This window comes from Brevibacillus sp. DP1.3A (assembly GCF_013284245.2).
In the GTDB taxonomy this organism is placed as follows: Bacteria; Bacillota; Bacilli; order Brevibacillales; family Brevibacillaceae; genus Brevibacillus.
In genome coordinates this window covers 3,883,143-3,940,813 of record NZ_CP085876.1, presented here as the reverse complement: position 1 = coordinate 3,940,813, position 57,671 = coordinate 3,883,143, and the positions used below count along the sequence as shown (strand labels likewise).

59 protein-coding genes and 3 tRNA genes (2 of these 62 cut by a window edge) are annotated in these 57,671 nt (G+C 47.8%); 49 read left to right on the top strand and 13 right to left on the bottom strand.

Going from position 1 to position 57,671, the window contains the following annotated elements; all coding sequences use genetic code 11:
* Together HP399_RS17770 and HP399_RS17765 are read left to right on the top strand one after the other, a co-directional pair.
* Positions 1-1,313: the 3' portion of a M3 family oligoendopeptidase gene (locus HP399_RS17770; protein WP_173617843.1), read on the top strand. Its footprint begins 475 nt before the window's first position; 1,313 of the gene's 1,788 nt are visible here — the last part of the coding sequence; its start codon lies beyond the left edge, outside the window; its stop codon occupies positions 1,311-1,313.
* 317 nt (positions 1,314-1,630) lie between these two features.
* Positions 1,631-1,876, top strand: coding sequence for a hypothetical protein (locus HP399_RS17765; protein WP_173617842.1), 246 nt, complete (start codon positions 1,631-1,633; stop codon positions 1,874-1,876).
* A 77-nt stretch (positions 1,877-1,953) separates the two neighbouring features.
* Here the strand turns inward: HP399_RS17765 and HP399_RS17760 are convergent, their stop codons facing one another.
* Positions 1,954-2,862 (bottom strand): C40 family peptidase, encoded by a 909-nt coding sequence (locus tag HP399_RS17760; protein ID WP_173617841.1) that lies wholly within the window; start codon positions 2,860-2,862, stop codon positions 1,954-1,956.
* Positions 2,863-3,039: 177 nt separating this feature from the next.
* Here HP399_RS17760 and HP399_RS17755 point away from each other — a divergent pair.
* The 21 genes from HP399_RS17755 (at position 3,040) to HP399_RS17655 (ending at position 20,360) form a co-directional block, all read left to right on the top strand.
* Positions 3,040-3,116: transfer RNA gene (locus HP399_RS17755), tRNA-Asp, on the top strand.
* A gap of 43 nt (positions 3,117-3,159) precedes the next feature.
* Positions 3,160-3,235: transfer RNA gene (locus HP399_RS17750), tRNA-Thr, on the top strand.
* Between the two features lie 7 nt (positions 3,236-3,242).
* Positions 3,243-3,329 (top strand) — tRNA-Leu (locus tag HP399_RS17745).
* Positions 3,330-3,509: 180 nt separating this feature from the next.
* Positions 3,510-4,556, top strand: coding sequence for an NAD(P)/FAD-dependent oxidoreductase (locus HP399_RS17740; RefSeq protein ID WP_173617840.1), 1,047 nt, complete (start codon positions 3,510-3,512; stop codon positions 4,554-4,556).
* Between the two features lie 159 nt (positions 4,557-4,715).
* Positions 4,716-5,345: a VanW family protein gene (locus HP399_RS17735; protein ID WP_173617839.1), complete on the top strand. Its 630-nt coding sequence runs from the start codon at positions 4,716-4,718 to the stop codon at positions 5,343-5,345.
* A 133-nt stretch (positions 5,346-5,478) separates the two neighbouring features.
* Positions 5,479-6,024, top strand: coding sequence for a hypothetical protein (locus tag HP399_RS17730; RefSeq protein WP_173617838.1), 546 nt, complete (start codon positions 5,479-5,481; stop codon positions 6,022-6,024).
* A gap of 59 nt (positions 6,025-6,083) precedes the next feature.
* The gene (locus HP399_RS17725) at positions 6,084-6,710 is read left to right on the top strand and encodes a fumarylacetoacetate hydrolase family protein (protein ID WP_173617837.1); all 627 of its coding nucleotides are present in this window, start codon (positions 6,084-6,086) and stop codon (positions 6,708-6,710) included.
* 301 nt (positions 6,711-7,011) lie between these two features.
* Complete coding sequence (locus HP399_RS17720; RefSeq protein ID WP_173617836.1) at positions 7,012-7,908, top strand: C40 family peptidase; 897 nt, start codon at positions 7,012-7,014, stop codon at positions 7,906-7,908.
* A 205-nt stretch (positions 7,909-8,113) separates the two neighbouring features.
* Positions 8,114-8,719, top strand: coding sequence for a TetR/AcrR family transcriptional regulator (locus HP399_RS17715; RefSeq protein ID WP_173617835.1), 606 nt, complete (start codon positions 8,114-8,116; stop codon positions 8,717-8,719).
* A gap of 33 nt (positions 8,720-8,752) precedes the next feature.
* The gene (locus HP399_RS17710) at positions 8,753-10,279 is read left to right on the top strand and encodes an o-succinylbenzoate--CoA ligase (RefSeq protein ID WP_173617834.1); all 1,527 of its coding nucleotides are present in this window, start codon (positions 8,753-8,755) and stop codon (positions 10,277-10,279) included.
* Positions 10,280-10,289: 10 nt separating this feature from the next.
* Entirely contained in the window at positions 10,290-10,706 is a 417-nt protein-coding gene (locus tag HP399_RS17705) for a MaoC family dehydratase (protein WP_173617833.1), read from the top strand.
* Entirely contained in the window at positions 10,703-11,749 is a 1,047-nt protein-coding gene (locus tag HP399_RS17700; RefSeq protein ID WP_173617832.1) for a 3-oxoacyl-ACP synthase, read from the top strand. The genes HP399_RS17705 and HP399_RS17700 overlap by 4 nt, the downstream gene beginning before the upstream one ends.
* A 67-nt stretch (positions 11,750-11,816) precedes the next feature.
* Positions 11,817-12,986: a substrate-binding domain-containing protein gene (locus HP399_RS17695; RefSeq protein WP_370642744.1), complete on the top strand. Its 1,170-nt coding sequence runs from the start codon at positions 11,817-11,819 to the stop codon at positions 12,984-12,986.
* A 12-nt stretch (positions 12,987-12,998) separates the two neighbouring features.
* Positions 12,999-13,769: an ABC transporter ATP-binding protein gene (locus HP399_RS17690; RefSeq protein WP_173617831.1), complete on the top strand. Its 771-nt coding sequence runs from the start codon at positions 12,999-13,001 to the stop codon at positions 13,767-13,769.
* Positions 13,753-14,454, top strand: coding sequence for an ABC transporter ATP-binding protein (locus tag HP399_RS17685; RefSeq protein WP_173617830.1), 702 nt, complete (start codon positions 13,753-13,755; stop codon positions 14,452-14,454). Before HP399_RS17690 ends, HP399_RS17685 begins: the two co-directional genes overlap by 17 nt.
* A gap of 27 nt (positions 14,455-14,481) precedes the next feature.
* Positions 14,482-15,342, top strand: a complete 861-nt coding sequence (locus HP399_RS17680) for a branched-chain amino acid ABC transporter permease (protein ID WP_173617829.1) — start codon at positions 14,482-14,484, stop codon at positions 15,340-15,342.
* 7 nt (positions 15,343-15,349) lie between these two features.
* Positions 15,350-16,348 (top strand): branched-chain amino acid ABC transporter permease, encoded by a 999-nt coding sequence (locus tag HP399_RS17675; RefSeq protein ID WP_173617828.1) that lies wholly within the window; start codon positions 15,350-15,352, stop codon positions 16,346-16,348.
* A 137-nt stretch (positions 16,349-16,485) separates the two neighbouring features.
* Positions 16,486-18,069: an acetate--CoA ligase gene (locus HP399_RS17670; RefSeq protein ID WP_173617827.1), complete on the top strand. Its 1,584-nt coding sequence runs from the start codon at positions 16,486-16,488 to the stop codon at positions 18,067-18,069.
* Between the two features lie 105 nt (positions 18,070-18,174).
* Entirely contained in the window at positions 18,175-18,990 is an 816-nt protein-coding gene (locus HP399_RS17665) for a transglycosylase domain-containing protein (protein ID WP_173617826.1), read from the top strand.
* 157 nt (positions 18,991-19,147) lie between these two features.
* Positions 19,148-19,396 (top strand): YuzF family protein, encoded by a 249-nt coding sequence (locus HP399_RS17660; protein WP_173617825.1) that lies wholly within the window; start codon positions 19,148-19,150, stop codon positions 19,394-19,396.
* Between the two features lie 70 nt (positions 19,397-19,466).
* Positions 19,467-20,360, top strand: coding sequence for a manganese catalase family protein (locus tag HP399_RS17655; protein WP_173617824.1), 894 nt, complete (start codon positions 19,467-19,469; stop codon positions 20,358-20,360).
* Between the two features lie 94 nt (positions 20,361-20,454).
* Here the strand turns inward: HP399_RS17655 and xerS are convergent, their stop codons facing one another.
* The gene (gene xerS / locus HP399_RS17650; protein ID WP_007724823.1) at positions 20,455-21,567 is read right to left on the bottom strand and encodes a tyrosine recombinase XerS; all 1,113 of its coding nucleotides are present in this window, start codon (positions 21,565-21,567) and stop codon (positions 20,455-20,457) included.
* A 146-nt stretch (positions 21,568-21,713) separates the two neighbouring features.
* On the opposite strand from xerS, the gene HP399_RS17645 reads away from it, so the two are divergent.
* The 4 genes from HP399_RS17645 (at position 21,714) to HP399_RS17630 (ending at position 24,846) form a co-directional block, all read left to right on the top strand.
* The gene (locus HP399_RS17645) at positions 21,714-22,091 is read left to right on the top strand and encodes a (2Fe-2S) ferredoxin domain-containing protein (RefSeq protein WP_026043057.1); all 378 of its coding nucleotides are present in this window, start codon (positions 21,714-21,716) and stop codon (positions 22,089-22,091) included.
* A 293-nt stretch (positions 22,092-22,384) separates the two neighbouring features.
* Positions 22,385-23,578: a glycine C-acetyltransferase gene (locus HP399_RS17640; RefSeq protein WP_173617823.1), complete on the top strand. Its 1,194-nt coding sequence runs from the start codon at positions 22,385-22,387 to the stop codon at positions 23,576-23,578.
* Positions 23,575-24,537, top strand: a complete 963-nt coding sequence (locus HP399_RS17635) for an L-threonine 3-dehydrogenase (RefSeq protein ID WP_173617822.1) — start codon at positions 23,575-23,577, stop codon at positions 24,535-24,537. Before HP399_RS17640 ends, HP399_RS17635 begins: the two co-directional genes overlap by 4 nt.
* Positions 24,538-24,687: 150 nt before the next feature.
* Complete coding sequence (locus HP399_RS17630; protein WP_228088281.1) at positions 24,688-24,846, top strand: hypothetical protein; 159 nt, start codon at positions 24,688-24,690, stop codon at positions 24,844-24,846.
* 108 nt (positions 24,847-24,954) lie between these two features.
* Here HP399_RS17630 and HP399_RS17625 read toward each other — a convergent pair whose 3' ends face one another.
* Both HP399_RS17625 and HP399_RS17620 read right to left on the bottom strand, forming a co-directional pair.
* Entirely contained in the window at positions 24,955-25,509 is a 555-nt protein-coding gene (locus HP399_RS17625) for a spore coat protein (protein WP_017248240.1), read from the bottom strand.
* A 93-nt stretch (positions 25,510-25,602) separates the two neighbouring features.
* Positions 25,603-25,971: a hypothetical protein gene (locus HP399_RS17620; RefSeq protein ID WP_173617821.1), complete on the bottom strand. Its 369-nt coding sequence runs from the start codon at positions 25,969-25,971 to the stop codon at positions 25,603-25,605.
* A gap of 759 nt (positions 25,972-26,730) precedes the next feature.
* On the opposite strand from HP399_RS17620, the gene HP399_RS17615 reads away from it, so the two are divergent.
* Complete coding sequence (locus tag HP399_RS17615) at positions 26,731-27,762, top strand: Cfr family 23S rRNA (adenine(2503)-C(8))-methyltransferase (protein ID WP_173617820.1); 1,032 nt, start codon at positions 26,731-26,733, stop codon at positions 27,760-27,762.
* 226 nt (positions 27,763-27,988) lie between these two features.
* Here HP399_RS17615 and HP399_RS17610 read toward each other — a convergent pair whose 3' ends face one another.
* A complete protein-coding gene (locus HP399_RS17610) occupies positions 27,989-29,593 on the bottom strand; it encodes an S-layer homology domain-containing protein (protein ID WP_228088280.1) in 1,605 nt (534 codons plus the stop codon).
* Between the two features lie 146 nt (positions 29,594-29,739).
* Between HP399_RS17610 and HP399_RS17605 the strand changes: the two genes are divergently transcribed.
* On the top strand, positions 29,740-30,717 hold the full coding sequence (locus tag HP399_RS17605) for a YpdA family putative bacillithiol disulfide reductase (RefSeq protein WP_173617818.1): 978 nt from the start codon (positions 29,740-29,742) through the stop codon (positions 30,715-30,717).
* A gap of 10 nt (positions 30,718-30,727) precedes the next feature.
* Here HP399_RS17605 and HP399_RS17600 read toward each other — a convergent pair whose 3' ends face one another.
* Together HP399_RS17600 and HP399_RS17595 are read right to left on the bottom strand one after the other, a co-directional pair.
* A complete protein-coding gene (locus tag HP399_RS17600; RefSeq protein ID WP_007727375.1) occupies positions 30,728-31,066 on the bottom strand; it encodes a histidine triad nucleotide-binding protein in 339 nt (112 codons plus the stop codon).
* A gap of 70 nt (positions 31,067-31,136) precedes the next feature.
* On the bottom strand, positions 31,137-32,426 hold the full coding sequence (locus tag HP399_RS17595; RefSeq protein WP_173617817.1) for an acyl-CoA thioesterase/bile acid-CoA:amino acid N-acyltransferase family protein: 1,290 nt from the start codon (positions 32,424-32,426) through the stop codon (positions 31,137-31,139).
* Positions 32,427-32,581: 155 nt separating this feature from the next.
* Between HP399_RS17595 and HP399_RS17590 the strand changes: the two genes are divergently transcribed.
* Positions 32,582-33,022: an Rrf2 family transcriptional regulator gene (locus tag HP399_RS17590; protein WP_012686286.1), complete on the top strand. Its 441-nt coding sequence runs from the start codon at positions 32,582-32,584 to the stop codon at positions 33,020-33,022.
* Between the two features lie 72 nt (positions 33,023-33,094).
* Here HP399_RS17590 and HP399_RS17585 read toward each other — a convergent pair whose 3' ends face one another.
* Both HP399_RS17585 and HP399_RS17580 read right to left on the bottom strand, forming a co-directional pair.
* Entirely contained in the window at positions 33,095-34,567 is a 1,473-nt protein-coding gene (locus HP399_RS17585; RefSeq protein ID WP_228088279.1) for an MFS transporter, read from the bottom strand.
* 12 nt (positions 34,568-34,579) lie between these two features.
* Positions 34,580-35,674 carry a bifunctional transcriptional activator/DNA repair enzyme AdaA gene (locus HP399_RS17580; RefSeq protein WP_173617815.1) on the bottom strand — a complete coding sequence of 365 codons (1,095 nt, stop codon included), beginning with the start codon at positions 35,672-35,674 and terminating at the stop codon, positions 34,580-34,582.
* 266 nt (positions 35,675-35,940) lie between these two features.
* Here HP399_RS17580 and HP399_RS17575 point away from each other — a divergent pair, with 266 nt between their 5' ends.
* The 15 genes from HP399_RS17575 to HP399_RS17505 all read left to right on the top strand — a co-directional run bounded on the left by HP399_RS17575 (position 35,941) and on the right by HP399_RS17505 (position 48,120).
* Positions 35,941-36,315: a response regulator gene (locus HP399_RS17575; protein WP_007727358.1), complete on the top strand. Its 375-nt coding sequence runs from the start codon at positions 35,941-35,943 to the stop codon at positions 36,313-36,315.
* Between the two features lie 138 nt (positions 36,316-36,453).
* A complete protein-coding gene (locus HP399_RS17570) occupies positions 36,454-37,815 on the top strand; it encodes an ethanolamine ammonia-lyase subunit EutB (RefSeq protein ID WP_047069121.1) in 1,362 nt (453 codons plus the stop codon).
* 20 nt (positions 37,816-37,835) lie between these two features.
* Positions 37,836-38,669: an ethanolamine ammonia-lyase subunit EutC gene (gene eutC / locus HP399_RS17565; protein WP_173617814.1), complete on the top strand. Its 834-nt coding sequence runs from the start codon at positions 37,836-37,838 to the stop codon at positions 38,667-38,669.
* 76 nt (positions 38,670-38,745) lie between these two features.
* Positions 38,746-38,955 (top strand): hypothetical protein, encoded by a 210-nt coding sequence (locus tag HP399_RS17560; protein WP_007727355.1) that lies wholly within the window; start codon positions 38,746-38,748, stop codon positions 38,953-38,955.
* Positions 38,956-39,332: 377 nt separating this feature from the next.
* Positions 39,333-40,262, top strand: coding sequence for a helix-turn-helix transcriptional regulator (locus tag HP399_RS17555; RefSeq protein ID WP_173617813.1), 930 nt, complete (start codon positions 39,333-39,335; stop codon positions 40,260-40,262).
* A gap of 82 nt (positions 40,263-40,344) precedes the next feature.
* The gene (locus HP399_RS17550) at positions 40,345-40,839 is read left to right on the top strand and encodes a GyrI-like domain-containing protein (RefSeq protein WP_173617812.1); all 495 of its coding nucleotides are present in this window, start codon (positions 40,345-40,347) and stop codon (positions 40,837-40,839) included.
* Positions 40,839-40,979: a hypothetical protein gene (locus tag HP399_RS17545; protein ID WP_173617811.1), complete on the top strand. Its 141-nt coding sequence runs from the start codon at positions 40,839-40,841 to the stop codon at positions 40,977-40,979. The genes HP399_RS17550 and HP399_RS17545 overlap by 1 nt, the downstream gene beginning before the upstream one ends.
* Positions 40,967-41,551, top strand: coding sequence for a TVP38/TMEM64 family protein (locus tag HP399_RS17540; protein WP_173617810.1), 585 nt, complete (start codon positions 40,967-40,969; stop codon positions 41,549-41,551). The genes HP399_RS17545 and HP399_RS17540 overlap by 13 nt, the downstream gene beginning before the upstream one ends.
* Positions 41,552-41,562: 11 nt before the next feature.
* Positions 41,563-42,252, top strand: coding sequence for a response regulator transcription factor (locus tag HP399_RS17535; RefSeq protein ID WP_007727348.1), 690 nt, complete (start codon positions 41,563-41,565; stop codon positions 42,250-42,252).
* Between the two features lie 7 nt (positions 42,253-42,259).
* On the top strand, positions 42,260-43,603 hold the full coding sequence (locus tag HP399_RS17530; RefSeq protein ID WP_173617809.1) for a sensor histidine kinase: 1,344 nt from the start codon (positions 42,260-42,262) through the stop codon (positions 43,601-43,603).
* Positions 43,604-43,686: 83 nt separating this feature from the next.
* Entirely contained in the window at positions 43,687-44,313 is a 627-nt protein-coding gene (locus HP399_RS17525; protein ID WP_111914513.1) for a LysE family translocator, read from the top strand.
* A 216-nt stretch (positions 44,314-44,529) separates the two neighbouring features.
* Positions 44,530-45,741 (top strand): MFS transporter, encoded by a 1,212-nt coding sequence (locus tag HP399_RS17520; RefSeq protein WP_173617808.1) that lies wholly within the window; start codon positions 44,530-44,532, stop codon positions 45,739-45,741.
* A gap of 78 nt (positions 45,742-45,819) precedes the next feature.
* Entirely contained in the window at positions 45,820-46,794 is a 975-nt protein-coding gene (locus tag HP399_RS17515) for an LLM class oxidoreductase (protein ID WP_173617807.1), read from the top strand.
* Positions 46,795-46,822: 28 nt separating this feature from the next.
* Positions 46,823-47,152, top strand: coding sequence for a winged helix-turn-helix transcriptional regulator (locus tag HP399_RS17510; RefSeq protein ID WP_173617806.1), 330 nt, complete (start codon positions 46,823-46,825; stop codon positions 47,150-47,152).
* Between the two features lie 14 nt (positions 47,153-47,166).
* Positions 47,167-48,120, top strand: a complete 954-nt coding sequence (locus tag HP399_RS17505) for an NADP-dependent oxidoreductase (protein ID WP_173617805.1) — start codon at positions 47,167-47,169, stop codon at positions 48,118-48,120.
* A 138-nt stretch (positions 48,121-48,258) separates the two neighbouring features.
* Here the strand turns inward: HP399_RS17505 and HP399_RS17500 are convergent, their stop codons facing one another.
* Together HP399_RS17500 and HP399_RS17495 are read right to left on the bottom strand one after the other, a co-directional pair.
* Positions 48,259-48,414 carry a hypothetical protein gene (locus tag HP399_RS17500; protein WP_173617804.1) on the bottom strand — a complete coding sequence of 52 codons (156 nt, stop codon included), beginning with the start codon at positions 48,412-48,414 and terminating at the stop codon, positions 48,259-48,261.
* Between the two features lie 253 nt (positions 48,415-48,667).
* Positions 48,668-49,897, bottom strand: a complete 1,230-nt coding sequence (locus HP399_RS17495; RefSeq protein ID WP_173617803.1) for an MFS transporter — start codon at positions 49,895-49,897, stop codon at positions 48,668-48,670.
* A gap of 348 nt (positions 49,898-50,245) precedes the next feature.
* On the opposite strand from HP399_RS17495, the gene HP399_RS17490 reads away from it, so the two are divergent.
* The 4 genes from HP399_RS17490 to HP399_RS17475 all read left to right on the top strand — a co-directional run bounded on the left by HP399_RS17490 (position 50,246) and on the right by HP399_RS17475 (position 56,585).
* Entirely contained in the window at positions 50,246-51,427 is a 1,182-nt protein-coding gene (locus HP399_RS17490; RefSeq protein WP_217367553.1) for a P1 family peptidase, read from the top strand.
* A gap of 198 nt (positions 51,428-51,625) precedes the next feature.
* Entirely contained in the window at positions 51,626-53,371 is a 1,746-nt protein-coding gene (locus HP399_RS17485) for an ABC transporter ATP-binding protein (protein WP_173617802.1), read from the top strand.
* Positions 53,372-53,396: 25 nt separating this feature from the next.
* Positions 53,397-54,179 (top strand): Fe-S oxidoreductase, encoded by a 783-nt coding sequence (locus tag HP399_RS17480; protein ID WP_173617997.1) that lies wholly within the window; start codon positions 53,397-53,399, stop codon positions 54,177-54,179.
* A 123-nt stretch (positions 54,180-54,302) separates the two neighbouring features.
* Positions 54,303-56,585 (top strand): EAL domain-containing protein, encoded by a 2,283-nt coding sequence (locus HP399_RS17475; protein ID WP_228088278.1) that lies wholly within the window; start codon positions 54,303-54,305, stop codon positions 56,583-56,585.
* Positions 56,586-56,612: 27 nt separating this feature from the next.
* Here HP399_RS17475 and HP399_RS17470 read toward each other — a convergent pair whose 3' ends face one another.
* Both HP399_RS17470 and HP399_RS17465 read right to left on the bottom strand, forming a co-directional pair.
* Complete coding sequence (locus HP399_RS17470; RefSeq protein ID WP_007720983.1) at positions 56,613-56,750, bottom strand: hypothetical protein; 138 nt, start codon at positions 56,748-56,750, stop codon at positions 56,613-56,615.
* A 7-nt stretch (positions 56,751-56,757) separates the two neighbouring features.
* A protein-coding gene (locus HP399_RS17465; RefSeq protein ID WP_173617801.1) for a DEAD/DEAH box helicase crosses the window boundary here: on the bottom strand, positions 56,758-57,671 show its end. 1,945 nt of this gene lie beyond the right edge of the window; only the last 914 of its 2,859 coding nucleotides appear in the window; the start codon falls outside the window, past its right edge — the gene reads right to left on this strand; its stop codon occupies positions 56,758-56,760.

The window sequence follows — 57,671 nt, the reverse complement described above, 5'->3', positions numbered from 1 at the left end:
GGTCAAATGCATGGACAAAGCTCCATGAAATGCTGACGTCCACATTACTGGTAGACATTACAGTCGATGGCGAGCACAAACAGCTTCCATTGCCTGTGGTGCGGAACATGGCGAATGAAAAAGATCCGCAGCTGCGCAAAACGGCATACGAGGCGGAACTTGCCGCTTACAAAAAAATCGATCAAGCTGCTGCTGCCAGCTTGAATGGAATTAAGGGCGAGGTTATTACCGTAGCGAAGCTCAGAGGCTATGAATCGCCGCTGGATAAGACGTTGCAAGACTCCCGCATGGACCGCGAAACGCTCGAAGCGATGCTTCAGGCGATGCGTGAGAGCCTGCCATCCTTCCATCAATACTTCCGTACAAAGGCGAAGCTGCTCGGTCATGAGAGCGCTCAATTGCCGTTTTATGATTTGTTTGCGCCAGTGGGTGAGGCAGACATGCGCTTCTCGTATGAGGAATCCCGCGACTTCATCGTGAAGCACTTTGGTAGCTTTAGCGAAAAACTCGCCAACTATGCAGCACGAGCTTATGACGATCAGTGGATTGATGCTGAGATTCGTGAAGGCAAGCGTGGGGGGGCATTCTGCTACAACCTGCACATCGTAGGGGAGAGCAGAATTATGTCCAACTACACAGGCAGCTACAGCGATGTGAGCACAATGGCACATGAATTGGGACATGGCTATCACGGAGAATGTCTCGTAAACGAAGCATTCTTGAATAGCGAATACCCGATGCCAATCGCCGAAACCGCGTCCATTTTGTGTGAAACCATCATTGCCAATGCAGCGCTTGAACAAGCGACCTCCGAGGAAGCATTTGCGATTTTGGAAAATGATATTAGCGGAGCAAGTCAGGTGATCGTCGATATTTATAGCCGTTACTTGTTCGAGACTGCTGTATTTGAGCGCAGAACAGAAGGTGCCTTGTCTGTGTCCACTCTAAACGAACTGATGCTGCAAGCACAAAAGGACGCGTACGGAGATGGTTTGGATCCGGCAGCTCTACACCCGTACATGTGGGTATGCAAACCGCACTATTATAGCGCGGATTACAATTTCTACAACTTCCCGTATGCTTTTGGGCTCTTGTTCGCGAAAGGCTTGTACGCAGAGTATCTCAAGCGCGGGGAAGCTTTTGTTGAGCAGTACGACAAGCTCTTATCTGTTACAGGCAAAATGAGCGTTGCGGATGTAGCAGCCATCATGGATGTTGATGTACGCTCAGTCGATTTCTGGCGGAATTCACTCTCTTTGGTTGCAAAAGATATCGAGAAATTCGTTGAGCTCGCGTCTGCACGCCTGAACTAAATAGGAAGAACGTCCGCTATGTCATTAGCGGACGTTCAGAGTGTAGAGAAAGTCCCCTTTCGCAAAAAAGGGGACTTTTAGTGCCATTTTAGGGGGTACAAATATGTCTCCCCGCCCTCGTAAAACGCCTTAGAAGCGATTCTAGAAGGTCAAATTTTTTCTGCCCAATCCGCGAAATTCAGGATGGGGGTTTCTCGACAGCCTGAACGTCCGCTATGTCATTAGCGGACGTTTTTTATTCATCATGCAAAACGTTTTTGTGCGCATAGGGAACAGAGGGGAAGGAGAAAGTAAGAAAAAACAGATGAGGTGATTACGTGGTAAACGGATTGCAGTTACTAGACCTATTGCGGGAAACGGAGAACAAGATGCTGCATTTACATAGAGCCATCGACAGAGTAAGCAGCGAGCCGGATTTCAAGGAGTCTGTCAGTGTTCTTACCGTAGTCGTTCGTGATTATCAGCTTCAGCTCGACAAAATGAAGCAAGCGTTGGGCAAAATCGAAATCGGAGGGCAACAACAACAACAGCAGCAGCAGGCCCATAATACCGAAATACATTAAACACAGAAAAACAAACAGCCCTCGAACTGCTGCAAAGGCAGATAGGGCTGTTTGCTTGCTTTTATGTGTAGGAAAGCCTACTGGAAATTAGCGTAACGCTTCACTCCGTAAAACGGGTAGAGCTTATGCATGTATTCGACTTTGCCATAGCGAACATCTTCGCCATTCGCATGAACGATTGCCCCATTACCCAGATAGATCGCTACGTGGGACACGCGTCCTTTTCCAAGCGCATCGTAGAACAAGAGGTCACCAGGCTGTGCTTGATCCAGTGATACTTCTTGGCCGCCACGGAATTGATCTTCAGAAGTGCGCGGAAGTGTAACCCCAAGCTGTTCAAAAACGTATGAAGTAAAGCCACTACAATCAAAGCCATTCGGAGTAGTTCCACCTAAGACGTATGGTGTATTGAGTAATGGCTCAAAAATTTCCTTCATACGACCCAGATCTTCTGCATTTACCTCGGAAGGCAGCGAAACGGTAGAAGTGAGGTTTGGACTTAGGAACTCTGTAGCAACATATGCTTCACGATCTTCGAATTCGATTTTCGTCCATTCACTACCTGTTTCTACAACTTCTACAACGGAACCGATTCTTAGCTTGCCTAACACTTTTGCGTCAGTCGAAGGCTTTTTACGCACATTCAGCACGTCACCAGTGACGCGGGCCTTTTCACCGGCGGTTAGTTCTTTAGACTCAGTGGTAGCGTTATCATTCTGATTGACAGCTACATCGGAAGGAATGTCAGTCGCAATGGAGCCAGAAGTGTTTGCACCATGAATAGACAAAGTTTGTCCAATTGACAATCTATCATCATTCAGTTGGTTCCATTGGATGATTTGATCCACCGATACTTGATGCTCGCGAGCGATCTTGCTCAGCGTATCACCTGCTGATACCACATATGCCGATGAGGATGCATGGGCAGCAGTAGGCAGCAGAGTGAAGAGGGCGAGGAAGGTGAGTAGCCTCGAAGTCTTTTTCATGTCATCGTCTCCACCAATCTACTAAAATCTGCATATCTATCTAAAATTCTATCGGATTTTCGTTGGTAAATCTATGAAAAAAATAATCTTTCACTATTTTTTCAAAAACTATTGCATTAGGAGATAGAATCGTGCTATATTACAAAAGTCGCCGCAAGATGGAGACAAAAACTACATGGAGCTGTGGTGAAGTTGGAGTTCACGCCGGTCTGTCACACCGGAGGTCGCGGGTTCGAGTCCCGTCAGCTCCGCCATTCTATCTTTAGAATGTGCGAATTACATAGTTTCTCGCAATGTGCCGGTATAGCTCAATTGGTAGAGCACCTGACTTGTAATCAGGGGGTTGTGGGTTCAAGTCCTATTGCCGGCACCATTTTTATGCGGTCGTGGCGGAATTGGCAGACGCGCTAGATTCAGGTTCTAGTGGTGGCAACACCGTGGAGGTTCAAGTCCTCTCGACCGCACCATATCGTAAACAACAGGTTCGTAAATTGGCTGATGAAGCTAATTACGAGCCTTTTTATTTTTTCTTGAATGTTGAATCCTCCTCCATTTTCCATTACAATCACATTGTGATAATGAATCTCATTTTCATCATCACTTTTGATGATTCATAAACAAACTAGCAAGACAATGGAGGGGTAGTTGTGGAAGAACAGTTGGAGCTGTTTGATGTAACCATTATTGGCGGTGGCCCTGCGGGGATGTACGCTGCCTTTTATAGCGGAATGCGCGATATGAAGACGAAACTCATAGAAGCGAAAGAAGAGCTCGGTGGACGAATGTTGATCTATCCAGAAAAAATGATCTGGGATGTTGGCGGTGTACCACCACAACTATGTGAAAAGTTGGTTGCTAATCTGGTGGAGCAAGCGAAGACATTTGATCCCACCATCGTGCTGGGCGAGGCGATCATTGGACTGGAGCCACAAGAAGACGGCACGTACATACTCGTTGCAAAATCGGGGAGACGGCATTGGACCCGCACGATCATATTGGCTTTGGGCCGGGGTATTTTGAAAATGGCGAAGCTGGAGATCGAAGGAGCCGAGCGCTACGAGGTGACAAATCTTTATTATACAGTGCAGGAACTGGAGCCATTCCGTGGTAAGCACGTCCTCATCTCTGGGGGCGGGGACTCCGCGGTCGATTGGGCAAACGAACTGGTGCAAATTGCAGAGTCTGTAACTGTCGTGCATCGCCGTGATGTATTTGGTGGACATGAGCGGAATGTGAAGCGCATGAAAGAGTCATCTGCGATCGTTCGCACTCCATATGCGGTCACGCAATTGCAAAGCTCAGACAAAGAAACGATCGATAAAGTGACGATACGTCATCTGGAGACGGACGAGACGGAGCAAATCGATGTAGACGCCATCATCGTCAATCACGGATTGAAGGCCGATTTCACAGGGATTAAAGAGTGGGGCTTGGATATGGATGAGTGGAACGTGTTTGTTAGTCCTCGTCTGGTAACGAATATGCCAGGGATTTTTGCGGCAGGCGATTTTGCGAGCTTTGACAGCAAGATTACGTTGATCGCGGGAGCATTCACCGATGCTGCTGTGGCCGTAAACAGTGCCAAATTACACATAGACCCGGTAGCAGATCGGATGGCCTATGTTTCTTCCCATAACCAGCGTTTTAAAGAAAAGAACAAAGCCCTCGGGGTTATCGATGAGGATGACGAGTAGAACCTGATGTAGGACAAAAAGCCCAACATTTGCAGGTTGATTGTCGCTTTTCCCATACGTTACATTGTTAGAGGCAACGTGTAATAACAATGACCGTCTATATAAATAGGGAACTTCGCGTCAGTAAACCGATCAACAAATGTGGGAGAGGAAGTAGAAATGAAAAAAGTTCGGCATTGGCCGATCAGTATGGCGACAGTGGTCCTCGTGTTCTCGCTCGGTATGAACTACGCGCCTGAGCGTGCAATGGCGTTACAAGTGGATCCGTTATCTCCTGCTCTCGAGTTGCAGGAAAAGCAACAGGAAAAGTATGTGGAGAAGATGGACCTCAAGGAAGAGGAGGTTCTCGGCTTTTACTACTCATCGATGAAAGACAGCACAGATGCGCGTAAACATAACATCAAGCAAGCATTGAGCAAGCTTCATAATGAAAAAATCAAGCCGCAACAGGTGTTTTCTTTCAATGAAATAGTGGGAAACTCGAATTTGCCGGAGGATGGGTGGCAAAAGGCTGGGGTTATTCAGAACGGCCAACTCGTCGATGACTATGGAGGCGGGATTTGTCAAGTTTCTAGCACGCTTTACAATGCAGCTGCTGAAGCGGGGATGATCATGATGGAACGGCATAACCACAGCAAATCAGTGGGATACGTGCCAATGGGTCAAGATGCCACAGTAGCGTATGGCTATAAGGATTTTAAATTTACCAACTTGTATGATTTTCCTGTGAAAATCAAAGCAAAATCATACGATGACGAACATGTTGTGATTGCGATCATACGTGCGTAGCTTAGAAGGAATAAAGGGGGCATCCTATGGATGAACCCTGTTTTTTTCGGTATTTTGTCAGGAAAAAAATGGATGGTCATTTAGTTTTGAGTCATGCATTCCTGACCATACTGTTTTAGAGGGAGGTGCCGTGATGTTCGTTCAGGTGACAGGTGATTCACACAATCAAGAGGTTCTCGTCATGGGAGAACGGTTAGATCGCCAGCAGGATGGTTACTATCTTTTGCCTGGGAGGCTTGTCCACGCATTGAAGCCACATGATTTGCCGGTAGGAATCCCATTCAAGCTCTCAGGTGCGCTGCCCTCTGGCTACGGGTTTTATCGGGAGGACTCTGTTATTTTTCGGCGGAGGAATGATACTCCCTCCCTGTGGATTGATGTTACTTCTACATATATGGTTGCTGAATGGGATGGTTTGTTCTCGGTAGAAGCGACGGTTGAAGCCCGAAAGCATGTCGTGGAACAACAACAGCAGTTTGCGTTTGTCCTCTCCGAAGCGACAGAGCAGCAAGTGATTTTCCATTACGAGTTTTCCTGGAGCACTGAGAAAGAGATGGACCTGGAGAGTGCGTTGGAATCCATTTGTGATACCGTGATTGAAGTAGAAGCAAGAGGGAATGCCCGTCTTTGGCCTGGCTATCGTAACTGCATGGAAGAGGGCGAACAAGACAAGCTGTAATACGCCGTGCAGCCATGATATAGTGAAAAAAAGAGACAGCCACCAAAGGAGAGGACAAAATGGAGTCAGTCAAAAATGTTTACTGTATCGGTCGCAACTATCGATTGCATGCTGCGGAGTTGGGGAACGATGTGCCAACCAAGCCAATGATCTTTGATAAACCAACACATGCGCTTGCAATGGCAAATGGCGAGGCCATTGAGCTTCCGGCATCGCGTGGAGAGCTCCATTATGAGGCAGAGCTTGTGATTCACATAGCGAGACCGTATGAGGTTGGAGCTACACTTGACGATATGATTGACAAAATAGCACTCGGGATCGACTTTACTTTGCGGGATGTTCAGAGTGAACTGAAGAAAGCGGGGCATCCATGGTTGTTGGCAAAAGGGTTTAAAAATTCAGCAATTTTGACGTCTTTTCATCCTTTTCCTGGTATCCATGAGCTGCACCAAACCGATTTCTCCTTGCTGAAAAATGGAGAGCAAGTGCAACGCGGCAATCTCCGTGATCTGATTTTTGATTTGGAAACCATTATTGCCTATATTTCCGAACATCTAGGCCTGGAACAAGGGGATATCATTTACACGGGGACGCCAGCGGGGGTAGGACCTGTTACGGATGGAGATGTCCTCACTCTCAACTGGGGAGAAGAGACCTGGGGGCAGTTTACGGCGAAAATGAAATAGGTACGAGTGGAGAACCATCTTCTGACAGAAACATGCAGAAGATGGTTTTTGTTTGGAGTTCGGGCCAGCAATATAGCCGTTTTTTGCGACGAAAATCACCTTTGATACCGTTTTGTAACTTTTATGGTTCCATGGAACTAAGAGGTAGCAACCACCTACGTTACACCGTGTTTTCAGACTAGTCCCATGCTACCAATTCCATCATTGGAAAATTTTACGGTCTTATCCTCCTGTTTCCTCCTGCGCTATTCTGTCCATGTACCCAAGACGGGTGCCACAACATGACAAGGAGGAAAAGAAAGTGACGAAACGAGATTGGGTAATGAAGTCAACAGTAGCAGTCATGCTGAGTACGTCCCTGTTAATGGGTGGTCAAGCTGGAGTAGTGGCCGCTAAGACACAAGATTCAAAACAGTCAGAGGTTGCAAATATTGCTACTTCTTTGATCGGGAAGGATTACGAGTACAAAGCAAAGGGACCGAAGCAATTCGGATCAGCGGAGCTGGCTACGTATGCGTACAAACAAGTAGGGATTTCCATCGGGAGCACAATCTCTAGCCTGTACAAGACTGGGACTAAAGTATCCGAAAAAAGCGTGGCGCCAGGAGATTTGGTGTTCTTCGCCTCTAGCGGAAGCGGCAGCCCAACTTTTATGGGAATATACATAGGCAGTGATCAATTCGTTTATTCTTCGAAAGGGGAAGACGAGGTAGTTGTAAAAAAATATTCGAAGTACAGTGACAAATTTGTAGGGGCTCGTCGTGTTATTGATTCCTCGGGGAATACGCCTAGCAAGCCAGAACAGCCTGTAAGCAAAACTGCCGATCAGGTCATTAAAAATGGTGAAAAGTATATGGGCACAAAATACAAATACGGCTCAAGCAGCAGTACGACCAATACATTCGACTGCTCTTCCTTTACACAGCGCGTGTTTAAAGAAGCGGGCATTACATTGCCGCGCGATTCCCGCCAGCAATCTACTGTGGGGAAATCTGTTTCCAAGAGCAATCTGCAAAAAGGTGATCTGATCTTCATGAAGGCATCGGTAACCAGTTCTTCTGATCGGATTACACACGTAGCTATTTATGCAGGGGATGGGAAAATCCTGCACACTTACGGTAGTCCTGGTGTGACTTATTCCAAGTACGATGGAACGAATTGGGAAAAGCGCACAGTTCAAATCAAGCGCGTCATTTAAGCATCAAATCCATTTCAGCTCTCGTGCATTCGCATGGGAGCTTTTGTACTATATATGACGCTTGTTCTCACAGATCGTTTCGCGTCAATTTCTGCCAATATGGCAAAGGGAATCATGCCGTTCTCCGTTCGCTGAAAATGAACAACAAGAAATATGTTGTAATATTTAGAATTATACATATAATAAAAACTGAGAGGTGATTCAGGTGTCAGAAAATAGTCTGCCTACCCCTGTTTTAACCAAGAAAGGACAGGAAACCCGCAAAAAAATACTGGATGCCGCAGAGCATGTGTTTGGTGAGCTAGGCTATTATGATGCGTCCATCGTCTTGATCACACAGCATGCACAGGTATCCCAAGGAACGTTTTACAATTATTTCGAGTCGAAGAAAGCGATTTATGATGAATTGATCAGGCAGCTGAGCAGAGAGCTTCGTTCGACGATCAAAGAAGCGATCATGGCAGCAACCACGCAAGAAGAGAATTTGCGCCTAGGATTTCTGGCCTTTTTTCGTTGGATCAAACATCATCGCAACATGTACAGCATTATTCAACAGGCTGCGCTCGTCGACCAGGAGCTGTATCGCTGGTATTACGCCAAACTGGCAGCGGGGTACGTACGAAGTCTGAAGAACGCCATGAACGAAGGTGCGTTTCGAGAGATGGATCATGAGACGCTGGCTTATTGTCTCATGTCGATCGGACAATTCATCGGGATGCGTTGGGTTTACTGGGAAAATGAAGACGTACCGGAAGAGGTGTTAGAAACAGCTATGTCGATGATTATGAAAGGGATTGCTGCCAAGCCGTAACCGATCCATTTTATAGGCAAAGGAGTAGAGTTCATGAACGGAATTGCTTATTGGATTGAAAAGCGAGCCCGAATCACTCCGACGCGGATCGCAGTGATTGCCAACGATCAATCACTTACGTATCAGCAAATGAATGAACAGATCCAACGTCTTGCCAACTATTTACGACATGAGCTACAGGTCAAAAAGGGGGACAGGATCGGCATTTTGTCCCAAAATAGTTTGGAGTATGTGCTTCTGTTGTTTGCCATCGCCAAACTCGGTGCGATTGCCGTCCCCTTTAATATCCGTTTGACCCCTGCCGAATTAGACTATCAGTTTAAGGATAGTGGTATCCGCGTGTTATTTGCCCAGCCCGAGTTTGGTGCCACCATTGAATTGATTAAGGCGAAAGCCAGTGTTGCGCACATGATATGGCTGGAACCGGGAGAACTCCCGTGGAGCCAGGATGGCCCGAATGAGTCATCCCAGCACAGTAGGACCGAGGCAGATGACGGCAGTGGAGATGATCCATACATCATTTGCTATACATCAGGAACGACAGGAAAGCCTAAGGGAGCAGTGCTCACCCAAGAAAATATGTTTTGGAACGCCGTACACAATGTAGCCGCGCTTGATCTCACCTCAGAAGACTGCTCGATCGTTTTATTGCCACTCTTTCATATCGGGGGAATCGGACTGTTTGCCTTCCCTACATGGCTTGCTGGCGGACGCGTCGTTGTCGCCGGGAAGTTCGACGCTGATAAAGCGATTCAATTAATTGAAACACATCGAGTCACCATCGTGATGGGTGTGCCTGCCATCCATGAAGCCATTCGTCAAAGTCCCTTATTTGCTACCACATCATTCGATTCCGTCCGTTGGTTTTACAACGGCGGCGCTCCATGCCCCATGGAACTCATCCAGCAATTTCAGGAGCGAGGCCTCCCTTTTGGACAAGGATACGGCCTGACAGAAACATCCCCCACCGTGTTTATGATTGCGAAGGAAGATGCAAAAAGAAAAGCTGGCTCAATCGGCAAGCCCGTTATGTTTTGTGAAGTCCGCCTGATCTCGGATGACGGAAAAGTCGTGGGGCAGGGCGAAATCGGAGAACTGCTCGTCAAAGGTCCAAATGTGATGAAGGAATACTGGAACAGACCAGAAGAAACAGCTAAGACCATCCGGGATGGGTGGCTATACACAGGGGATTTGGCATGTTTTGATGAAGAAGGGTTCGCCTATATCGTAGGCAGGCGCAAAGACATGATTATCTCAGGCGGGGAGAACATTTATCCGCTAGAGCTGGAACAGGTCATCGGCGAGCTAGATGACGTTCAAGAAGCCGCAGTCGTCGGTGTACCCGATGAAAAATGGGGAGAGGTCGCGAAGGCGTTTATCGTGGCCAAATCAGGTGTCGTCATCACCGAAGCACACATCAGAGCGCACTGTGAGCAAAGACTGGCGAAGTATAAAATTCCGAAGTCATTCGTGTTTTTAACCGAGCTGCCACGCAATGCAACCGGGAAAATCATCAAACAAGCATTGACCAGATTGAAGAGCGATTCCATTACGCAATGAGGTGATTCGTATGGCGAGATTTGCAATAGGGGAGCAAGCATCTTTTAGCAGAACGATTACGGAAACAGATATCGTCCTATTTGCGGGAATGAGTGGGGATTACAATCCAGTGCACATCGACCAACAGTACGCAAAAGACACGCGATTCGGCCAGCGTATCTCACATGGACTGTTGACGGCGAGCATGTTTTCCAGATTGCTCGGGATGCAGCTACCTGGCATCGGTTCCATTTACAAAGACCAGACCATTCAGTTTACGGCTCCGGTATTGATCGGAGATACGATCACTGCGACCGCCACTGTGCTGGAATATCAGGAAGAGCGGGGCATAATCCGATTGCTTACGGAATGCACGAATCAGCATGGAAAAGTAGTTCTGACTGGAACAGCGACGATGCTCGTACCGAAGGAAGGAGCGAAAGTATGAATCATTTTGCAGCGAATACGATCCACGAGCAGACCATCGGAGTGGAAGCGACATCTGTATTTTTTCCGGAGGGAGTAGAAACAGCTGAGCGATTGGCTGAAAAGACGGGAATCCCCACGCGGGTCATTATCGAAAAATTCGGTCTATACCAAAAGCATGTCGCAGATGACACCCTTCATGCATCAGACCTCGCTGTGCTCGCTGCCCAACAGCTGACCGACTCGGTGATCGATCCATCTGAGATTGACGTGATTATTTACTTCGGTAGTCCGCACAAAGATTACTATGTATGGTCCAGCGCACCGAAGATTACATACGAACTAAAAGCGACAAACGCATACGGTTTCGAGATGATGAACGTCAGCTCATGCTTTCCAATCGCCTTGAAGGTTGCCAAAGATATGCTGACGGCAGATGCATCCATTGAAAACATCTTGCTGGTTGCTGGCTGTAAAGAATCACAAATCGTCGATTACGACAATCCTCGCTCGCGCTTCATGTTTAATTTTGCAGATGGGGGCACAGCGGCTCTCGTAAAGCGTGGTGCTACAAAGAGCAGAATTCTCCACAGTTGTGTGATTACCGATGGTTCTTTTCACGATGATATAAGGGTTCCCGCAGGCGGCTCTAAGCAACAACCTAGTCATGAAACGGTGGAAAACAGACTCCACTACATCGATGTGCCGAATCCGAGCGATATGAAAGAACGACTTGATCCCATCTCGATACCGAACTTTGTCCATGTGGTAGAGCAGGCATTGGCAAAAAGCAATCGTTCCTTACGCGATTTGAAGCTGCTACTTCCTTTGCACACAAAGCGTTCGATGTTCTTAGAGCTGTTGGAACGATTGCAACTTACCGAGGAGCAGGCCGTCTATCTCGATCATTATGGGCATTTGTCTGCACTTGATCCGTGTATTGGACTTCATGTCGCACAGCAAGAGGGACGTCTTGCCCCAGGGGATATTGTCGTAGCTGTCAGTGCTGGAACAGGATATACGTGGGCTGCAACTGTACTGGAATGGTTAGCCGAATCGCAATGAACATTTTGACTCTTAAGGAGGAACGGGTGTGAAAAAAAGAGGATGGAAAATGTTGCTCCCGCTAGCGATGTCTGTTGTGCTTGTTGTTGGTTGCAGCCAAAATGAAAGCGCTTCATCTGGTGGTGGTAATACGGTCAAGGTAGGCGTACTCGCTTCGCTCACGGGGCCATTGGAGAGCTACGGAAAGCAGACGGCGCGAGGTTTTGAGCTCGGACTCGATTATGCAACAGAGGGCAAGCGAGAGATCGCTGGCAAAAAGATCGAGTTCGTCGTGGAGGATACGGAGACGAAGCCGGATGTTGCCGTCCAAAAAGCGACGAAGCTCCTGGAGACCGACAAGGTAGATTTTCTCGTAGGCTCTTCGAGTTCAGGCGATACGCTGGCTGTCCTTCCCCTGGCAGAAGAGTACAAAAAAATCATGGTCGTAGAACCGGCTGTAGCAGATAGTATCACCGGGAAAAACTGGAACAAGTACATTTTCCGCACGGGTCGAAATTCTTCGCAGGACGCAGTTGCTGGCGCTGCGGCGATTGCTTCCAAAGGAACGAAGATCGCGACGATGGCTCAAGACAGCGCCTACGGTCGAGAAGGAATCGAAGCCTTTAAGACCGCGGCTGAAAAATTAGGGGCAGTCATTATCGAAGAACAATATGTGGACACGAACACGACTGATTTTACAGCCAACATCCAAAAAATCATTAGCGCCAAACCCGAATATGTTTTCATCACGTGGGCAGGCTCCAACTCCCCTTGGAAACAGCTTCAAGATATGCAGGTTCAGCAAAAAGGGATCAAGGTATCTACGGGAGCACCTGATATCGCTGCCTTGAAAACGATGGAGGCAATGATCGGAATGGAAGGTTTCTCGGTGTATTACCATTCGCTCCCGAAAACGAAAATGAACGACTGGCTCATCGATGAGCACAAAAAGCGTTTTAATGGCGAGATCCCAGATTTATTTACGGCAGGCGGGATGACGGCAGCCGTAGCGATTGTGGAAGCAGTGAAAAAGACGAACGCCGATACAGATTCGGAGAAGTTGATTGCTGCGATGGAAGGCATGACCTTTGATACGCCGAAGGGCCAGATGCAGTTCCGGGCGGAGGACCATCAGGCACTGCAAACGTTGTACGCGATCAAGCTGGAGAAAAAAGACGGAGTCGATCATCCTGTGCCTGTACTCGTCCGGGAGATGAAGATGGAAGAGACAGCACCACCTGTCAGGAACCAGAAGTAGAGGAGGTGTGTGATGAGTTACTTGTTGGAAACGGTTGACCTCAGCGTAGCATTCGGGGAGCAAACGGTCATAAACAAGGTATCGCTACGCATACCGAAGCAGCGATTTACTTCGATCATCGGACCGAATGGAGCCGGAAAGACGACGCTGTTTAACTTGTTGAGCGGGCAGCTTACTCCATCGCAAGGAACGATCAAGTACAAGGGGCAAGATATTACACACTTGCCCCCAGCAGCACGAACGAGATTGGGTATTGGTCGATCGTTTCAATTGACAAACTTATTTCCCAAGCTAACGGTGCGGGAAAATATTCGATTGGCAGTGCAAGCGGCACAGGGAGTTCGGTTTCGTTTATGGATTTCCCAGGCAGATCAGATGCGACAGGCAGAGGAAGTTGAGCGATTGCTGCATCTGGTATTGCTCGAGAAAAAGGCGAATGTGCTTGCGAGCCTACTGGCGCACGGGGAGAAACGAAAGCTGGAGCTAGCCATGCTCCTTGGACTGCGTCCAGATGTTCTATTACTCGACGAACCGACGGCGGGGATTTCGTTGGAGGAAGTCCCAGCTGTATTGAAGGTGATCGAATCGATTAAGGAAAGCAATTCGTGCACGATCATCCTCATCGAACACAAGATGGACATGGTCAAATCACTCTCCGATCACATGGTCGTTCTGTTTCATGGAGAGCTATTGGCTGAGGGGACACCGGTCGACATGATGCGAAATGAACAGGTGCAGTCTGCCTACTTGGGAGGGTTGTATAAGCATGATGCTGCAACTTGATCAGATTGAAACGTACCTCGACCAGTTTCACATCTTGCAGGGTGTCTCGCTATCCGTGCAAGCCGGCAGTATTACTGTTTTGTTTGGTCGAAACGGAGCGGGCAAAACAACGACGCTTCGTTCCATCATGGGGCTTGCTCCGATCCGTCATGGCCAAATTCGCTATCTAGGAGAAGAAATCGGACATCTGCCGACCTATTCCATCGCGCGTAAGGGGATTGGCTATGTCCCCGAGAATCAAGGGATTTTTCATGATTTTACGTTAGAAGAGACGTTCCGGCTCGCCATGCAAAAAAATGACGACGAACAAAAAGAAAAGCTCGCGTGGATGCTGGATCTATTCCCTGACCTGCGTCATTACTGGAAAAAGAAAAGTGGGCACTTAAGTGGAGGTCAAAAGCAAATGCTGGCCATTGCTCGAGCTTATGTGAACAGCAACGGACTCTTGTTAATTGACGAGCCGAGCAAGGGACTGGCGCCCATCATGGTTGAAAAGCTCATGTTCCACATCCAATCGATGAAGCAGAAAACGACCGTGCTTTTAGTCGAGCAAAACTTTATGATGGCGAGCATGATCGGCGAGCAGTACTACTTGATGGATGAAGGGAAAATTGTCCGCGGTGGCGCGATGCAGGAGTTGAAGGATGATGCAGATACGCGACAAAAATATTTGGGCATTGCCTGAGCGTATAACAGGGAGGGGGAGGATGAAATGGATGTCGCGATTAATTTGCTTGTAAATGGACTGGCGACAGGCATACTCATTTTCTTGCTCGCTTCCGGGCTCACGCTGATCTTTGGCTTAATGAGTGTGTTGAACTTTGCCCATGGTGGATTGTTTGCCTGGGGAGCCTTTGCTGGTGTATGGCTTTTCGGATTGACGGATAGCTTTCTTCTGGCCATTGTAGGTGCTGTCGTCATCGGGATGCTGCTCGGTTTTGTGTTGGAGCGCGTGCTGATCCGCCCCGTGTACGGTGATCATATCCAGCAACTGCTCGTGACATTGGGCGGGATGCTCGTGATAAGTGAATTGCTCAAGGTATTTTGGAGCCCTAACCCTATTCGGGCAGTATTACCGGATTATTTGCAAGGAAGCATCGAGCTTGGCGACATCATACTGATCACCTATCGCTTGTTTGTCATCGCAGTGGGAATCGTTGTGTACGTCGGGTTGCACCTGTTGTTAACCAAAACCAGACTAGGCTTGATCGTCCGAGCGGGTGTGATCGATAAGGAAATGGTGCAGGCACTTGGCATCAATATTAAACAAGTGTTTACATTCGTCTTTTTGCTGGGAGCAGGCATGGCTGCGCTCGGAGGAAGTCTGCTGGCACCATATTCTGGGGTCATTTTTGCGGAAATGGGTATGCAGTATGCGATTCTGGCATTCATCGTCGTCATTGTTGGTGGGATGGGAAGCGTTCAAGGCTCTATGATAGCGGCGGTTTTAGTAGGGGTGCTTGGCTCGTTCATGGCTTACTTCGTTCCAGAGCTTTCACTGGCAGTGAACATGCTGCTAATGCTGGCAGTGCTGCTTATCAAACCATCCGGCCTGTTTGGAGCGAAGGGGTGATCATGCGTTGACTACATCTGGATTGTTGAACCATCGATTTATTGTGTTTGTCTTTCTAGCCTTGGCGGTTTTGCCGTTTCTTTCAGACTCGCGAAGCATGTACATCTTGTTCACCCAAATTTTTATCTTTGCGATTTTTGCGATGAGCTTTGATTTGTTGCTTGGCTATACGGGGATCGTCTCGTTCGGGCACTGTATGTTTTTCGGAATAGGTGCGTACTCCGTGTCTTTATTCCTGAAAAACTTTGACGCGACGATCAGTTATTTCTTGCTTGGCGTACTTGTTGCCATCGTGCTCTCTGGTATTCTTAGTTATTTGATCGGGATGCTGTCCTTGCGATTGAAAAGTCATTTTTATGCGATGCTGACCTTGGCGATTTCCCAGCTGCTATTCGTATTGGCGGAAAAATGGCGATCGTTGACGATGGGTGGGGATGGCTTCACTTTCCCTGTGCCTGAGCTGTTTCGTGACCGTTTGTCCTTTTACTATGTATGCCTGATCCTAATGGTCATGCTGTTCGTCATCTTGCGAGCGTTTACGCACTCTCCACTCGGCAAGGTCTTGAAAGCCATTGGTCAAAATGAACAGCGTGCGGAAGCGTTAGGCTATCAAATTCTTCATTATAAGGTAATCGTCAGCATTGTCGCTGGAGTGGTTGCTGCGATTAGTGGAGGCTTGTACGCAGTCATGCTACGCTTCGTGAACACCCAAGTGTTTTCGATTGAAACGACGCTAGATGCACTCTTGATGAGCATGATCGGTGGGCTGGGAACGCTATTTGGCTCCATTTTGGGGTCGGGAATCGTAGAGCTGGCGCATCACGGGCTGACTGAGTTGGCGAAGCTTCACCCGATATTCGAGAGATGGGTCATCTTCCTCGGTTTGCTCTATATTTTGGTCGTGCTCTGCTTTCCGAGCGGAATTGTCGGTAGCTTTCAAGAGTGGAGGGAAAAAAGAAAACAACGTTCCGTTCAGGCAGCAACAATCACGGAGCAAGTAGAGTGATAGGAATGAAAGAAGGGAGGTCAACCCATGCAAAAGGTTGGCCTTTTTTTGTCCCATTTTTGTCGAAAGAAAAAGGTGAGAATTATAGTGATGTCGAATTATTATTCATCAAACTTAGAAAAGGTGGAGATGTGCCTATGGAACTAAACATCCCAGTGAACTATAACTTCGCTGCCCAGGTGGACGAATGGGCAAAAAAACATCCGGAGAGACGAGCGGTTTGGGAGTTAGATGAACAAGGTCAGGAACATATCCTTTCGTACGAAAATTTGCGCCAATATTCAAACAAAATTGCGAATGGTTTAGGGTCCATTGGAATCGAGCATGGGGATCGGGTACTCGTCCTGGTTTCCCGAGGAACATTGGCTTATGGTCTCTATTTGGCACTGCTGAAGCTGGGGGCAGTGATATTGCCAGGGTCTGAGATGCTGCGATCCAAAGATATCGAGTACCGGATCAATCATGCAAAAGTCAAGGCTGTGATCAGTTTCGGGGGAGCAATGAGTGAGGTTGATCTGACGAGAGGCAACTGTTCTACCTTGCAACACTACATCACGACGGGAGAAGAGAAAGAAGGCTGGATTTCGCTTGAAGGGTTGCTCCAGGGGCAGGACACAGAATTTGAGGTAGTAAACACGAAATCGGATGAGCTGGCCTTCCTGTCTTATACATCAGGTACAACTGGGGGACCAAAAGGGGTTATGCACGTTCACGGTTGGCCGTTTGCGCATTTGGCTGTGGCCGCTACGCAGTGGCTGGACGTTCGCGAAGGTGACGTGGTTTGGGCAACGGCTGGACCTGGTTGGGCCAAGTGGATCTGGAGCCCGTTTGTCTCTACGTTAGGGCTGGGAGCGACCGCGTTTGTTTATAAAGGAAAGTTTTCTGCGGAGAATTATTTGACGATTCTGCAAAAATATCCGGTTTCTGTCTTGTGTGCGACACCAACCGAGTACAGAATCATGGCAAAAGTAACGGATTTGGAACAATACAAGCTGTCCACCTTGCGCTCCGCATGTTCCGCCGGTGAACCACTCAATCGGGAAGTGATCGACACATTCCGCCGCGTGTTCCAGTTGACCGTGCGAGATGGATATGGACAGACAGAGAACACTTTGCTGGTGGGTACCTTTGTCGGCATGGAGCCTAGGCCAGGTTCGATGGGCAAGCCATCACCAGTTGTGAGGAGCGCCATTATTGACGAAGAAGGAGCGGAGCTGCCAGTAGGCAAAGTGGGCGATATTGCCATTGATCGCCATATGGTAGCACTGTTCAAAGGCTATCTGGATGATCCCGAACGAACTGCCAGAGCGTTTCGCGGCGACTGGTACGTGACGGGTGACCAAGGTCGCATGGACGAAGATGGCTACATCTGGTTCGAAGGACGTTCGGACGACATTATCATCTCGGGTGGATATACGATTGGTCCGTTTGAGGTCGAGGATGCGTTGGTGAAGCACGCGGCAGTAGCGGAATGTGCAGCGGTTGCCAGTCCAGATCCAGAGCGTGGGCATGTGGTAAAAGCCTTTGTCATCCTGAAAAAAGGGAATGAGCCATCCGAAGCGTTGATCGTGGAATTGCAAAATCATGTCAAGCAATTAACCGCTCCGTATAAATACCCGCGCAAAATTGAATTTGTACAGGAGCTGCCGAAGACGACCTCCGGTAAAATCAGACGGATCGAGCTGCGGCAGCAGGAGGTACAGCAAAGTCAGCATTCGTGATGGTTTGTCTTACGAAATTGTAAGATTGCTGTAAGTGGATTCGATGGGACGAAATACGTGCATCCCCTACAATGTGAGTAGAAGCAAGGCAAGGGGGAATGCAGTATGAACCACCTTCCAATCCCATTAGGAAGAAACACCGACTTGTATGAAGCGGCGAGCATGCCTAAAAGCATCAAAAAACTCGGTGTTCGTTGGAAAAAACGACTACGTATCAGTTTTCTCGTGATCATGATGGCAGCCATCTTTGCGCCGATCGTGCTTGCGTGGACAGGGAATATATGGATTGATGAAAAAAAGCTGGCTGCTGTACAGCAATCCGACAGCTATGTAAAGCTGGACGAAATGCCTGATCATGTGTGGAAGGCGTTCGTTGCAATAGAGGATCATCGGTTTATGCAGCATCCAGGAGTAGATCCGATTGGATTGAGCCGAGCGATCTGGGTGGATATCAAGGAAGGTGCCTACGTGCAAGGCGGAAGTACGATTACCATGCAGTTGGCGCGGAACCTGTTTCTGACGAACGACAAAACGATGACCAGAAAAGTGAAGGAAATCGCGATCGCTTTGCAATTGGAACAGCGATACAGCAAAAAAGAACTGCTCGAAATGTACCTCAACGTCATTTATTTCGGGCACGGAAAATACGGGATTGGAAAGGCTGTTCCCTTTTACTTCGGAAAAAAAGCAACAGAAACTGGGGATCGAGCGGTAACACTGGGAGAAGCGGCAATGCTGGCTTCTTTACCGAAAGGACCAGAGCGTTACTCACCGGTAAAGAACTGGGACCGAGCGAAAGAACGGCAAGCGGTTGTGTTGGACCGGATGAACGAATTGGAAGTGATCGATCAGAGCGAGAGTACATTGGCAAAGAATGAGCAGATATCCGTTGTTCCTACTGCCAAACGCGCAGCTAATTAATCGAATGTGCTAGAATCCCCTGTCTGGATGGCAGGGGGTTTTTGCTATGGAACAGAACAAGCATGCAGAATGGTAAGCCACTTCCTGTGCACTCACCCATCCCAACCCTTGGGCATAAAATACAGGGAGGAACTACAGGAAGGAGTCCAAAAACGTTATGAGTTCGTATCCTTTTCAGACACAAGCACAACCAGCGTCGAGTGCCCCCTCTATGAATTCCTATATTGACCCTTATTTGTACCAGACGTTGCAAAGTGTCATACGGCGTGAAGTTGCCATTCAAACAACCCAAGGGAATGTCCGTGGAAACGTTGTCGATGTGCTACCTGACCATGTGGTACTACAGACGGGTGGTTCTACGTTTTTTGTACGCATACAACAGATCGTCTGGGTCATGCCGTTTTAAACTGGTATGAAACAACCCTTCGCCCACATAAAACAATACAGGTAAGTGCAAAATGGGGGAGGGAAGCAGGTTGTTTACTCGTATCAACAGGTTGGCAATTGAGCTGCCAGAACCGGCTTACGGAGATGCCAACGCCGCTGCGGCCGTCCAGGAGCTATTGGGCGGTCGCTTTGGTGAGATGTCAACGCTAAACAATTATTTGTTCCAATCCTTCAACTTTCGCGGCAAGAGCAAACTAAAGCCTTTTTATGACTTGGTCGCCAGCATTACAGCAGAAGAAGTCGGGCATGTGGAGCTGGTCTCCAACGCAATCAATTTGTGCATGAAAGGCATTACGCGACCAGGGGACCCTGATACGACTCCACTGAATAACGGCTTGAATAAGCGCAATACGTACCATTTTATTGCGACCGCACAAACTGCGATGCCAGGCGACTCCATGGGAAAATCATGGACAGGTGATTACGTATTTTCGAGCGGGAATCTGGTGCTTGATCTTTTGCACAACTTTTTTCTCGAGTGTGGGGCGCGTACTCATAAAATGAGGGTGTACGAAATGACGGATCATCCCACAGCTCGGGCCATGATCGGTTACTTGCTCGTCAGAGGGGGCGTCCATATCATAGCGTACGCCAAAGCCTTGGAGATCGCTACGGGTGTGGATATGACGAAAATGCTGCCTGTTCCCAATCTGGATAACACACAATTCGATGCGACTCACCCGTATATCGAGATGGGATTGAATCGCAAGCTGTTTACATTCAGCTATCAGGACTATCAGGATATTGCCATGATTTGGCGCGGCCCGTTGCCTGATGGTGGAACAGCGGAAGTCATTCAAGGCGTCCCGGATGGCGGCCCTGTTCCGGACTTAGATGAACTGCCAGAAGAATTTGCGCCAGGTATATCGCGGGAAGACTTTATGAAAATCGCGGAGCGCTTGCAAAGGTCAGCGGGGATGTAGAGGGAAGGGGAAAAATGATCGTAAAAAAGTGACCAGTCGGCAGTGGCACATGTGTGCTTGCAGATTTGGTCACTTGTTTTTGTTGACGTATTGCTTACGTAGTTCTGTTCACAGCCTTACCCAGAGCATCTTCTAGTACATGGGCATACTGCATGGTCGTTTCGATTTTGGAGTGCCCCAGTTGTGCTTGGAGCTGATGGGGGTCAGGATTCAAGCGGAGAAACTGTGTAGCAAAGCTGTGACGAAGCTTATGGACAGACAAATCGGGGATGCCGAATGCTTTGGCATACTTTTTGACCAGTTTTTGGACAGACCGCACTTCAATGCGATGCCCATTCGGATTGGTCGGGGAAACAGCGAGAAAAACAGCGTCCTCTTGCGGTTCGGGATTGTATTTGTCACGTAGCTGCAAGTATTTGGCTAAGTACTCCTTGCCCCAGTCACTGAAAAAAGGAGCGTCCTCTTTCTTTCCTTTGCGGATCAATTTCAACTGGTTTTTTTCCATAATAATGTCGGATAGATCGAGACTGACGATCTCTGACACACGGAAGCCACCGGAGAGAATCATCGCGATCAAGGCAGTATCCCGGTCGCGGTTTTGCATGTGATACTGCTTCTTTTTTTCCGTATCACAATGGGCCAGATATCCGTTGTAGACAAAATCGACGAACTGATAGATTTCGTCGTCAATCAGGATTTTTGCCCGAATGGCGTGGGCGCGTGCGAGGGGAGTCAGCTCCGTGATCTCCAGCTCGATTTTGGCAAGTACATTCCGCGTCAAATACGATTCCCCATTCTCATCCTCAGCGAGGGCAGACAAGTAATGAAAAAGCGATTTCAGGCTCGATATTTTTCTGCTGATGGTGCGGTCGCTATACTCTTTTTTCGCGCTTTTGGTAGGGTTCGAGAGCAAAACGGATCGCTCATATAGATGCGACTCCTGCAAGTATAAAATATAGCTTTCTACCGTTTCCTTCTTCAAGTCATTCAAATCGCTTAACGGAATGTCCTTCATATCCGTCGCGGTACTCAATCCTTCTGTCATCATCCAGCGAAAGAAAAAAGAGAAATCGCGGAGGTATCCAAGCAAGGTGGAGGGTGAATTCTTTTTTGCTTTTTTATGCTCAATAAACTTTTCGACATACCATGGGTAGGAGCCTACTGTTTGCAAAAGCTGCAAGGCATCGCGCTGTTTGGTAACGGACATGCTTTCACCACCAAAATCTTTTTGTAAAACGTATACGAACATATATTCTATCAAAAACCAAACGTTCTGGGAATTGCAAATTGAACAAGAAACCGTCATGATGGGGAGAGTGGATGGATGTTGGACAAGAACGGAGTGGATATGTAGTGGCAACATGGGACTTATCTCAGACAAAGCATCATGTGCTGATCTGTAATGGTGGAAGCTGTATGCGCAAGGGTGGCGAAGAGGTTACGGTAGCGATACGCGAAGCGATTACCAACGCAGGTTTGGATGACTATGTACATACAACCCGCACGCGTTGCAACGGGCGATGTGAGGACGCATGCGTGATGATCGTGTACCCCGAGGGAATCTGGTATGAAAACGTGACGCCAGAAGATGCACAGCTGTTGGTGGAAGAGCATTTTCAAAACGGCAGACCAGTAGAGGCCTTGATGACGCATCGCTTCGAAACGAACGGTTTTGTGCGTACGATAGACACCAAGCCTGGTATCTTAAAATCACAAAAGGCAAAAAAATGAGGAAAAGGCCACGATCTGCTCACATGAAGCAAGAGAGTGGTTTTTTCATTTTCGGGAGTCTACGAATTAAGACAAAAGGAGAAAGTAGGAGAGATGACATTATCGAAAGGAAAATGATTGAAAGCGTTAACAATATGTCTTTGTGATGTGGACGTTTTAAGTAAATGGTGGTAAAATGTCTGTAGATTAAGTTGATTTTATGCGAATTTTATCAAAATGATGTGTCCATACAGCGTGAACAATTGTTTTTGTGGAACTTACTAATCGATGGCTGAATAATGGAGGGATTCTCGTTGGCGAGCAAAACACTTGAACATTTTTTACATGAAAATCTGGCAGATTTGAAGAGCAAGGGACTGTACAACGTCATAGACCCATTGCAAAGCGCGAATGGTCCTGTCATTACGATTGCAGGAAAAGAACTGATCAACCTCTCCTCCAATAACTATCTGGGCTTGGCTACTGATCAACGTCTTGTAGACGCTGCGATTGCAGCAGCAAGCAAATACGGCGTAGGGGCAGGGGCTGTTCGTACAATTAATGGTACCTTGGACTTGCATGTGAAGCTGGAAGAAAAGCTCGCTGCCTTCAAGCACACGGAAGCCGCTATTGCCTACCAATCTGGTTTTAACTGCAACATGGCTGCGATCTCTGCTGTCATGGACAAGGACGATGCGATTCTTTCTGACGAGTTGAACCACGCCTCCATTATTGATGGATGCCGCCTGTCTCGTGCACAAATTATCCGTGTGAATCACTCCGATATCGATGACTTGCGTGCGAAAGCGAAGGAAGCGAAAGAATCTGGCAAATATAAAAAGTTGATGGTCATTACTGACGGCGTATTTTCGATGGATGGCGATGTTGCCAAGCTGCCGGAAATCGTAGAGGTAGCCGAACAATATGACTTGATTACGTATGTAGACGATGCCCACGGCTCTGGTGTTCTCGGTAAAGGGGCAGGAACGGTTAAGCATTTTGGCCTGTCTGATAAAATCGACTTCCAAATCGGAACACTTTCCAAAGCAATTGGGGTAGTCGGCGGTTATGTAGCGGGACGCCAGGATCTGATCGACTGGCTCAAAGTACGCAGCAGACCGTTCCTGTTCTCGACTTCGCTGACTCCAGCGGATGTGGCTGCTTCCATTGCGGCTATCGATATTTTGATGAACAGCACCGAGCTGCACGACAAGTTGTGGGATAACGGACATTACCTCAAAAAAGGCTTGAAAGAACTCGGCTTCAATATCGGGGAGAGCGAAACGCCTATCACTCCTTGCATTATCGGAGACGAACAGCAGACTCAAGAGTTCAGCAAGCGACTGTATGAAGAGGGCGTGTACGCGAAAGCGATCGTGTTCCCGACTGTACCAAAAGGAACTGGCCGTGTACGGAATATGCCAACAGCGGCACATAGCAAAGAAATGTTGGATCGTGCCCTTAGCATCTACGAAAAAGTTGGGAAAGAAATGGGGATCCTGAAATGAAAAAAATTCTGGTAACCGGGGCGTTAGGACAAATTGGTTCCGAACTCATCATGAAATTACGCGATATTTACGGAGCGGATCAAGTCATCGCCACAGATATCCGGAAAAACGAAGACGATCCTGTCGTGCAATCGGGTCCATTCGAAGTTCTTGATGTCACTGACGGGAACCGGATGTTTGAGCTGGCGAAGATACATGGCGTGGATACCATTATGCATTTGGCTGCCCTGTTGTCTGCAACAGCTGAAGCAAAGCCTCTCTTGGCATGGAACCTGAACATGGGCGGGCTGGTAAACGCTCTGGAAGCAGCACGTGAGTTGAACTGCCAGTTCTTTACGCCGAGCTCGATTGGTGCATTTGGTCCAACTACACCAAAGGACAACACGCCGCAGGACACGATTCAACGGCCTACGACCATGTATGGTGTAAATAAAGTATCCGGTGAGTTGCTCTGCGATTACTATTATCAAAAATTTGGGGTAGATACGCGTGGCGTACGCTTCCCAGGTCTGATCTCGTATGTAGCGCCTCCAGGTGGTGGTACGACTGACTACGCAGTAGACATTTACTACAAGGCGATCCAGCATGGAGCGTATACGTCCTACATCGGCAGAGGCACGTACATGGATATGATGTATATGCCTGATGCGCTGAATGCGATTGTTTCCCTGATGGAAGCAGATTCCTCCAAGCTCATTCACCGCAATGCGTTCAACGTGACTGCGATGAGCATTGAGCCAGAAGATGTAGCAGCAGCGATCCGTAAACACATTCCTGAGTTTACGCTCTCTTATGAAGTCGACCCTGTGCGTCAGGCGATTGCCGACAGCTGGCCGAACTCCATTGATGCTACGGCTGCCCTGCAAGAGTGGGGCTTCAAAGCGGAGTACGACCTGGACAAAATGACGGAGGACATGCTCGCAAAACTGCGGGGAAAGTTGCTCCAACAAGTCGGATAAACGAAGAGTGAAAAAGAAAACTGCCATTTCTTCTTGTACGTGATACGAGAGAGGTGGCAGTTTTTTGTTTTCCAATCACATGCACTGTGCAAGACTTTTGAATGCCTTTCCCGTTCTACGGGCACATTACGAAAAGAGAGGGGGAGAACCATGGATTTATCTAAAAACTTGCAGGACAACCATTCGAAGCACGACGAAGAAGGACAAGTCATCCCAAATATACAAGACAGTAAAGACTGTGATAATGAGGAACGACCAATAGAAAGCTGGGGCTGGTCAAATAATACCGAGACCGTTCGAGATCGCTGACACCTTGTAACAAACAAAGCCTTCCAGAGTCCGGGAGGTTTTTCTCGTTCCCGGTTGCTATGCTTCGCACAAATGGAAAACCGTCCAAACAAGGACGGTTATTGTAGCTTACAGGAGCATTTGCTGTTGAGGCTGGTAGGCGTTAATCATCGTATTCATCGTATGATCGGCAAGCTGCGGAGCTTGGTAGTAGCCTCTTGCATTCAAGTATTGCCAAGTTTCATACGCCATTTGCTGGCATGCATTCGCGCCATTTACATGATATTGTCGGATACCTGGGTCCACACACTCTGCCGCCCACAGCATTCCGATAGCGGAACCCGCTTTATGCCAATTCAACATCAAGGTAGCGATTGTCATATCAGACAAGCGGGTTGGGTGCGGGTTGGGCGCAGCCATCTGTGGGTTATTTAGACCAACAGCAGTCGGTTGGGCTACACGTAATTGAATAGGGGCTGGCGCTATGTTGAATCCTTTTCCTTGCAATAGGCTAATCCCTTGTTGGTATGCAGTCATGATCATTTGCTGATGCCGGTTAATGATGCTTGTTAATTGAGGGTCTTGCGCCATCTCGGCAAGTAATCCGTGCATTTCAATCGCGGCGTGTTTGGAGCGGAGTGCTTCTTGTGTTTCCAAAAATTCATGAGCAGCAAATCGTTGCATAATGGCCTCCTGATCTATCGTTTGTTTTGGACTGTCAACCTCTGTTATTGTTTGTTCAGAAGGAATGGATATTCAGGAAAAAGATACTAGAATCTAACTGACGTATTCAGCTGAATAGGAATTGGAGCCTGCGTGCACGGAAAGTAATGTATTGGCATAGCCCACCAAACGATTAATTGTCTCATCCACTACTGCATAGACTAGCGAGTGCAGAGTAGGGTCATATAGCTTGGGATCATCCAAAATCACGGTGGTATTGATGGACACCTCTCGATTTCCCATCAAATCGTAATGTATGATAACTTTGCCACAGGCCCCTTCTGTCTGCGGATCGCGATAGCCTGGCAAAAAAAGATACCATTCCTCGGCAGTTGCTGATCGGAAATTTTTCGTAAAAGTGAGACCTTGGATTGCTTCCTCGGTTATTCTTTTTAATTCGGGGTTCATCAAAAAATCTGCCACGATTCATTCCTCCAAATCTATTCAGTTAATGGCTTTGAAGCCGTTTTTATTATTTGTGTGTTTGAATTGTTTATGAAAATCAATGGGAAGTTAGATTTTTTGGTTGTCTTTTAGTATGTTGCAATGTATAAGGGGGTATGTTAAGATCGTGCTGACACTTAAAACGATTGGAGTTGAAGAGGATAATGTAATATTTTTTGCCACTTTTTGAAGAATAAAGCAAAGTTTGTTTTGTTCTTCATTGGCAAGAAAGTTACCTTATTCTTTTCACTCAAAAAATATACCCTTTTCATTCCCTGAACCGGGCTGGATTTGCCGTATTTTTTTGAGCTACAAGAAAGGTAACTTTCTTGTAGCTCTTTTTATTTTAACAAAGGAGGTTACCGACATATCATTGATCAAGGTAACGAACCTGACGTTTGCCTATGATGGCAGGTACGACAACAACTTTGAGAATGTAAGCGAAAAGCCTCTACGAGCGTGTTCATTTGCATTTGTGGAACTGAAAGAAAACCATTTCTAGGAGGATGAAAGCGATGGAGATTGAGGTTGTAGATGATTGTGTGAACCGATTCCTGTTAGATGAAGCGGTTCACAAAAAAACAAATCGGTTGCCGGAGGTTTACCAATCTATCGATAGGTGCACGTAGCGACCCGTCTGCAAACGTATGCGCTTTTTCTGTATAGTTGGTTAACAACGTGTCAAAGTGCCAACTGACGGTTGCTTTTTTACGTTTTCTCCGGCGGTAAGGAGAAGACATGAGACTATCCTCGAAATATGAAACGATTCGGCGAATATTGTCCGACTTCAAGCAGCCCGAGTATCGGTATGCTCAGATTATGGACGCGATTTTCAAGCAAAACATCGGCGAATACGGACGGATGACCATACTGCCCAAATTTTTGCGCGATGAGTTGACCCGGATACTTGGACCGAACGTCTGCAGCATCGTTCCGGTAAAAGAACTCACTTCGAAACAGGTCAGCAAGGTGCTGTTTGCCATTGCGGGCGACGAACGCGTGGAGGCCGTACGACTTACTTATGAGCGAGGGTGGAAATCGTATTGTATTTCCACACAGTGCGGCTGCGGATTCGGGTGCAGGTTTTGCGCCACCGGTACCATTGGCTTGAAACGAAATCTGACCGCCGACGAAATTACTGACCAATTGCTGCACTTTCGCTTGAACGGCCACGCCTTGGACAGCGTCTCATTCATGGGCATGGGGGAGGCGCTTGCCAACCCGCACATATTTGATGCAATGACGATTTTGACCGACCCGCATCTCTTTGGTTTAGGACATCGACGAATTACGATTTCCACCATCGGCCTGTTGCCGGGGATTGACAAGCTGACACGGGAGTTTCCACAGGTTAATCTAACCTTCTCGCTGCATTCGCCGTTTGATGATCAGAGAAGCGAGCTGATGCCGATCAACGACCGATTCCCAGTCCGCGACGTGCTGAAGGAATTGGATCGTCATATCCGGCATACCGGGAGAAAGGTGTATATTGCGTATATTCTTCTTCGAGGAGTCAACGACTCGACGGCGCATGCGGAAGCAGTTGCCGAGTTGTTAAAGGGAAGGGGACCTGGCGAACATCTCTATCACGTTAACCTGATTCCATTCAATTCGACCGAAGTTTCGCCAGACAGCTATCGGCAATCTGATCCTAATCGGATTAAAGCGTTTGTTCGGATCTTGAAGTCAAAGGGTATCAGCATTACGGTCCGAACTCAATTCGGATCGGACATTAACGCGGCATGCGGTCAGCTATACCGCTCCAAATAATCGATGTCGGAAACTAAATTTATTACGACGGACGCTGCGGATCTACGACTGTCATGAACATTATTTTCAACGAACAACTGTGCCTTGTTGAATAGGGGGGAGCATTTCAATATACGGAACTTTTCGCTCTTTCACAATAGGAGCTTATTGAGAATTGCCTAGCACAACAAAAAGAAGCGCCTCTGCCACGGCTATAGCCGGACGAGGGCGCTTCTTTTCATGATTCTTACAGTTTTTCACGTGCATGTTTAAGGGCTATCGAATTGGCAATGGCTGTCCACATATCAGTTGATTCAGAGCCAACGTACCAGTACGCCAGTCCACCAATTTGCCATTGCAGACTAGCCTGAGCTTTTAGCCCAATTGAACGGCTTTCTTCCAGCCAAATCGTGTGCGTGACGCCTTGCTTTTGATACGTCGAACGGTATTGTCCAACTTTATCGTCCCATACTGTTTTTGCTCTGTATTGCGAGAGCAACTGGTAAGACTGAGGGATGCTGATATCTGTCGATTTCAATGACCCATTCGATTGGTACCAGTCGCGTGTGTAAAGAGGCATTCCGGCGATCAGCTTTTGGGTCGGAACCTCGTCAAGCAGGTCGGTAATGACTTTCGTAAACCAAGGCAAGGATGCCACGGAGCCTGCTTTTGACCCGCCTACCCAATGCTCTTCATAGGCCATTACTACCAAATAATCTGCATGCTTTGCTAATTTAGCAAAATCAAAAGGATCGCTCCAATCTGAATCACCATCAGGCGGAATATCTACTGACAGGACAGCACCTTTTGCGTGAAGAGCAGTCGCGAGCTCCTGGATAAACAAGGTGAAGTTGTTGCGATCCGCAGGGGAGAACCCTTCAAAATCGATGTTAATCCCATCTAGCTGGTACTTATCAATGAACGAAGAAAGCTTTTGCACGGCTGCTTTTCGTTTATTGGGATCGGACAGCATGGTGTGGGTAGCATCGGGATCGAATTTATTACCGAATAGCGGCCACACTTGCTTGCCATTCGCATGTGCCCAATGGACAAGTGAAGTATCCGTAGAGTCGCTGATCGTTCCGTCTTTTTGCAGGAAGTACCAGCGCGGCGACAGCGTGTTGACTCCACTTTTCTTGACTTGTGCAATGAACTCCTCTGTCGTGGATTGGTATTGCCATCCGAGAGAGACAAGAGGGTTTGCAGTAACGTTTTGCTTCTTCAGATTCTCCTGAATTCGATGCAAAATAACAGCCGTTTCTTCTCTCGATAGTGCTTGAGTCGGGCGGAAGTAGCCATTGTAGCCAACCAACCATTTTTTCTGCATGGCTTGGCTAACGGAGGCACGTGCCCAGCTCGAAATCGCATTGGCATCCTTCACGGGCAACTGGTAAGAAGACGAAATGCTCTGTTCCAGTGCGCGTACGAGAAACGCAGCGGCCTCTTCGCGGGAGATCGTCCGCTTCGGAGCAAACGTAGTAGGACTGACGCCATTCGCGATGTTAAGTCCAGCAGCAGCTTGTACGTATCCGTATGCCCAAGAGTTTTTCGGGACATCCGAATAGGCTGCGATGTTGCTGACCACCGGGTTAATACCGAGCGTTCTTGTGAGCATCGCGACAAACTCAGCACGTGTCACCGGGCGAGTCGGGTGAAAATACCCGTTTTCATCTCCGGAGATGACACCTGCCGCCTGTAGCGAGCGGATTTGCTCTATCGCATAGCTGTTTGCGATATCTTTTAAATTTTTCGTCGATGCTGTGGATGCAGGAACTCCTATGGCAAAAGAGAGACCGTACACCAAAAAAGCAAAGGAGACTAACCAGATATGTATGTTTTGTTTTTTCATCATACATCCAGTATAAGGAGAGAGAACCATTCTTTCATTGGTCAGATATTGGTAGAAACCTTGCAGGGGTGCCCGAACTCTTTTTCTGGGAATGCGATATGATATGATGGAGGAATAAGAATAGAGAGAATGAAGCGAGGCGGAGAGAAATGGAAGACGTACTGATTGTAGGCGGTGGGCCTTGTGGACTGGCAGCGGCAATTGCCTGCAAGCGAGCCGGGCTTGATCCCATCATTATTGAAAAAGGGTCGCTTGTCCATTCGATTTATCGCTACCCGACCTACATGATTTTTCATAGCACACCTGATTTACTGGAAATTGGGGGTGTCCCTTTTGCAACGGCGAACGACAAGCCGACCAGACAGGAGGCACTCAATTACTATCGATTGGTAGTAGCGCGAGAAAAATTGCGCGTGAACGTATATGAAACGGTGACGGAAGCGAAGAAGACGCCAACTGGTTTTCAAGTCACGACAACGGACCGATTCGCCAATAAACATACGTACGAAGCGAAAAACTTGGTGATTGCCACAGGTTACTTTGATAATCCGAATCGACTGCATGTACCGGGCGAGGAGTTGCCGAAGGTTTCATCCTTCTATAAGGAAGCACATCCTTATACAGGGCTGAAAGTAGCGGTAATAGGGGGAAACAACTCTGCCGTAGACGCGGCGATGGAACTGGAGCGGGCTGGAGCAGAAGTAACGGTGATTTGCCGCCGAACGGAGCTATCTGACAAGGTCAAGGCATGGACAAGGCCTGTTTTTGAGAGTCTGATCAAAAAAGGACGCATCCATATGCTGTTCGATGCAACAGTCGAGAGCATTGAGGAGCGTTCCATCAGGGTGAAAACAGGGGAGGAAGTCATTACGCTTGCCAATGATCATGTGTTTTCTTTGATTGGATACCGTCCGGATCGTACATTCCTTCATTCGTTAGGCGTTATGATTGAAGAGGAAACGGGAATCCCTGCGCATCATCCCGAGACGATGGCGACGAACATTCCAGGTCTCTATATTGCAGGAGTTATTGCGGCGGGCCATCACGCAAACGCTATTTTTATTGAAAATGGAAGGTTTCACGGTGAAGGTATCGCCCGCCACATTGCCACTCAAACGGAGCAGTAGCTACTAGTGATTAGAACTGCCACTCCAATTGTCTGCCACCGATGAGATGGTAGTGCAGATGGAAGACGGTTTGTTGTCCGTGTTTACCAATGTTGGTTACGATACGGAAGCCATCCTCGTTCACGCCCATTGTTTCTGCTACTTTTTGCAGCGACAGATGGAGGTGACCGATCAGCTCCTTGTCCTCAGGCTCGATAGCTAGAACGGATTGAATATGCTTTTTCGGAATCATCAGGACGTGAACAGGGGCAACAGGATTAATGTCATGAAAAGCCAATACATGCTCGTCCTCATACACTTTTTTAGACGGAATGTCTCCGTTTACAATTTTGCAAAATAGGCAGTCCATAGGGCTATACATCCTTTCTAAAATGATAGATAAAGCCTACTTCGTCATGCGAGTAGGCTTTCCCTGTTTTTTACTCTGGAAAAGTCCGTTCCAAAAACTGAAGAACCTCACGCCAAGAGTGCTCAGATGCGTAGGCATTATTTTTGGGCGTACCACCATTGAGTTGTGTGCGGGTAGTCGGTATGTATGGAAAACGGATCCCATGACCTGTATCTGGATAACGCAAATGCACCACCTGATGAGCAAACTGATGATTCTTCAACCGCTCGACCATTTGCTCGCAATGCTCTGCTGCTGGCCACCAGTGATCGTCATCGGAAGAGAGGAAGAGGATCGGACCATTGATTTTTTCTACCGGAATTTCGGCATCTTCTAACCACTCACAAGCAGCCCATGCTTCGGCATGGATGTGATCGATACGTTGACCAGCGTCGAGCCGCACCTGCGAGACTTTTGTCTGCTCCTCTGTCCATGACACGAATGGAAGAGGCTCTCCTTGTAACGACCAAGAGGAATGTGGGGAGAACGTGTCTGAACCAGCAAATGCCTTATCCGTCCCGATCGTAACAGTAGAGCTGGGACTCGAAGCAATGACAGCATGTACATATTGATCGATCGATGCTGTGACTAATGCCAATTCTGCTCCTTTGGAACGTCCGAATAACGTAATTTTATCAGGATGTATGGAGGGCTGCTGCTGTAGCCAATGAATGGCGCGTTGAACATATTCGATCGGGATCTGGCGAATATCCTCAGGAAGATCATTGCATTGGAAGTAAGCGAGTGCAAGCGCTGGATAGCCGTGAGAGGCGAACAAAGCAGCGAATTGTGAGCAGGAGCCAATTCCACCTTCGCTTCCACCAAGTACGACAATGGCGGGTCTTTGCTCTGTGTGGGGGTTTGAAAAAAACAGACCGACTAGCCCATGGTCTGTCACTTTCTGTATCGATACGTCTCGGGAGACAAAAATACGTTTCACGACTGCTTTCGCTACGGGTTTATCGCAGACTTCTGCCGTTAATTCTATCTCGGTGGAGCGTGGGGTGAACTGAAAATTGTCCAGAGAATAAGCATGATAAAAACGCATGGTCTGTACATTCATAGACCAGAACAGCCCCATCGGATCAATTCCCTCATAGGTACCAAACAAGGGGGCTTGAGAAACCAAATCGACTGAGCCATTTGCGTCCGCTTGAAAGATGGCATGTGATGATGCAGTCAAATCTCCTCCCGGCAACCCATTTTTTAGAGTAGCATGAAGGGTGATTAATTGATTCGGGACAAACCCGCTGAGTGTAATATGGACGGGAACATCTATCAAGGCTGTAGCAGGCGTAACTTCAATTTGTGGAAGCATCATTTTTGTCAACACTCCTTCCAGATTACGGGAACACTTGACACAGTCATTATAGTAGAATGAATAAAAGTTCGACGTGACGAAATGTGACGGTATGGTTAACTTGACTTCTCACACGGGGTGTAACTATAATCATTACAACGAAAGGGTGACTACGTATGAAAATCAGCAGCCGTTTCTCCATTGCGGTCCACATCTTATCACTGCTTTCCATTGATTCTAATTCGCATTGCACTTCCGAATGGATCGCAGGTAGTGTGAATACGAATCCGGTCGTGATCCGACGTGTGCTGGGGCTGTTGAAGAAGGCTGGGCTCGTGAACGTACGTGCCGGAGCTGGCGGCGCTTCTCTCGCCAAGGAACTGGATCAAATCACGCTTCTAGAGATTTACCGTGCAGTCGATGTCGTGGAAGAAGGGCAACTTTTTCACATCCATGAGCAACCGAATCCCGATTGTCCAGTGGGAGCGAATATACAATTTGTGCTAGAGTTGATTTTGACCCGTGCGCAGCATGCCATGGAGGAGATTTTGGGCGGAGTGAAAATGTCCGAGCTCGTAGATAACCTACGTCAAAAAATAACCGAAAAAGCGCAGTAAGAACAAAAATGCCCTTGCGTAAGCGAGGGCATTTTTGCGAGGAAGGAGTGCCAGCAACAATGCTTGCACAGCTCATCCGGATGGGCGGGCTATTTTCTTCTCCTTCCAGCTGTCTTTCTTTAATTGTGGCCTCATGAGAAAAAATCCTAACACGATTGCGATAGCGAAGAAGATGGCAAAGAATCGGAAACCGTTGTTCGTTGCATAGATCAAGTCACTCTTCGATTGAGCGAGCTCTCCAGCTCCCGTTTCGGAAAATAGCGGCAAGACGGCTGAAGACTTGACGCTTAGTTGTACGACTACCAATGAAAGAGCTTGACTTATTGCTCGACACATTTCGTAGACGGTCCAGAACATGCCTGAAGCGGAGCCAGCGCGCTCTTGCGGAGCGGCAGATAGGACTGCTTTCGCGAGCGACGGCCAGGACAGACCAGTGGCGGCGGATATGATAAGAAGCGGGATAATCACAGCCATGCTCGATAACTGAGAACCAAGTTGTCCAAGTAGCAGTAGGGCTAAGCCTATTAGAAATGATCCTAACAGAATCATGCGCACGGGGCCAAAACGGTCGGCAAGTTTACCGCCAAAGGGGGCCGTGAAGAGTTGCGGAATGGATAAGGGGATCAATAACAATCCCGCTTCCAAAGGGCTTAAGCGATGTGCCCCTTGCAGATATAGCATCAGGAGAATGGTGACGGCGAAGTAACCAATGCAATAACTCATCGTAATTCCAAGACCAATCGAATAGTTTCGATAGGTGAAAAGGCTTAGAGGAAAAAGTGGATGCCGGACACGTAGCTCGATGAGTACAAATGCTATCCAAAAAAGTAGAGCGGTTGCAAAGAGGCTAAGTGTAAGTACAGATGTCCAACCCCAAGACTGCCCCTCAGATAGTGCGACAAGCAGAGCGACTAACCCTGGTCCAAAGGTCAAAATGCCCGGCCAGTCAGTCTTGCCCTTTTCGATTGGCGGCGTGTTTTTGAGAACTAGGAGGCCAGCGATCAAGCCAATGACTCCAACGGGGACAGCTACAAAAAAGATGGATCGCCATCCGAAACCACCGATAAGCGCGCCTCCGATCACCGGACCGATGAGTGATCCAGTTACCCATGATAGGTTGTTAATCCCGAGAGCAATTCCGAGCTGATTGGGTGGGAATGTCCGTATGAGGATTGGTGTTGCTGATGCCATTGCCATTGCAGCACCAGTCCCCTGAAGGAGTCGTGCACCGATCAGTGTTGCGCCTGAGTTCGCAAAACCGCAAAGCGCAGTGGAAATCGTGAACAAGGCGAGCCCCCATAAAAAAATGCGCTTGGTACCGAGCATATCCGACCAACGCCCAGCTGGAAGCAAAAATAATGTGCTCATGATGTAGAAAGCGGTAATCGTCCACATACCAATGTTGATCGGAATGCGCAAATCTTCCATGATAGCAGGAAGACCGATAACCACAATCGTCGCGTCTAAGTTGGTAATGAACGAAACAAGCGTGACCACAGATAAAACAGCCCATTTATTCGATTGTACGGGTGTCAATTTGTACACTCCTTTGCTTATTCATCCATGATCCATTTGCCGGATTTTTCTCGAATCCGAGTCAAATGGGGCGGGTGTTTCTTTTTCATGATGAAGCAGCCAGCGTTTACGTGAAAGTCCTCCCCCGTACCCACCCAAATCACCATTGGAGTTGATGACACGGTGACAAGGGATGACAATCGCTAACTGATTCGCACCATTTGCTTGAGCGACAGCACGAAAGGCGCTTGGTTTCCCCATAGCTGCTGCAACATCGGAATAGGATGAAGTTTGACCGGGGGGGATCGTTTGTAAATGCTCCCAGACCATTCTTTGAAAAGGCGATCCGCCCAAGAACAAAGGCGTTGCAAATTCTGTTATCTTTCCGTCAAAATACGCCTCTAACTCACGTTCAATTGAACGGATTGGCGCTGTGGAACCAGGGATAATCGCTGACTTCGTTCTTTGTCTAAGACGTTCAACTTCTCGTTCCAAGCCGCGGCGATCAATGAATTCAAGTAGATATAGCATTTCTTCATCTGCGATAGCTATCATGGGACCGAGTCGCGTATCCAGCCACGATGCCTTTAAGACATGATGATTTCCAAGAAGAGTAGGGGCTGCCCCCATAATTCGTGAAAATGCGTCTCGAAAACCACTGCTGGACTCGTACCCGGTGGATAGTTGGGCATCGATGATTGCTTTTCCTTCTCTGATTTCTTTTAGCGCAATCCCCATCCGTCGCGCCCTTGCATATTCGACGAACGTCATGCCAAAGCGCTTTTTGAATTGGCGGCGCGCTGTTGCAGCGTCCACGGATAATCTTTGAAAGTCTTTTTCCGTCCAGCGCTGCTCGGGGTTTTCTTCTACAGCGTTTACTAGCAGACGCACAAGTTCTGAAACATGATTGGGATGTGAAAGCGGACGGCAGCGCTGGCAGGGCCGGAATGAGGCCAGAAGTGCTTGTTTGGCATGATCAAAAAACTCACAATTAACAAACTTAGGCTTTCTTGCTGGACATGTCGGGCGACAGAATACGCCGGTTGTCTTGACTCCAACAAAAAAGACACCTTCGTATTCCGAATTTTTATCCAGTAACGCCTGATAATACTCGGACTTCATCTCGGCCGTTATCATTCGTTTCCCCCTCCATTTTTATGTTTTCATTTTATCGCTCACCAAAAATGGCTGCAGCCGAAAATCGTACATTGATTTTTTTCTCGTTCCTTCACTATAAAATAACGAGGGCGAAGGGTGGGCTGGATTTAAGCTGGAATTAGCCTGAAAATATAGATATAATAAACGTATTCAGAAATATGCGATAAACCGACAATGGCGTCGGTTGCGTATGGAAATGATGAGTAGTTGGCACGTCCGTTCACTGGTGATCGGGAGGTGGAGTATTGCGTCAGCATTATCGAGTCATCATCATAGACGACGACCCCATAACGCGTATGGACCTGGTCGAGATGTTGCAAGAGCAGGGATATAACGTCGTAGCTGAAGGAAAAAACGGCAAAGAGGCCGTTCGATTGACGCAAATGTGGAATCCGCATCTCATTATTATGGATGTTAAAATGCCAATTATGGACGGTTTGACAGCGACTGGGATTATCCGAGAGCATTCGGACGCGGCTATCCTTCTCTTGACTGCATACAGTCAAAAGGACATGGTCATGCAAGCCAAAGCGAAAGGGATATGTGCCTATCTGGTCAAACCCGTCATGGAAGAAGAACTGCTACCGGCAGTGGAGTTCGTGCTTACGGGTAAACAATGAACGCAAAAAAGTGAATCGTATGAAGAGCAACGGCGCTTGGACCAAGGCGAGCATTTCGTCTTATGTTTCGAAGCGCTTTTTTACGTTCCATGAGATAGAGTTTACGGAAAGTTCAAAAGAAAGTGAGTGAAGCTAGAGATGAAATTGGCTTGCGTTGTACGTAAACAACATTACCAGTTTACTTCGGTTCGTGATGTATTGGCTAAAGCGAGTGAAGAAAAGTCTGGCGATCACATGAGTAAACTAGCTGCCAATTCCGCACTGGAGCGGATGGCGGCGAAAGTCGTATTAAGCGAAATGCAACTTCGTGATATATATGAAAATCCAGTCATTCCGTACGAAAAAGACGAAGTGACTCGGATCATTTATGATGATATCAATCTCTCTATTTACGATGAGATTAAAAATTGGACGGTAGGGGAGCTACGGGAGTACATCTTGTCGTTTTCCACAGGAATGCCAGAACTCACAAGAATTAGCCGTGGACTTACTAGCGAGATGATTTCCGCTACGGCCAAGCTGATGTCCAGCATTGATCTAGTCATGGCTTCACAAAAAATGAAGCATCAAGCGTACTGCAACACACTGATTGGTGAGCCGGGAAGACTGGCGTTCCGTTGCCAGCCGAATCACCCCATCGATGATCCCGATGGCATTTTGGCCTCAATGAAGGAAGGCTTGTCATATGGATCAGGCGACGCTGTCATTGGAATTAACCCCAATAATGACTCCGTTGAAAGCGTTACCAAGCTCTTGAAAATGACACATGATTTCATGCAAAAGTGGGAAATCCCTACGCAAAACTGCGTACTGGCCCACATCACGACACAGATGCAGGCTCTTCGCGGCGGAGCGCCCATTTCTCTGATGTTCCAAAGTCTGGCAGGTTCACAACGAGCGAATGATGCGTTTGGCGTGAACAAGGAGATTTTGGATGAGGCAATGGATTTGATGCTTCGAAAAGGCACAGCGTCGGGACCAAACGTCATGTATTTTGAGACAGGACAAGGCTCTGAAGTGTCGCTGGACTCTCATGAAGGCGTCGATATGCAGACGCTGGAAGCACGTACGTACGGTTTTTGCCGTCACTGGAAGCCGTTCATGGTCAATAACGTCTCTGGCTTTATCGGACCAGAAACCCTTTATGATGGCAGACAGATGATTCGGGCCGATCTGGAGGACTTGTTCATGGGCAAGCTGCATGGTTTGCCGATGGGGATCGCTCCGACTTACACGAATCACATGTATGCGGATCAGAATGACCAAGAGATTGCGGGGATGCTGACGACCTTGGCAGGGGCGAATTTTTATATGGGCGTACCAGGTGGGGACGATGTTATGCTCAGTTACCAAGACACGAGCTACCACGATGACGCCAGCTACCGCGAGCTCTTGGGACTGCGACCTCTCCGGGAATTCGAGAAATGGTTGGAAAAAATGGGCATTATGGAAAATGGTCGTTTGACAGAGCGTGCAGGCGATTTAACCATTTTTGACTAACGAGTGGGGAGGGAAGCAAGATGAAACAGATCAATATGGACGATTTGGTCCAGCGCGTAATGGATGAGCTGTCCAAAATAGGGCAGGGCGTGATTGATTTTCCTGAGCAAAAGCAATGCGGGGTAAAGAACCCTAACAATCCAGAAGCATTGGAGCAAGCGATGAAGCGAACGCCGGCTCGTATCGGAATCGGACGGGCGGGTACCCGAATGAAGACGGGTAGCTATCTGCAATTTCGCATAGATCAGGCAGCGGCTCGCGATGCGGTCATGAAAACAATCAGTCCGGAACTGATCGAGAGCTTGCAGCTTCCTGTTCTCCATTCAAGAGCGACGAGCATGGAGGAGTATTTAATGAACCTCGACTCGGGCCGGATGTTATCGGATGAATCCGCTCGTTGGCTGGAGCAGAATGGAGATAAAGGAAAAGACGTTCAAATCGTCATCTCGGACGGACTCAGCACCTCGGCGTGTGAGGCGACGATTCCAGACTTGCTGCCTGCGTTAATCCAAGGTCTTTCCATGAGAAACATCAGTGTAGGAAAGCCAGTGTTCATTAACAAAGGTCGCGTCTGGATTCAAGATCAGGTCGCGTCTATCGTAAAATGCAAGGTCGTCATTTCCTTGATCGGGGAAAGACCGGGGCTTGCAACGGCAGAAAGTCTCAGTGCTTACATGATTTACAAACCGGATGCCAATACGGTAGAATCAGATCGTACGGTTATTTCTAATATTCATAAGGGTGGCACGCTACCAATTGAGGCAGGTGCGTACCTTGCAGAGCTTTTGGAGGAAATTTTGAAGTACCAGGCGAGCGGTGTAAAATTATCACAGCTTCGGGCGAATAACGGGTAGATTCCCACTGGCGCTTCCTCCTGTCTTGCACTAGAATACATAGAAGATAACCAATTTCTATGAGGAGTTGCTACGCATGACGGAGCCAAACCAAAACGAAAAAGAAACCACTGAGCAAAAGCCTGGGAAGATCAGCCTGCAAGAGGCGATGAAGCGCAAAATGGCGGAGAAAAAACAAGCGCAAGCACAAGCCAATAATCCATTGAATCAAAAGGCGCAAAATCAGAGCATGAAAAGCCAGCTCACCAAAAAACCAAACAATCAACGCAGACGTATGGGCGTATAGTTTCGAATGAGCAAGGCAAAAAGGGAATGTGCAGCAACTTTAGGCTGCAGATTCCTTTTTTGTATGATCATTCATACGGAATGATCTTCAAATTTTTAAAAGTTATCGATAAACCAACTAAGCTAGTGAGAAGAAAAAGCACAGGGCTCGTAGACCTTGACAACGCCTACCCAGTCGGAACTCCAAAAAGGGGACCTCGCTCGTCGAACACTTCTCCTTTGAGAAACTTCCGCCCGTAGGGTGGCTTTGGCTCGACGGTCCCCTTTTTGAAGTGGAGACGAGCAGTCAATCCCCCCTGCTGGCGTGTCAGAGTCGAAGAGAACTGTGCTTTTTCTTCTCCTCCACTATGTTGCCTAAAAAGAAAAGTGAGGGCGATCATGAAGGTAGAACGGCTACTCGCTATTGTTATCATGCTGTTGAATAAGCGCCGTGTGAGCGCTCGTGAACTATCCGACCACTTCGAAGTATCCTTGCGTACGGTCTATCGGGATTTAGAAACGATTAACGCAGCCGGAATTCCGATCGTAGCGTACCCTGGGGCAAGCGGTGGATACGAGATCATGGAGAATTTTACGATCGATCGGCAATACTTATCCTTGGACGAGCTGGTTGCGGTTATTGCTGCGCTAAAAGGGGTTCATTCCTCCACAGACGATAAGCAAATCGGACAGCTTCTCGAAAAAATAAAAGCGTTGCTCACCACTGCACCATCCTCTCTGCAAGGAAGTGCACATCCCGTTGTTTATGACTTTAATCCGTGGGGCAGTACACCCGCGATCGCCGAAAAAGTAAACAAGCTGCGGGAAGCCATCGAGAAGAGGCTTCGTGTGCGGATCACCTATACGAAAATACAAGGCGATGCGACAGAGCGCACCATTGAGCCTATAACACTGATTATCAAGGGGTATGTGTGGTACGTGTATGGCTTTTGTTTACAGCGCCAGGAGGATCGTCTGTTTCGCTTGTCACGGATTGCAGACATGTCTGTACTGACAGAGGAGTTTTCTCCTCGCCCGTATCAGGTAGAGAAACTGGAATGGCTCGAAGAATGGGATACAGCGGAGCGCATTTTTCTTGTTCTCGAATTTGCGCCGCGTGTACATGTAAGGGTACGAGATATGTTTGCGCCAGAAGAGATAGAGACCATGCAGGATGGATCGTTGCTGGTACGAACGAAGATGACAGACGATGAGTGGTTAACTGGTATGCTGCTTAGCTTTGGTGATGCCTTGTGTGTACATGAGCCTGCATATGTGAGGCAGAGAATTGGGGATACGATAAAAAAAATGGCGAAACTTTATGAATAAACGTTGGAATGTTGACAGATAGTTGTCAGGGTACGGTCGTTATACTAAGTCATGTAAACAAACTCTTACAGGGGCGTGGTTAATGATGAACCCAACGATTGTCAAACTGGATGAAATGCGTGTAGCAGGCTTGCAAATTCGTACAACCAATGAGGCGGAATGCGGACCGAATGCGAAAATTGGGGAGCTGTGGCAGCGCTATTATCAAGAAGAGCGTCCCTTCAAAACTCCCCATCAAAAAGAGCCGGGTGTTGTTCTGGGTGTGTATTCCGACTACGATAGTGACGAGACAGGCGAGTACTCTTTGTTAGTAGGAACCGTTGTAGAAAAGAAAGGTGAGCTTCCTTCTGAACTCACGGTCAAGACTCTGCCGGCTTCTACCTATGCCGTATTTACGACTCGTGTAGGCCCGATGGTAGAGGTTGTGATGGAAGCATGGGCAAAGGTGTGGGAGTGGTCCCATCAACCGGGGAACCAGCGGACGTTTACCGGAGATTTCGAGCGATATGACGGAGTGCGCTGCGCTGATCCCAACAACGCACAAGTGGATTTGTACATCGCGATTTCAGAAGAATAATGATGCAGGAAATCATACAAGCAGTCGTAGTCGATCAGGCTACGGCTGTTTTGCTTTTTTCCATGATTTCTTCACAAGTTTCGTTTACTCTAGAGAGAGAAGTGGCAGAGGGGAGTCATACAGACGGATGGATTGGATAACGAATATAGAAGCTCTGGCAGAGTGGATTCGCTCTTTGGGGATGCTGGGGATTATCGGTAGTATTTTATTGAACATCGTGATCAGTGTGGCAGGTGTATTGCCGTCCATTTTTTTATCGGGTGCGAATGCGGTCGTGTTTGGCTTGTACGGAGGGTTCTTGATTTCTTTGACGGGAGAGGTGGTTGGTGCTTGCATTGCCTTCTTCCTTTACCGCTTCACGATCAAAAAAGCAGATCGGCGCGAAAAGCTGAAATCATTCAAATGGGTACATGCCATCAATGGAACGACGAGTTTTCGCAAATGTCTGGCCATCGTTTTGCTCCGGTTAAATCCGATGATGCCTTCCGGTGTGATCAATTTAGGTGCGGCTTTGACGAATATCACCTTCGTGCAATTTTTAGTAGCGACCTTGATTGGAAAAGTGCCGTCGATGGTTTTTGAAACATTCGTCGGTCATGATCTGATTACTTTTAGTGAAAACAAGTTTCGCTTGCTCTTTGCCTTATTGGCAGGTGCTCTCGTCTTTTTGCTTTTCTGGAAAAAAGGAAAGGATCAAACACAAGAGGAGTAGGGAGGATTCACATGTCTACCATTTTGCTAGTCGATGATGAGCCGCAAATCTTAGAAATATTGTCCTCCTATCTGCAAAAGGAAGGCTATCATGTTCTGACCGCCCAAACAGGCAAGGAAGCAGTGGAAATGGCCACGACAATTTCATTGACCTGTATCATTTTGGACCTGATGCTTCCTGATCTGAGCGGGGAAGAAGTCTGCGTCCAAATTCGCAAAGAGTCTCGTGTCCCGATTTTGATGCTAACGGCGAAAAGTGGAGAGGCGGATCGGATTCGTGGGCTTACGATAGGCGCTGATGATTATTTGATCAAGCCCTTTAGCCCGAGAGAACTCGTAGCACGTGTTCGGGCCGTCATGCGTCGTGCGGGCGATTATTCAACACTCTCCGATTTCATCGAGGTGGGAGACTTGACGATCTCGATGAATGAGAAGAGAGTCACGAAAAATGGAGTCGCTTTGGAGGTTACGCCAAATGAATACCGCTTGCTCACAACGCTTGTCCGTTATCCGGGGAGAACGTGGGGCAGGGAGGAGCTCGTGCGTGAGGTCATGGGCTTTGATTTCGAAGGATACGACCGAACCATTGATACGCATATCAAAAATCTTCGCCAAAAGATAGAGGTAGACCCGAAGCAACCGGAGTATATCAAGACGGTGTATGGATTGGGCTATCGCTTTGACGATCCCATGAAGAAGTGAGGCCAAGATGAAGCATATTTGGGTAAAGCTCGCCTTTGTGATCATGACAGTCGGCGCATGCGCTGTTCTTTTTTCCTCGTTGTTGTCCGTAAAGGAAATGGATGTTCATTTTTCCATGTATGCCAATGAAGTGAGAAATCAGCATAACCAAGAAATATCGCGTGTCGCACTCCAGGCGTATCAGGACAATCAAGGCTGGGGAGCGGAAGCCTATCATAAACTTGAAGCGGTTTCTGAGGTCTTGGGATTGCACATCACACTCCTCGATCAACAGCGACAAGTGAAAAACGAGTGGGGGAAGTGGCCGGTCCATACGAGCAATTACAGTGTAGACAAGATTCCCCTTGTCAGTAAGGGGGTCATGATCGGGCAACTGGTGATTAGTCACGATGACCGGAGTGCGTATATGACCTTGGAAAGTCATTTCCAATGGGCGCATAAAAACACGACGTTGTGGACGATGGTTGTGCTGCTCATCCTAGTCATTATCATCAGCATACCGCTCGCCCGGACCATGGTGCGTCCAGTCGTACAAGTGAGCACCGCAGCGCAACGTGTCGCGCGAGGCGATCTGTCCATACGTGTACCGGAGCCTAGTGGCAAGGATGAAGTTACGTCATTGGTCGCTGCTTTTAACAACCTGGTCCAAAGTCTTGAGCATCAGGAGGAGCTGCGCAAGCGACTGACCTCCGATATTGCCCATGAATTGCGAACACCATTAAACACCTTACTTGCCCAAGTAGAGGGGATGATTGACGGCATATGGGAAGCAACTCCCAAAAATCTCGAAAGCACAAGGTCTGAGGTACTGCGTTTGAGCCGTCTCGTCCGCGATTTAGATCAGGTGATTCAGGTGGAGTCGGGTTCCTTGCAAATGCGCAGTGAAGAAGTGGAACTGCGTGAGGTTGTCAAAGAAGTCACCGAGTCAATGAGTGCTACGTTTGCCCGTGCGCAAGTGAATTTTTACTTCAAAGGAGATCACGCTGCCTGGATCATAGGGGACAGGCAGAGACTGGCGCAAATCGTGGCCAATTTGTTGACGAATGCCTGCAAGCATACGCCAGCCGGAGGAGAAGTCGTAGTCACGGTAGACAAAACGAGTACGATGGTCCGTTTGCAAGTGAAGGACAGCGGCACGGGCATCGATCAAAAGGACCTCCCGTACGTCTTTGAGCGTTTTTATCGGGGAGATCGCTCGCGAGCAAGGGAACGTGGTGGAGCAGGATTAGGGTTGACGATTGTGAAAGGGATAGTGGAGGCACACAAGGGAATCATCACGTTGGAAAGCAGAGTGGGTGAGGGAACGACCATCACGATTTTGTTTCCGCCACAAGCCCATGAAGCCGAATAGTAAGCCGAAGGCGTATCGTTCTCGCTGCACATCGTTTATGATAGAAAGAGAATTTGAATATTCGATACAAAGAGGGAGAGCACATGTTTGATTGGACTACCATGGGAGCATTTTTGGCTGTTGTGATCGGCCTCTTTTTAATTCCGGGACCCGCTGTCCTGTTAACTGCGACGCGTACCGTACAGGGAGGCCGTAAAGCTGGGATCATGGCGGGGCTGGGCATTGCCACAGGCGACTTCATTCATACGATTTTTGCTGCGGTCGGTTTATCCGCGATTTTGATGACATCTGCATGGGCATTCAATCTCGTAAAATTTGTGGGAGCCGCTTACTTGGTCTATTTAGGGGTTCGGGCCATGCTTGAAAAACCGGTTGACCCAGAGCTGCCAAAAGTAACACCGTTGCCACCGCTGCAATCGTATGGGCAAGCCATCCTCGCAGAAGTTCTGAATCCGAAGACGGCGCTGTTCTTTCTAGCGTTTCTGCCGCAATTCGTACATCCGGAGCGTGGGGGAGCCATTTTCCAATTCCTTGTCTTAGGACTGATTTTCGCCATTCTGGGGTTCTTTTACACCGCGTTGATTGCGATCAGTATCAGACCATTGGGGCATCTGGTGAAACGAATTTCCTGGCTGGGCCGCTGGAGTGGCAAGATCGTAGGTTCTGTTTACATCTTATTAGGATTAAAAGTAGCGCTGCAAGAGAGATAAGGTAATGAGTCGGGGAGACAGTCTTCCCGGCTTTTTTTATTGCTTGGTTACTGATGTAAGGTACTTTTTAGTGCCTATGATACTCGAAAGTACGTACTTCCTATCAAGTGAGGCATGAGACATAATAGCATTCAGAACCAACATATTCGCCAATCATGATAAGTAAGGGCCCTGCTTTGTGAATGGCAAGAAAAATTAAGGGAGGATACAACTCAGATGAGCACGATTACATCCAATGTGAAGCAGCAAGCAACTGGTGCGAAAAACTCCACTCTTGCTTTACTTGCTCTCGCAATCAGCGCATTTGGTATCGGGACTACTGAATTTGTTATCGTCGGTTTGTTGTCTACAGTCGCACAGGATTTGAAAGTAACCATCACCTTAGCAGGACTTCTTATTTCTGGATATGCATTAGGGGTAGCAATTGGAGCACCGATTATTACTGCACTTACAAGTCGAATTCCACGCAAAATGCTACTCATGCTTTTGATGATTGTCTTTGTTGTCGGAAACAGTGCGGCAGCCTTGTCGAGTAGTTTTACACTTTTAATCATTGCCCGTTTCTTTACCGCGTTTTCTCATGGGGTATTTTTCTCCATCGGTTCGACGATTGCAGCCGATCTGGTGCCAGAAAACAAGCGTGCCAGTGCGATTGCGACGATGTTTACGGGTCTGACTGTTGCAACCGTTACAGGCGTACCTTTGGGAACGTTTATTGGACAAATGTTTGGTTGGAGAGCGACTTTTTGGGGAGTTACCATTCTTGGAGTGATTGCACTTATCTCGACAGCGATTCTGGTACCAAGCAATTTGAAAAAATCTAAGCCTGCTTCTATTAGAGACCAAGTGAAAATAATCACAAATTTGCCACTGTTGCTTGTCTTTGCGATTACAGCACTTGGCTACGGTGGTACCTTCGTAACCTTTACGTTCTTAGGTCCGATTCTGGAAGAAATCACAGGTTATAAGGCGAGTGCGGTCAGTCTGATTCTTCTCGTCTATGGGATTGCGGTAGCGATTGGAAATACGGTCGGAGGAAAAGCGGCTGACAAGAATCCGTTAAAAGCGCTGCGCTGGATGTTTATCATTCAGGCGATCATTCTGATCATCTTGACATTTACTGCTCCTTTCAAATGGGTGGGAACCCTGACGATTATGCTGATGGGCCTCTTGGCTTTTATGAACGTACCGGGCTTACAGGTATATGTCGTGCAATTGGCTGAAAAATACGTGCCAAGTGCTGTTGATGTAGCATCTGCCATTAACATTGCGGCATTCAATCTCGGCATTGCGATTGGAGCCTTCGTGGGAGGAATCATCGTCGATACCATTGGACTGATTCATACACCATGGGTCGGAGGAGTGATGGTGTTAGGTGCAGCATTACTCACGGTGATCAGCAGCAAGCTGGAAAAAGCTCGTCGTTAATCGTACAAAGACGACGGATGGATGAAAGCATGTGTCCGCCGTTAGTTTCCAAATACATCAGGTGAGGAGAGAGCATCGATGAGCAAATTCAACGGTCATTATGGTTTTCAGCGCATGTTCAAAGAAGGAAAGATGACCTTGGGATTTCACATTCCGCTGGAGGCATACGAATGGGAAGCACCGACAATGGAGCGCCAGGTTGAACTCGTCCAAGCGGCAGAAGACTATGGCTTTACCGGAATCTGGCTGCGGGATGTCATTTTGCAGGACCCCGCTTTTGGTGACCCTGCAACCGGGCAAATTTATGACATGATGATTTATTTAACCTATTTGGCTGCGCAAACCAAAAAAATCGCTTTTGGTACCTCGAGTATCGTGCTTCCACTGCGGCATCCGCTGCGCGTGGCAAAAGAGACAGCGACCATTGAAAATTTGTTTCCCCAACGTTTGATGATGGGTATTTCTTCTGGGGACAGACGGGCTGATTTTCATGGGTTGAATGTGCCACATGAACAGCGTGCGGAGCTGTTTCGCGATGGCTACGACTACTTGCAGAAGGTCATGGCAGAGGATTTCCCAAAAATCAACTCCCCATACGGCATGATTGATGGAGCGAATCTGGTGCCAAAATCAACCGCGCCCATTCCTACCTTTATCACGGGGTATAGTCAACAAACGATGGACTGGTTTGCGCAAAACGGAGATGGCTGGATTTATTACCCGCGTGATCCATTCAATCAAGCAAATGCCATCCAAGAATGGAGAGAGCTGGTCCAGATATATCATCCAGGTGTATTCAAGCCGTTTATTCAGCCTCTTCACTTGGATCTTGCGGAAAATCCAGATGAGTCGGTCACGCCGATTCGATTAGGGTACCGAGTCGGTAGAAAAATGCTTTTAGAACTGCTGGCCATGTATCAAGAGGTCGGCGTGAATCATTTGTTCTTCGCCCTGTTCCCTAGCAAGCGTCCCATTGACGAGGTCATCGATGAGCTTGGGCAAGAGGTGTTGCCTTATTTCCCGGCCCATATCGATTCACCGGAGCGAGTTTGACTACAGCTTCATATGAGGAGGGGAGGACATGGAAAAATACAATATCCCTGTAGAGGCAACATTGGAGGTCATTGGAGGGAAATGGAAAGTGGTGATCCTCTGCTTGTTGGCAAAAGGGACGAAGCGGACAAGCGAACTGAAACGATCAATGCCTGCCATCACGCAAAAAATGTTAACGCAGCAACTGCGCGAATTGGAAGCGGACAACATCATCACCCGCAATGTGTATCAGCAGGTTCCCCCACGCGTCGAGTATGACTTGACAGAGTACGGCAAGACACTGTCGAAGGTCCTGGATGTCATGTGTGAATGGGGAGAGAGTCACATCGAAACCCAATTGCGAAAAATAGTCGAATGAAAAGGGGAAGTTCGATGAGAGGAATTGGCATTAAGCAATACGGCGACATCCAACAGTTAACAGAAATTGAACTGCCAACAAAGCCAATCGGGTCGGACGATTTGCTCGTTGAAATAAAAGCGAGCGGGGTAAATCCCGTGGATTGGAAGGTACGGGAAGGACTGTTGCAAGCAGATTTTCCTTTTGAACTGCCACTTATTTTAGGATGGGATGCAGCGGGCACAGTAACAGCTGTCGGTACGAATGTGCAGGATTTTCAAATCGGAGATGATGTCTTCTTTCGTCCAGAACTGGAAAGAGAAGGGACATACGCAGATGAAATTGTCGTTCCGGCGAAAATCGTAGCCCCGATACCACGTGGTTTGTCGTATGCTGAAGCGGCTTCGCTTCCGCTGGTCGGATTAACGGTTTGGCAGGCATTGGTGGAGGTTGGGAAGGTACAAGCAGGAGATAAAGTCCTGGTGTTGGGGGGAAGCGGCGGGATTGGTTCCATGGCGATCCAGCTAGCAAAAGCGCTAGGTGCCTATGTGGCGACGAAAACCAGCTCCAAAAACAGCGATTATGTCCGTGAGCTGGGAGCAGATGAAGTCATCGTATATGATAAGGGATCACTTCATACCTCTACAGAATTTACATTCATGCTGGACACGCTGGGTGGAGTAGCATACGGAGAAGCTATAAAATTTATGAAACAGCAAGGAAGAGTGGCAACCATTATCAGCGAGCGTGATGCCAAAAAACCTTCGTTCGCTGATGCGGTTGAGAAAGAACGAGAGCTGGATGTTACTTTTGTGTTTACGCGTCCAGATGGGGTAAACATGAATCATATCCGTGAGCTAGTAGAAGCCAAACACGTAAAGCCTTTCTTGACAAAGGTATATCCATTGACTATTGAAGGGGTTCGAGATGCGCATCTCTTTAGTCAAACGGGTAGAGTGCGTGGCAAGATTGTGTTCGTCCATTCATGAGGGGGAGACAGAGCACGAGTAAGTTGCACGAATGTAACAGCGGCGGGCTAGGATTAGATTTTTCAACCGAGCCCGCTGCTGTTTTCATGAAAAAGCCAGCTTGACGTTGTAGATCGCCTTCGCTGGTAACCGCCAGCTTCACCTCTTGCGAATCACGGCTCCCTGCAGGACAAAGGTAATTCCTAAGATTCCTACGATAGCAAGCAGGCGAATGAAACCGTTGGAGACAAAAAGATTGACACAGATCAGCCCAATAATGATCAGAACAAGCAAGATCACCGTTTTCCCCGACATGTACGTGTTCCCCTTTCCCCAAACAAAATGAGTGGTCTCGTCAAATCGGAATATGCGGGTTGTTCCATGGCGTATGTAATTTGACTTCATGGTTGTCAGAATCTTCTGTTCATCCTTTGGATACGTACTATTGTAGCGAATTCAATCGTGGAAGAAAAGGCGGGATAACGTGAAAAAACTCCCTTTTGTCATCGCCAGGTGTTCCCCTGTACGCATGAGAGGGAGTTTTTGCTTTGTGATCGTGCTACTCTCGTTACTTCGTCGCTAGCTGACGCTCCGGTGTCTGCTGTTTCAACGACTGTCCGGTTAATTGTGATCGTTTGGATCGAATCATGATGGCAGTAATCAGCAGCGCAATACCATTGATGATAAAGACGAAGCGAATCGGGATAAGTCCCCCGAGAAAGCCGCCAATGATTGGCCCCATCATCGTCGCGAGCTGCGTCGAGGATTGGTTCAAGCTAAACGCTCTGCCGCGAAATTCTGGTTCCGTGACTTTTACAATCATGGCGTTGATCGACGGATAAACAGCGGCAAAAAACAGTCCGTACGCAAATCGCAAAATGCCAAATCCATACAGATTGGTGAAGAAAAATTGTAGTAAATTTCCGATCGCTCCACCCATTAAGCCGATGAACAAGATTTTGGAATAACCGACCTTTGTCCCGAGCTTTCCCCACTGTGGAGCAGCAATGACCGTCGCGATACCTACTGCCGCAAAAATGATGCCGGAGCTGAGGGAAGCGTCTTGCTGCGAAGCGCCCAATTGCATGACATACACGGTTAATAAAGGTTCAAGAAGCATAACGGAAATCGTGACCATCAGGCTCATACCCAGAATGGACATCAACGGGCGGTTTGCCAGCGCAGCGCGCAAATCTTCGCGTACACTCGAGCGGCTGCCGGAGCGGTTCAAGTTTGTTTCCTTCACAAAGAAAGTGGCGATCAGCGCTGCTACGAGCACGACAAATCCTGAAAAAATGAAAGCTTCCGCGTTTCCCCATACATGACTGACGACACCGCCAACCAACGGACCGATGATTCCTCCTGTTGCACCCGAAGTCGCCATAATCCCCAGTGCGTACCCGACGTTTTTTTCTGGTGTATTCGTCGCTACCAGTGCAATGGCGGCAGGTACGTAGCCGGCTAGCAACCCCTGGAAGATCCGTAACACAAGAAACAAATAAGGGTCTGTAATCAAATAAGTCAAAAAGTACAACAAAGCGAGGCTAAATCCAGACCGGATCAACATAGGTTTTCGTCCATATTTGTCCGCAAGAGAGCCCCAAAATGGCGAGATGAGCGCACTTGCTAAAAACGTGATGCCAAACGAAATGCCGGACCAGGCTTCCAGATGCTCATTGACCCCCAGTGAAGTATGGAGGAAGATGGGCAGGAAAGGGATGGAGATGGAGTAGGCGGTGCTACAGAAAAATACCCCAATCCATAACACAATCAAATTACGTTTCCATGAAAATTCCATCTTTCTGTCACAACCTTTGCAGTTAAAAAGCAGGAATATTGTTACTGATCATTCTAGCACTGCAATTTACTGCTGACCAATTCGGAAATATGATCGGACTATTGCAAAAAAGAAATAAGAGGAAGCCTTGACTTCATTCGGACTAAAGAAAATCCCCTAACGACAAGAGACGAAGATCTTGTATCCGTTAGGGGATTTCCATGTAAAAGGCAAAAAGATATACGACTTTCCGACCAAAAGTGCAGGGGGGAATTGAGTGGGTCAGTGAAACAAGTTATGATGAAAATAAGTCTGAAATTTCCGAAAATAAATGCATCTTAACTTTTATGATGAAGGGTGGATACGACGATGGCCAAGGATTGGAAGAATGCAAAGCAAGGACAAGAGAAGCATGAAGAACTGCTAGTGAAACCGTCCGTAACCAGACGAAAATTCCTCCAAAAAACAGCCATGCTAGGATTGGCAGCAGCTGTACCTGCTTCTCTTCTGACGCTTGGAACTGCAATTGGACAGGAGTCAGCTGGAGAAGCAGGAAGCTTGTCAAAGAACGGTTCACCCCGAATGCCAAAGCTCGCAAGTGGTACAATCGTCGATGTTCCTGGGGTCAAAGTCGGACAAGTCCAAAATGAGGAAGCCTTGACTGGCTGTACAGCCATTGTGCTGGAAAAAGGATCAGCATGCGGGGTAGATGTACGAGGTTCTGCACCTGGGACGCGAGAAACGGATTTGTTGAATCCGATCAATTCTGTCCAGGAGGTCAATGCTATCGTTTTAACAGGGGGCAGTGCCTATGGCTTGGATGCGGCAAGTGGTGTCATGCGTTATATGGAAGAACAGGGCCAAGGCTACAATGTCGGGGTGGGCGTCGTCCCCATCATTCCAGCTGCGGTTATTTTTGATTTATCAATTGGCAGTGCCAAAATCCGTCCGGATCAACAAATGGGCTACGAGGCTGCGCGACTTGCCAGCAAACTGCCAGTCCAGCAAGGAAATGTCGGGGCGGGGACGGGTGCGACAGTTGGAAAAATGGCAGGGATGAAGCGAGCGATGAAGGGTGGGCTTGGAACAGCATCTCGCCGCCTGCCAAATGGTCTCGTCGTAGGTGCAATCGTAGCGGTGAATGCCGTCGGAGAAGTGCGGTTACCCTCCACAGGAGAAATTTTGGCAGGAGCGAGGGGAGAGGATGGCAATATCCGCGATAGCCTGTCCTGGATGATCGATGCGGCAACTCCCCCGGTTCCAGCAGGGACGAACACTACCATCGCAGTGGTTGCGAGCAACGCGAATTTGAATAAAGTACAGGCGAATAAAGTCGCGCAAATGGCGCATAATGGACTCGCAAAGACGATTCATCCGGTTCACACGATGAGTGATGGAGACACGATTTTTGCCATTGCAACAGGGGGCGTGGATGCTTCGGTTAATCTCGTCGGGACGCTGAGTGTAGAAGTGCTGGCGGAAGCGGTCGTCAATGCGATCCTTTCTGCCAAAGGGGCGGGTGGGGTGCCTGCTTATCAAGATTTACGCTGAGTGAAATTCCGGTTCGAGCCTCTCATTCCTTGATGGATAAGGAGGTTCGAACCGTTTTTTTTCTGCCAATGTGCTCCGCGAAGAAAAAAATTCCAATAAATCATCGATATAAAAGACAAATCCATATATAATGAAAATGATTTTCAAAATCAAATACTTGATTGATGTTGTTCTTGAGAGAGAGGAGTTGCTGCTTCAATGCTTCGCAGATTTTTTTCTTACTATCGGCCTTATCGTGGATTATTCATCCTCGACTTCGCGTGTGCAGTATTCGTTGCCTTGTTGGAGTTGGGATTTCCGCTTGCAGTGAACATGGTTGTCGATCAACTACTTCCAAGCAAGGATTGGAACATGATCGTGTGGGCGTGCATTGGACTTTTGGCTTTGTATGGTCTTAACTCCGGTATGAACTATGTCGTTACGTACTGGGGACATATGCTTGGAATTAATATCGAGACAGATATGCGGAAGAAGCTGTACGACCATATTCAAAAGCTCTCTTTCCGCTTTTTCGATAATACCAAGACAGGGCATCTGCTATCTCGCCTAACGAATGACTTGATGGAGATCGGGGAGGTCGCTCACCACGGTCCGGAAGATTTGTTTATCGCAGTGATGACGCTGATCGGTGCTTTTCTTTTGATGTTCAATATTAATGAAGAAATGGCGCTACTTACGTTCTTGGTGATTCCGATCTTGATATTCTTCGTTGTTCACTTCAACGGTAAAATGACGAGAGCGTTCCATCGTTTGTACGGCGACATGGCGGATTTCAACGCACGTGTTGAGGACAACGTAGGCGGAATGCGTGTCGTACAAGCTTTTGCCAACGAGCAATTTGAAAACAAAAGATTCGCAGAGAACAACCAGCGTTTTCGGATTACCAAGCTGTTGTCCTACAAAATCATGGCCCAAAATATTTCCGTCAGTTACGTGCTGATGCGTTTAGTCAATTTGTTTGTCCTGATTTGCGGCAGCTGGTTTGTTATTCAAGGTGCACTGACTTACGGTGAATTTGTCGCTTTCTTGCTGTTAACGAATGTATTTTTCCGTCCATTGGAGAAAATTAATGCGATTATTGAGAGCTATCCAAAAGGGATTGCTGGCTTCAAGCGCTACATCGAAATCATGGACACAGCACCGGATATTGCGGATGCTCCAGATGCGATCCAGGTAGAGTCGTTGAAGGGCGATATCTCGTACAAGAATGTTTCGTTTAGCTACGACCAAGAGTCTTCTGTTTTGCAAAACATTGATTTGAACATCCGGGCGGGCGAGACCATTGCGTTTGTAGGCCCGTCTGGAGCAGGAAAAACCACGTTGTGCAGCCTCTTGCCGAGATTTTATGAGATCGACGGGGGCAGCATCACCATTGACGGAATGGATATTCGCGATATCACGTTAGCGTCATTGCGCAGCCAAATCGGGATCGTTCAGCAAGATGTGTTCCTCTTTTCAGGGACGATTCGCGAAAATATCGTGTACGGAAAACTAAACGCTTCTGAGGAAGAAATCTGGGAGGCAGCGCGTCTGGCTAAACTAGAAGAGTTTATCCGTTCTCAGCCTGCTGGTCTGGAGACGATCATTGGTGAACGCGGAGTCAAATTGTCTGGTGGTCAAAAACAAAGACTGGCGATTGCGCGCATGTTCTTGAAAAACCCGCCGATCCTGATTTTGGATGAAGCTACCTCTGCACTCGATACCGAAACGGAGGCGGCAATCCAGCAGTCCTTGCAGGAATTGTCCAAAGGCCGTACGACATTGGTGATCGCCCACAGATTGGCTACCATTAAAAATGCAGATCGAATCATCGTTGTAACGGAACAAGGCATTACGGAGCAAGGTAGTCATGATCAGCTCTTGGCTCGTGAAGGCATCTATAGCAGATTGCATAAAGCACAGTTTGGCACGTACCTCGACCAGTCAAACAGCGTTTTTTCTTGATAATGAGTAGAGAGGTGAGATCGTGATGCAAGAATGGGATGACGATTTTATCGCACAACGGTTTGATATTTCTTCAAAACCGAGACCCAATGCCTTATTTTCGATGAAGGCAAGAGATTTGGTAGACCCGACACATATGAATGAGCTCGTACAAATCTATGCTCCGCTAATCAAGGCACATGAGCTGACTGCTGCTGGTACTTACATCAGCAGTTGGCTCACGAGCCCTTCTCTCGGTCTTTCGTACATGATTTCTGTCTGGAACCGTGCACTAACCATGACGCTGGATAATATGACGATAGAATTGTTTTACGAGGATGATTACCCGCAATTCGTCTTTGTGATCCCAGCGTATGAGATCGTAGAAGCGCCTACCAGCGAAGCAGAGCGCGCAATCTGGCTGAAGGAATGCTATCGTGCGTATTTCCAAGACTTCCTGCACCCATTGCTCACGACTCTTGCAAAGGTAACAGAAAACCCCGAAGCGATGCTCTGGGGACAGTTCCCGACCAAGTTCAATTACTATACGGATGCTTTTGTGGCGTTGGTAGAACAGGATAGCATCAAGCAACAAGTGAAGGCTGATTACGATGTCCTCTGTAATCAGCTGGAAGGCGAGAGCTTTGGATTGCAAAAAAATCCATTTCGTGTCAAAGTGCGCTGGATCGAGGATATGCGTGATCCCCAAGCGAAAGTGAGCATCAAGAATCAATGCTGTTTGTACTATAAGACGGGGGAGCAAAAGTATTGCTATACCTGTCCGCGGATAAAAGAAGAAGAGCGCGCTCTGATGAGAATTCGCGCGTAGCTGACCCTCCCTTTGTGGAGGGTTTTTTCTATACACTGTAGACGTATGGACATGTGCTAGCCTCTTCCTATAAAGTAGAGTCAGGGGTAAAGTTGGAAAAATCAGAATGATTTCCAGGAAGGCGTGGTTCGTATACAGACAATGAACCAAAAGGAACTGGATCGCTACGTTCGAGATTTTCATCAAGCGGTTGTCAATCAACAGCTTAGCCTGTATTATCAACCACTCTACGACCTGAGAACAGGCAAAATAATCGGAGCAGAAGCTCTGGTAAGATGGAACCATCAGCAAAGAGGGCTACTGCCCCCGGATTGGATATTTTTGTTAGCAGAAATGAGTGGTTTGATTCTTTTGGTAGAGGAATGGGTGATCAGAACGGCTTGCAAGCAGAACAAAGCTTGGCAGGACGCCGGACTACTACCTCTTGTGACATGCGTGAATCTGTCATCCTATACCTTGGAATCGGACCAGTTGGGTAGCAGGATTCAAGCGATCTTAGACGAAACGAACCTGCAGCCTCACTATTTGGAGCTGGAATTTACCGAGGATTCTGCCAGAGATGGGGAACGTACCATCGAGATTTTAGCAGAACTAAAAAGAATCGGGGTAAAAATCAGCTTGGATGATTTTGGGAAGGGCTATAGCAGCATTCAACATCTATCCCGCTTTGCTATGAACAAACTAAAAATCGATCAATCCTGTGTAAGGGAATGCATGAGCGATGTCACACAGGCGACCGTCATCAAAACCGTCATGGCGATGGCACGAAGTCTGGGCGTGCAAGTAACGGCAGAAGGTGTAGAGACGCAAGAGCAATTGGATTTTCTTTGGCAGCTTGGTTGTGATTCTGCTCAAGGATTTTGGTTTAGTGAGCCCATGCCTGCCGATGATTTTGCTCGTGTGTTGAAGCGTGAGGAAAGGTTTAGGAACAGTGCATTTTTACTACTCAATGGTGAACAGCACCGAGCTTTTGATACATACGAAGTGGATCAGAGTGAGCGAGGGGACGTTCTTCGCAAGCAACAAGGAATGACATTTGCTTTTCGGAAACAGGGAGATGCATTCATTCATACGCTGTGCGAAGGAGAGATGCTTTTTCGCATGGGGATGACACCGGAACAAGTGATTGGACAAGATTTGCTGAATATGATCCCGGCTGAAGAGATTCCACGCAAAATGGAATCGTATGAGCGAGCGTGGAGCGGGGAGCAAAACGTGTTTTACGAAGGCAGTGTCAATGGGATTCGCTATCTGGCTGCTTTTCGTCCGATCTTTTCCGATGGTCGTGTGAAAGAAGTCATTGCTTCTTGTGTCGACATTACTGAGCTGAAAAAAGCACAAGAAGCAGAACGTGTGAGCGAATCGCCCTATCGATTGATTGCAGAAAACTTGTCTGATATTATCGTGATCATCAATAGTCAGGGGATCATTACGTATATTTCACCATCCGTTCAATCCGTTCTGGAGATCGCTCCTGATGAAGTTGTGAATCGTCACCTACTAGCTGTCCTGCCCCTGGAAACGGGTAGGCTTGTTATGCAAACGATTCGTCAGATCACGGTGGAGAAGCAGCCTCGTCTCATTACATTTACTTGCCCGGACCGGAATGGCAAAAAGATCACGCTGGAGGCAAAAGGCACCCCGGTGATTCATGAAGAACATGAGCCGAATCAAGTCATATTTATCATTCGAAATCACACGAAGCACGTGAAAACAGAAGAGTTTTTACAAAAGATAGACAAGCTATCCGTCATTGGGCAAATGGCGGCCGGGGTTGCGCACGAAATACGAAACCCGGTAACTTCCATCAAAGGCTTCGTACAATTGCTCCGTCGAGACCAATGGAAGAGGGAATACTTTGATATTATGCAGGCTGAATTTCATCAATTAGAGAGTGTCCTGCGAGAATACGTCTTTCTATCAAGAGAATGCACAGAACCGTGCGAACCAAAAAATCTAGTGAATTTGCTGCGAGAGGTTACTCGATTGATGCAAGTAAAGCTAGAGCGTCATCATCTGGTGCTGGATGTCAAGGAAGTGGAAGGGACCACGATTTTGTGCGATCAGAATCAAATTCAGCAGCTTTTCATGAATCTTCTGTCAAACGCTGTTGACTCGATGCAAGATGGTGGGACGATTCAAATCGTGGCTTGGCGTAAAGAAAACGAGCAAGTGATGATAAGAATCATTGATCAAGGCTGCGGTATGGCGGAAGAACGGTTGAAACGATTAGGGGAGCCTTTTTATAGCACGAAAGAGAAGGGGACCGGGCTAGGACTCATGATTTGTTATAAAATCATTCAAGCACACGATGGGTATATCCATTTTTCGAGTACCCCGAATAAAGGGACGACAGTGGAGGTTTCCTTTCCACTAGAAAAATCAAACCCAAGGCTAGATCCATAACGTGATCAGGCCTTGGGTTTTTCATACTTACTCTTTCTTTGGTTGGTTATCGGAAAATTGTTCTTGAACAGCTTCCAAAAAACGCAGCCATGCCTCGGGCAGCTTGGGCTCTTCTGTAGGGCGGCGCATAGTGGAATTGCTGTCGTTTTGTTGCACTGGCTCCATTCTCCATCTATCCTTTCGTGTCTAGCCAATCATGGCGCAGGGTGAACAAGTCCCGCAGCTCTTCCGTAGATAGCTCGGTGATCCAGCTTTCGCCCGTCCCGACAATTTGCTGGCTCAACGATAGCTTTCTCTCCATCATTTCATCAATGCGTTCCTCAATTGTCCCGAGCGAGATGAATTTGTAGACGTGAACATTGCGCTGCTGTCCTATGCGATGAGCACGGTCAGTGGCCTGATTTTCTACCGCAGGATTCCACCAGCGATCTACGTGAATGACGTGGTTGGCTTCCGTCAAGTTCAAGCCGGTTCCACCCGCGCGCAAGGAAAGAATGAAGACGGCCCCGCGTTCATGATCTGGAAGTGTAGAGTCTTGAAAACGAGCGATCATCTCATCGCGTTTTTCTTTCTTCGTGGACCCATTTAGGAAGTAGACAGGTCCATAGCCTTCTCGCGTCAGCACCCGTTGGAGCAAATTGCCCATTTCGATGTATTGGGTAAATATCAGACAACGCTCTTTCTTTTGGCGAATATCCTCCACCAATTCCAGCAGCCTTTCCAATTTGTGCGAGCGACTGGCTTCATCTGCTGTTGAGATTTCATTCAAAATGAGGGCAGGGTGGTCACACAATTGTTTGAGACGTGTCAATGTCGTCAGAATCAGACCGCGCCGCTCCATAGGAGAGGCTTTTTCCATTCGATCAAACATATCTTGAATCGCTGTCTCATAAAGTGCGCCTTGCTCGGTAGTCAGCGGTACATATTCCTTGCTCTCATTCTTGTCTGGCAAGTCGAGCTGAATGTTCGGATCGGTTTTCACGCGACGGAGCAGGAAAGGCTGAATGAGTCGTTGCACCTGATTGATGAGGTGCTGGTCTTGGTCGCGTTCGATGGGATGGACAAAACGCTGGGTAAATTCCCCGA

Excerpts from the sequence above, each read along its gene's own strand:
- HP399_RS17515 (WP_173617807.1), top strand. The coding sequence starts at position 45,820 with ATGAGCAAATTCAACGGTCATTATGGTTTTCAGCGCATGTTCAAAGAA.
- HP399_RS17730 (WP_173617838.1), top strand. The coding sequence starts at position 5,479 with ATGTTCGTTCAGGTGACAGGTGATTCACACAATCAAGAGGTTCTCGTC.
- HP399_RS17700 (WP_173617832.1), top strand. The coding sequence starts at position 10,703 with ATGAATCATTTTGCAGCGAATACGATCCACGAGCAGACCATCGGAGTG.
- HP399_RS17660 (WP_173617825.1), top strand. The coding sequence starts at position 19,148 with ATGAGTTCGTATCCTTTTCAGACACAAGCACAACCAGCGTCGAGTGCC.
- HP399_RS17480 (WP_173617997.1), top strand. The coding sequence starts at position 53,397 with ATGCAAGAATGGGATGACGATTTTATCGCACAACGGTTTGATATTTCT.
- HP399_RS17735 (WP_173617839.1), top strand. The coding sequence starts at position 4,716 with ATGAAAAAAGTTCGGCATTGGCCGATCAGTATGGCGACAGTGGTCCTC.
- HP399_RS17710 (WP_173617834.1), top strand. The coding sequence starts at position 8,753 with ATGAACGGAATTGCTTATTGGATTGAAAAGCGAGCCCGAATCACTCCG.
- HP399_RS17545 (WP_173617811.1), top strand. The coding sequence starts at position 40,839 with ATGATGCAGGAAATCATACAAGCAGTCGTAGTCGATCAGGCTACGGCT.
- HP399_RS17495 (WP_173617803.1), bottom strand. The coding sequence starts at position 49,897 with ATGGAATTTTCATGGAAACGTAATTTGATTGTGTTATGGATTGGGGTA.
- HP399_RS17510 (WP_173617806.1), top strand. The coding sequence starts at position 46,823 with ATGGAAAAATACAATATCCCTGTAGAGGCAACATTGGAGGTCATTGGA.
- HP399_RS17500 (WP_173617804.1), bottom strand. The coding sequence starts at position 48,414 with ATGTCGGGGAAAACGGTGATCTTGCTTGTTCTGATCATTATTGGGCTG.
- HP399_RS17590 (WP_012686286.1), top strand. The coding sequence starts at position 32,582 with ATGAAAATCAGCAGCCGTTTCTCCATTGCGGTCCACATCTTATCACTG.
- HP399_RS17690 (WP_173617831.1), top strand. The coding sequence starts at position 12,999 with ATGAGTTACTTGTTGGAAACGGTTGACCTCAGCGTAGCATTCGGGGAG.
- HP399_RS17635 (WP_173617822.1), top strand. The coding sequence starts at position 23,575 with ATGAAAAAAATTCTGGTAACCGGGGCGTTAGGACAAATTGGTTCCGAA.
- HP399_RS17520 (WP_173617808.1), top strand. The coding sequence starts at position 44,530 with ATGAGCACGATTACATCCAATGTGAAGCAGCAAGCAACTGGTGCGAAA.
- HP399_RS17695 (WP_370642744.1), top strand. The coding sequence starts at position 11,817 with ATGTCTGTTGTGCTTGTTGTTGGTTGCAGCCAAAATGAAAGCGCTTCA.
- HP399_RS17605 (WP_173617818.1), top strand. The coding sequence starts at position 29,740 with ATGGAAGACGTACTGATTGTAGGCGGTGGGCCTTGTGGACTGGCAGCG.
- xerS (WP_007724823.1), bottom strand. The coding sequence starts at position 21,567 with ATGTCCGTTACCAAACAGCGCGATGCCTTGCAGCTTTTGCAAACAGTA.
- HP399_RS17685 (WP_173617830.1), top strand. The coding sequence starts at position 13,753 with ATGATGCTGCAACTTGATCAGATTGAAACGTACCTCGACCAGTTTCAC.
- HP399_RS17600 (WP_007727375.1), bottom strand. The coding sequence starts at position 31,066 with ATGGACTGCCTATTTTGCAAAATTGTAAACGGAGACATTCCGTCTAAA.
- HP399_RS17760 (WP_173617841.1), bottom strand. The coding sequence starts at position 2,862 with ATGAAAAAGACTTCGAGGCTACTCACCTTCCTCGCCCTCTTCACTCTG.
- eutC (WP_173617814.1), top strand. The coding sequence starts at position 37,836 with ATGAAACAGATCAATATGGACGATTTGGTCCAGCGCGTAATGGATGAG.
- HP399_RS17665 (WP_173617826.1), top strand. The coding sequence starts at position 18,175 with ATGAACCACCTTCCAATCCCATTAGGAAGAAACACCGACTTGTATGAA.
- HP399_RS17630 (WP_228088281.1), top strand. The coding sequence starts at position 24,688 with ATGGATTTATCTAAAAACTTGCAGGACAACCATTCGAAGCACGACGAA.
- HP399_RS17625 (WP_017248240.1), bottom strand. The coding sequence starts at position 25,509 with ATGCAACGATTTGCTGCTCATGAATTTTTGGAAACACAAGAAGCACTC.
- HP399_RS17595 (WP_173617817.1), bottom strand. The coding sequence starts at position 32,426 with ATGATGCTTCCACAAATTGAAGTTACGCCTGCTACAGCCTTGATAGAT.
- HP399_RS17670 (WP_173617827.1), top strand. The coding sequence starts at position 16,486 with ATGGAACTAAACATCCCAGTGAACTATAACTTCGCTGCCCAGGTGGAC.
- HP399_RS17485 (WP_173617802.1), top strand. The coding sequence starts at position 51,626 with ATGCTTCGCAGATTTTTTTCTTACTATCGGCCTTATCGTGGATTATTC.
- HP399_RS17470 (WP_007720983.1), bottom strand. The coding sequence starts at position 56,750 with ATGGAGCCAGTGCAACAAAACGACAGCAATTCCACTATGCGCCGCCCT.
- HP399_RS17525 (WP_111914513.1), top strand. The coding sequence starts at position 43,687 with ATGTTTGATTGGACTACCATGGGAGCATTTTTGGCTGTTGTGATCGGC.
- HP399_RS17490 (WP_217367553.1), top strand. The coding sequence starts at position 50,246 with ATGGCCAAGGATTGGAAGAATGCAAAGCAAGGACAAGAGAAGCATGAA.
- HP399_RS17530 (WP_173617809.1), top strand. The coding sequence starts at position 42,260 with ATGAAGCATATTTGGGTAAAGCTCGCCTTTGTGATCATGACAGTCGGC.
- HP399_RS17615 (WP_173617820.1), top strand. The coding sequence starts at position 26,731 with ATGAGACTATCCTCGAAATATGAAACGATTCGGCGAATATTGTCCGAC.
- HP399_RS17560 (WP_007727355.1), top strand. The coding sequence starts at position 38,746 with ATGACGGAGCCAAACCAAAACGAAAAAGAAACCACTGAGCAAAAGCCT.
- HP399_RS17535 (WP_007727348.1), top strand. The coding sequence starts at position 41,563 with ATGTCTACCATTTTGCTAGTCGATGATGAGCCGCAAATCTTAGAAATA.
- HP399_RS17550 (WP_173617812.1), top strand. The coding sequence starts at position 40,345 with ATGATGAACCCAACGATTGTCAAACTGGATGAAATGCGTGTAGCAGGC.
- HP399_RS17570 (WP_047069121.1), top strand. The coding sequence starts at position 36,454 with ATGAAATTGGCTTGCGTTGTACGTAAACAACATTACCAGTTTACTTCG.
- HP399_RS17505 (WP_173617805.1), top strand. The coding sequence starts at position 47,167 with ATGAGAGGAATTGGCATTAAGCAATACGGCGACATCCAACAGTTAACA.
- HP399_RS17680 (WP_173617829.1), top strand. The coding sequence starts at position 14,482 with ATGGATGTCGCGATTAATTTGCTTGTAAATGGACTGGCGACAGGCATA.
- HP399_RS17725 (WP_173617837.1), top strand. The coding sequence starts at position 6,084 with ATGGAGTCAGTCAAAAATGTTTACTGTATCGGTCGCAACTATCGATTG.
- HP399_RS17580 (WP_173617815.1), bottom strand. The coding sequence starts at position 35,674 with ATGATAACGGCCGAGATGAAGTCCGAGTATTATCAGGCGTTACTGGAT.
- HP399_RS17705 (WP_173617833.1), top strand. The coding sequence starts at position 10,290 with ATGGCGAGATTTGCAATAGGGGAGCAAGCATCTTTTAGCAGAACGATT.
- HP399_RS17540 (WP_173617810.1), top strand. The coding sequence starts at position 40,967 with ATGGATTGGATAACGAATATAGAAGCTCTGGCAGAGTGGATTCGCTCT.
- HP399_RS17555 (WP_173617813.1), top strand. The coding sequence starts at position 39,333 with ATGAAGGTAGAACGGCTACTCGCTATTGTTATCATGCTGTTGAATAAG.
- HP399_RS17610 (WP_228088280.1), bottom strand. The coding sequence starts at position 29,593 with ATGATGAAAAAACAAAACATACATATCTGGTTAGTCTCCTTTGCTTTT.